We start from the raw sequence: 57,671 nt of genomic DNA on the forward strand, positions 1-57,671 counted from the left end.
TAAAAACATTGACGAGCTTGTTATCATCTCGACATGTAACCGGACTGAATTATACTTCACTGCAGAAGAGTGCTGTTCTCCCGGTGCTTTCCACATCCTGTTTCACTACCTGAAAGCTCACATTCAGGAAGAAGACGGGATTGAATCACATTTCTATCAATACGAAACATCAAGAGCTGTCAATCATCTATTTCGCGTTGTATCCGGATTAGAATCGATGATGCTTGGTGAATACCAAATTGTTTCTCAAATAAAAGAAGCCATTAGCCATGCCGAAGAGATCGGCTCGGCCGGAAAAATATTAACCCGTTTGTTCCACAAAGCACTGGAAACAGGCAAACAGGTACGCACAAAAACAGCCATGAGTAGCGGAGCTTTCTCCGTTAGCTATGCGGCAGTAGAAAAATGCAACAGCATTTTCGAGCAACTTCCTGATAAAAAAATATTATTGGTTGGTGCCGGAGAAACAGGAGAACTGGTTATCAAAAACCTATACAAAAAAGGCTGTCAAAACATCGTCGTAGCCAATCGCACCACCTCCAAGGCTGAAGAGTTGGCCAATCGATATGGTGGCAGCGTGCTTTCCTTTAACCAACTGGAGCAAGGAATTCAGGAAGTCGACATTGTTGTCAGCTCCATTTCGTGCAAAAAGCCTTTAATCACCCCTGAATTAATGCAATCCACCCCAGCCAATAAACAAACCGTATTGATTGACTTGGGAGTTCCTCGTAACATTGATCCGCAACTGGCCAACCAGTCTAACCTGGCTTTATACAATGTCGATGACTTGGAAGAAGTGGTTGCCCAAAATATGGAGAAGAAAAAAACTTACGTGGCTACCGCCGAGAAAATAATTCGGAAAAAGTCTCATGAATTTGCTGATTGGCTGAGCATTCAAAACCTTTCTCCTGCCATTCAAAACATCATTCTGGGAGTGAATGAAATCAATCAGTCGGAGCTAGCCATATTCCGCAAATTCCATAGCGAGGAAGAATACCTGAACATGGAGAAGTATGGCAAACACATTGCCGAGAAATTGGTAAAATCGATGATTCGCAATCTGAAAGATGTCAGCGATAACGGCCGAAAAACAGAATATATTAAAGTAGTCAACGACCTTTTTTCCCATACGAATGAAGAATAAAACCATTACCATTGGCACCCGCGGAAGCAAGCTGGCTCTCTGGCAAGCAGAAACCGTAAAAGCCGAATTGGAAAAAGCCCATCCCCACCTCAATTTTAAATTGAAAATCATTAAAACAAAAGGGGATAAAATACTCGATGTCGCTCTTTCTAAAATTGGCGACAAAGGACTATTTACAAAAGAAATAGAGCAAGCCTTATACGATCATAAAATCGATTTGGCCGTGCATAGTTTAAAAGACCTGCCAACGGAATTGCCGGAAGACCTGATCATTGGAGGGATGCTGACACGTGCAGAAGTGCGTGATGTTTTTATCTCCAAGGATGGACGTAAGTTATCAGAGTTTACAGCCAAAGATAAAATTGCCACATCAAGCTTGCGGCGTAAATCACAATTGTTGCACTACAATCCGGAACTGACCATTGTTGATATACGAGGAAATGTAGAAACCCGCCTCAAAAAGATGAACGACGGACATTGTGATGCATTGATTATGGCTGGAGCCGGCATTCTTCGACTTGGCTACGATGAGGTCATCACTGAATTTTTGGAGTCTGATGTAATTATTCCTGCTGTTAGCCAAGGAGCTATCGCCATTGAGATCCGTGAAGATGATGAATCTATTCAGCCGTTGATCGACGCGATAACTGACGAAACAACACGCCTGTCAACCTTGGCCGAGCGTTCTTTATTACGCGAACTCGAAGGTGGTTGCCAAGTTCCTGTTGGATGCCTCTCTGAAGTTGCTGGTGATCAAATTAAAATCACCGGAATGGTTGCAAGCCTCGATGGCAAAACCAGAATCAGGGAATCTGTTGAATGTTCATTGGATGAAGCCTCAGAAAAAGCAATTGAGCTGGCTCAAACCATCCTGAACGCTGGTGGAAAAACCATTTTAGACAGTATTCGTCCAGCAAGCGAAGAATAATTCCTGGCTGATAAAAACGCGCAGGAATCAATAGCTTTCGCTATACAAAAGACTAACACCTTCACTGGTTGTTCAGCAACAATTTTTCAGGCATTGGTATTTCCAATGCCTTCAATTAATTTCTGAGGCCGTGAAACACACAGAAAATATATTACAAAACCGCACCCTGATATGCACCTATCCGGAAAAAGATCAGGATGAAGTGACCGAATTGCTCACCCAGCAGGGAGCAACAGTGCTCTCGCTCCCAATGATTGAGATTCATTCACTACCGGTAAAGGCACCACAATCCATATCAAGCTACGACTGGCTGATTTTCACCAGTAAAAATGCCGTTGAATCTTTTCATCAGAGCTATCCGCAAGTTCCTTGTAAGATAGCTGCTTTAGGAGAACGAACAGCACAGCGACTTCGGCAATTCAATTACAATCCCGATTTTATCGGCTCCGGAAAATCAGCTCATGATTTTGTTGATGAATTTGGTAATACGCTAAAAACCGATGAGCAAGTTCTGTTGGTATTGGGTACATTGGCTCCGGATACCCTTCAGCAAAAACTAGGCACAAAAGCCAAAATTGAGCGGGTAAATGCCTATCAAACCCAACTCACCCATGAAGTTGGACAAAAACTCAAAGAAATTATTGAGAATAAAGCCTACAGCGCCATGTTGGTAACCAGTCCCTCTGCCGTAAAAAGCATCGTTACCTTGTGGGATAACTCCCCGCCTTTGTTGAATTTTATCAGCATTGGTAAAACAACAACTGCTGCCATTCGAGCACTCGGAATGGAACCACTGGCTACGGCTAACGACCCAAGCTATCGGGGTTTAGCCGAGGCTACTACCAACTATTTTTATACCTTAGAAGAATCCAAAAAAAATTAAAGATATGAGCTTTCCAATAACACGACTAAGACGTTTAAGAAAAACAGCAAGCATCCGGAATATGGTGCGCGAAACCGAAGTAAACCGTGATGACCTAATCATGCCTTACTTTGTTGTTCCGGGAGAAAATATTAGTAATCCAATCAAATCGATGCCTGGTAATTTCCAATTATCCGTTGACCTTCTGGTAAAAGAAGTAAAGGATTTGCTGGAGAGAACAGGAATTGATAAGATCTTACTCTTCGGTATTCCTGCCGAAAAAGATGAAACCGGCGCTGTAGCTTGTCAGCATGATGCCATTGTTCCACAGGCGATTCGTGCGATTAAGGAAGAGCTTCCTCAGGTTATGATTGTTGCAGATGTTTGCAATTGCGAATATACCACCCACGGGCACTGCGGAACCATCGTTGATGGCGATGTTGAAAACGACAGCACCATTAAAACGCTTGCCGCCCAATCAGTGACGCTGGCAAAAGCAGGTGCTGACTTCATTGCGCCAAGTGACATGATGGACGGACGTGTAGCGGCCATCCGCGAGGCCTTGGATCAAAACGGATTTCACAACACGCCAATCATGGCCTACTCTGCTAAATACGCTTCTGCCTTTTACGGTCCTTTCCGCGATGCAGCCGAAAGTGCACCTCAATTTGGCGACCGAAGCACCTACCAAATGGATCCAGCTAACGGAGACGAAGCTCTGCGCGAAGTAGAAACAGACTTGGAAGAAGGAGCCGACATGGTCATGGTAAAACCAGCATTAAGCTACATGGATATCATCAGCCGGGTTAAGTCAACTTACAATGTTCCGGTTGTTGCCTATAATGTTAGTGGAGAGTTTTCGATGGTTAAAGCAGCAGCTGCCAACGGTTGGATTGACGAACAACGTCTGACCAAAGAAATTCTGACTTCCTTAAAACGTGCTGGTGCCGACGTAATTATTACCTACCATGCCAAAGAGTTTGTGTTAAGCGAACTGGAAAAAGGGAATCGGGTTTAACACAAGATCGTTGGAGAAGAAGTATAGAGTTCCGGGCTTGAAGTTGTCTGGGAATCTGAACATCCAAGAATCCAGAAGTCTAAAATCTTGGCCCTTGATTCTAAACATCTAAAAATCTTTAAAAATGAAATTTAATAAAAGCATAGAAGCATTTGTAGCAGCCAAACAACGAATTCCTGGAGGAGTAAACTCGCCGGTGCGGGCCTTTAAAAGCGTAAACGCTGATCCCGTATTCATCGAACGAGCTAAAGGAGCCAGAGTTTGGGACATTGATGGGAACGAATACCTGGATTTTGTGGCCTCATGGGGACCAATGATTTTGGGACATGCTCACGAAGAAATTGTAAAGACCGTTCAGGAAGCTGCTGAACGTGGAACAAGCTACGGAGCTCCTACCCTTGTTGAAACACAAATGGCTGAGTTAATCACCAGTATGGTGCCATCAATCGAAAAAGTTCGGATGGTTAATTCGGGCACAGAGGCTACCATGAGCGCCCTGCGCCTTGCTCGTGGTTTTACTGGCCGTGACTTGGTGGTAAAGTTTGCCGGATGTTATCACGGCCATGCTGACAGTTTCCTGATTAAAGCAGGATCTGGTGCCATCACGCTTGGCTTACCCGATAGCCCTGGAGTAACTAAAGCTTCAGCAAAAGATACCTTAACCGCTGAGTACAACAACCTGGAATCGGTTGAAGAGCTATTCAAAAAGCATAGCAACGAGATTGCAGCAGTTATTCTTGAGCCAGTTACCGGTAACATGGGGGTTGTTCTTCCTGAACCTGGATTTTTGGAAGGCCTTCGGGAAATTACACGGGAGCACGGTGCCATGCTAATTTTTGACGAGGTAATCACGGGCTTCCGCTTAGCTCCTGGCGGTGCACAGCAACATTTTGGTATTGAACCGGACTTAACAACTTTCGGTAAAATCATTGGAGGCGGACTTCCTGTAGGTGCTTACGGTGGTCGCAATGAAATTATGGATAAGCTAGCTCCAGACGGACCAGTCTATCAGGCCGGAACACTATCTGGAAACCCGCTAGCCATGGCTGCCGGATGTGTGATGCTTAACACTTTGAAGAACAATCCTTCGATTTATGAAGAGATGGAACGCAAAGCAGCTAAACTTGAAGCAGGCATCAAAGCCAACCTGCAAGCAACAGGAGTTTCAGGTGTTGTCAACCGTCTAGGCTCGATGATGACCCTTTTCTTCACCGACTTGCCGGAAGTTAAGAGTTTTGCAGACGCGATGACTTCAGATACAAACAAATACGCCAGCTACTTCAAAAAATCTTTGGAAAGCGGAATCTACCTCGCACCATCGCAATTTGAATCGCTGTTTGTATCGGCAGCCCATACAGATGAAGACATTGATACCATTATTGCAGCTAACAAAGCCGCATTGCAGAGCTTGTAGTTTACGAATGTACAAGCCAAAGCATAAACGAATGATCAGGCCCGAAGCAATTTCGGGCCAATCAATTACAAACAACTAATAGAATACCCTATGCAGTCAATATTTTTGGATACTTTGCAAGGCAAAACAACGGAGCGTCCCCCCGTTTGGTTTATGCGCCAAGCCGGACGAGTTCTTCCCAACTACAATCAGCTAAAAGAACGCTATACCTTCAGAGAACTGATGGATGATGCCAAACTGGCTGCGGAAGTAACGCTGATGCCGATCTCCGATTTGGGCGTTGATGCCGCCATTCTGTTTTCCGACATTCTGGTCATCCCCAACGCCATGGGCATGGAACTCGAATTTACCGATCATGGCCCGGTTTTCAACAAACCACTCAAAGGAATCACTAATCCGGCTGATCATCTGAATCCTGATCCTTCCAAGTTGGAATACATCTACAAGGCAATTGAAGAGATCATCCGTCAACGCCCCAGCAACATTCCGCTAATTGGCTTTTGTGGAGCTCCTTTAACCACCCTGTGTTACATGGTTCAGGGCATCAGCTCAAATCCCAATTTCCCGGAAGCGGTTAAGTTTCTCTTTCAATATAAAAAGGAAGCGAAACGACTGATTGATGCCATTGCTGACCTTTCGGTAGTTTATGCCAAAAAGCAAATTGAGCATGGGATTGATGCCTTCCAGCTGTTTGAAACGCATGCTAACCTGATTCCGGTTGAGCTTTACCAAGAGTTATTTATGCCCGCTGTTATCAAAATCAGTAAAGCCGTACGTGAAACTGGTACGCCATTTATCTTTTTCCCTAAAGGACTGGGAACCGGGCTTCGCTATGTGACTCCAGAGATCGCTGACTTCGTAAGCATTGATTGGCAAATGCCGATTCAGCATGCCCGAGAGCTGGTTCATCCGGAAGTTGGACTACAGGGTAACCTCGACCCACGGATGCTTTATGCCTCACAAGAAGAGATTGCAATCGAGTTGGAAAAATTCAAACCTTTCTTCAGAGAGAATCCACGCTGGATTTTCAACCTGGGACATGGATTTTTACCTGATATTCCATACGAAAATGCCAAGTTTGTAGTTGATTGGATTAAAAGCACCAATTGGCAGGAGTAAAAAAATGGCTTTATTTGATCATTCCAGGATTGACAAGTTACTACTGGAGGAACAAATAAGGCTTACATATTTTACAAGCAGCACGAATACCAAGAGAACCTGCAACCTTAGCTTGCGTATATAAGGAAACCGCTGAAAATCAAAATAAAAAAAATAACCCGATGAAGAAACTACTACTAAACTTCGCCGTACTGTTGTTGATCGCTGGCTGTGGCACTTCCAGCAAAAAACAACAAAGCGAAGACGTTAACAAAGATTTACCCCGAATTGCGATTGCAGGAATCGCTATTGAGTCGAGTACCTTTTCTCCAGCTCAAACCCAAGAGGAAGCTTTTCATGCTTTAGTTGGAGATGATATTTTCTCGTACTACCCATTTTTTGCCGAAGATGCCTCGAACCGGAAACGAGCAAATTGGTTCCCGACATTCAGAGGGAAGGCTATTCCAGGAGGAATTGTTACCCGTGAGGCTTATGAGTCCATGGTTCAACAAACACTGGATATGCTGAAAGAGAACCTGCCATACGACGGTCTTTTTCTTGACATCCATGGCGCCATGAGCGTTGTGGGACTGGATGATCCCGAAGGTGATTTGATCATTCGTATCCGCGAAGTGATTGGCAAAGAGACGCTGATCTCAACCTGCATGGACTTGCATGGAAACGTATCGAAGCGATTGGCTGAAAATACAGATTTGATTACTTGCTACCGCATGGCTCCACACGAGGATGCCATGGAATCGAAAAAGAGAGCGGTGGATAACTTGCTGGAACGCTTGGAGAACGGCAAAGGAAAGCCAGCCTATAAAGCATGGATTCCGGTACCAATCTTATTGCCGGGAGAAAAAACAAGTACGCGCATTGAGCCAGGGAAAAGCCTTTATGCCAAAGTGGCTCCTGCTGCCGATCAAGAAGGTGTAATTGATGCGGCCATTTGGGTGGGTTACGCCTGGGCTGACGAACCTCGCAACCATGCAGTGGTTATGGTTACCGGCGATGACAAGGAGAAGGTTACCCAATCGGCTGAAGAACTGGCCCAAAGCTTCTGGGACGTTCGTGATAAATTTGAATTTGTAGCTCCTGTTGGCACATTGGAAGAATGCCTGGACAAAGCGATTGCCAGCAAGAAACATCCTTTTATCATCAGCGACACAGGCGATAACCCGACAGCTGGAGGTGCCGGCGATGTTACCTGGACACTGCGCGAACTACTAAAGCGCCCAGAACTAAAAGCAGCAAACGGACCATCAATGATCTATGCTTCCCTGCCCGCTCCTCAGTTTGTTGAGAAAGCTGTAGCCATTGGTGAAGGAGGCCAACTAGAGGCTGAAGCAGGTGCACGTGTTGATGATCGTTATTCCGGGCCAATCAAGTTGAGTGGCACCATCGAAAAAATTCGGCAGGGAGATAAGCACGCTGAGATTGAGGTGGTATTAAAAACCGGCAATAACCAGATCATCCTCACCAAAAAGCGTAAGCCTTATCATTACGAAAAAGACTTTACCAACCTGGGGCTCAATCCTCACAAAACTGATATTGTTATCGTTAAAATTGGCTACCTGGTACCGGAGCTATACAATATGCGGGCCGACTGGATTATGGCCTTAACCCCCGGAGGAGTTGATCAGGACTTGGAACGCTTAGGCTATAAACGCATCAATCGCCCCATGTATCCACTTGATAAAGACATGGAAACGCCTGATCTGAGCGCTCAATTTATTCCCTCATCGGAAACAATTTAGGAATTTTCCAGAGAGAAGAACTCCTGCCTCATGCAGGCCACAGATAAGAGAGGATGTCTAAAAAGTATAGTTTTTCGTCATTGCGAAGGAGGAACGACTGACGCAATCTTTTAAATAACAGATTGCTTCGTTTTACTCGCAATGACGGTTTAAAATCTAAAGTGGCTTTTTGGACAGCCTCTTCTTTTTTGCCCCTATTTCAGCCAATCGACTTCCTTTCCCTAGGCTGTATTGCAAAGGTAGGGCCTCTATTATCTGAGTCTGCTGATATTTTTCCTAACTTCGCTGTTCAAGCTCATGCCTGGGAATCCTCATCCCACATGGACAATTTATCACTCATAAAAAACACGAATGCTTATGAAAAAACTACTCTTAATTCTACTAGCCGTAGCTACCTTGGGGGCTTGTACCTCCAAAAACGAACTGGCCATCATCAAAAATGGCCGCTCCAACTATGAAATTCGAATCAAGAATCAGGACTGCCAACAAGCAGCAGAGCAACTTCAACATTACCTGGAAAAAGCATCAAGCGTAAAGCTTCCCATTGTAATGGAAAGCGATGCAGCTCCTTCCTCCCCTGCAATTTTAGTCTACACGAACACAGGCTTACCACAGGCACATTCCATTTCCATTCAAACGGAAGGGAAAAACCTGCTCATCTCGGGAGGCGATGCACAAAGTACAGGCTACGCTGTTTATGAGTTTCTCGAGCAATATGTAGGCTGCCGATGGTTTTCGCCGAGCGTTGAGCAGGTACCAAGCAGTTCAACCATCAGCTTGGCTCTACCAGTCAACCTGGTGTACACGCCCGAGATTACAACCAGAACGGTCCATTCGCGCTTGTTCTACGAAGACCATGCCTTTGCTGATCATCAAAAAGTGACTACCGAAGCCTTTCCAAGCTATGTTCCTGAAGGCCGGGTGCACACTTTTCACCGCTTTGTTCCCGAACTCAGCTTCTACGACAAGCATCCCGAATACTATGCGCTGCGTGGCAAGAAGCGACTTCCAACCCAATTGTGCTTAACCAATCAGGAGGTACTGAAAATTGTTATCGACTCGGTACAAGTATGGTTTGACCGATACCCGGATGCCCAAGTGATTTCGGTAAGCCAAAACGACAACACACAGCATTGTCAATGCGAGAACTGTCAAAAGATTGATGAGGAAGAAGGTTCGCCCAGTGGCAGCATGATTCGTTTTGTGAATGCCGTTGCTCAGGCATTTCCGGATAAAACCATTTCAACCTTGGCTTACCAATACACCCGCAAGCCATGCAAAACCAAGCCCCTTGACAATGTGCTGGTCACCCTTTGCTCCATTGAATGCGACCGGAGTGCACCAATCGAAGAAAAATGCAGCGATTTCGCTGAAGACCTCATCGGATGGAAACAACTGACCGACCACATTCGCATTTGGGATTATACCACTCAGTTTACCAACTTTCTGGCTCCTTTCCCAAATATGAATACCCTGCAACCCAACATCCAGTTTTTCAGGGATAACCACGCCACCTGGATTTTTGAACAACACAGCCACAATCCAAGTGAGCTGTTTGAGTTGCGCTCCTATGTAACCGCTAAACTTTTGTGGAATCCCGATCAGGATGTCGAGGCCATCATCAACGAATTTATGCAGGGATATTACGAAGAAGCCGGCCCTGCCATCAAGAAATACATTGACTTGGTTCATGCATCCTTAGAAAGCGATCCGGATTTCTTCCTATACCTGTACGGCGACCCAGCCCAGGCTTTTAACTCCTTCCTTTCACCTGAACTGCTCAAACAGTACAATGCCTTTTTTGATGAGGCAGAAGCAGCTGTTGGCGATAAGCCAGCTGTTTTGCAACGGGTACGAACCGCACGGATCAGTACGGACTATGCCCAACTGGAGATGGCACGCAATGGGATGTCGCCGGATTATCAACTGCTGGCTAATGGAATCATCTCACCCGATGTGCAGACACGCCTCAATCGTTTTGCATCCAGCTGTGAGCAGGCCCAAATCAGCCTGATGAATGAAATGGGCTACACCGTCGATGAATACCTGAGTGCTTTTGAGCAAACACTGGAACGGGCCGCTCAACCAAACTTGGCACGAGGAGCAAAAGTGAAGCTACTCACCCAACCAAAGAAATATGCCGACGAGAATCCTCAAGTACTTACCGACGGCGCTTTGGGTGGCAGTAACTTTTTTGCCAACTGGCTGGGCTTTGAAGGGAATGATATGGAAGTGGTGATTGACTTAGGAGAAGCCAAGAGCTTTAGCAATATTTCCGTTGGCTTCTTACAGGTAACCAACCACATTGTGTTCTTCCCAAAATCGGTGACTTTCTCCGCTTCAAACGACAACAACAACTTCCGGAAACTTCAAACTGTTTCCACCCAGAAACCAATCAGCAAGGACAGTAAACGGAACGACCTGGAGTACTTTAAAGCCAGCTTTCCGGAAACTCAGGCCCGCTACCTAAAGCTTGTCGCCAAAAACGTAAGTAAAGCTCCGGTATGGCACAACGCTGCCGGCCTGCCGGTATGGATCTTTGCCGACGAAGTGATCGTTAACTAGCCTCCTGGCTCAGCATAAACTCATTGAACAATCAGCCGGATGCCAAACGCATTCGGCTGATTGCTTTTCCAACATGCCATGCCCGACTTCCACGGTAAGCAAGCCGTTTCTCCTCCTTTTTGGCAAGGAGGAGTGGCATCAGTTTACTGATGTCGAGGTGGTTCTCTTCTCTTTATTAGTTTGAAGTTCCATTCCTTCCTAACTCTTCCGATCACATTAAACGAACTTGTCCTTTTGGCTTAATCCAAAAGAACGAAAAGATCAAGGCTGACGATGCTTTTGAATGAAAACTACGGATCGGTAACTCCCCGAAAACCAACTCCTCCCGTTGGTCGTCAAACAGGTTTTTCTTAGCAAGTACCTACGCAAATTCCTTCCCTTGTTTTCTGGATCAAAACCCTCGTAGGCCAATCCTTTTTCCGATAATTAGTAGTTGAATTCATGCCTTCATTGAGGTGAGCGTCTTTCCGAACTCGTTTCAGGATCTACCTCCACCTTGCTACACTTCTATTTGATACACGGTCCATCCTCCGTTCTCCTGTCTCCGTTTTCCTCTTCATTCTTTGCACTTTGCTCTTTTCTTTGCCCCAACGGGGCGAAAGCATCAGCTCAGGGCAACGCCCTGTGGGTGTAGTAATGCACAACCAATAATCGGCGCAACTGCCAAGTATCGTCGAGCTCAATGGCAAGCATGCGCCGAATAGGTTTCCCAATTGATTATCGAATTCCCTTCTCACTCATTCCTCCAAAAAGAACTCCTCCTTTTCCAAGGTTTGATCACAAACAGCCTGCCGTTTCTCCTCCTTTTTGGCAAGGAGGAGTGGCATCAGTTTACTGATGTCGAGGTGGTTCGCTCTCCTATCAACCGAATAAGGACATCGCTTGCTTCTTAACCCTTCCGGTTCCGATGACCGGAACCACCTTCCCTTGAGAAAGGGAAGGAAATCCAACCACTGGCATTATCGCAAATCACCAAAGAACATTTCCCTACCGAAGACCATCCTATTTTTCCAAGGATATCCAAAGCACTCAACCTCATCTGTGCGTCTTCCGAACTTGTTTCGAAACTCTCCCCAAGCTCGTAAAACTCGCTTGACCCCTCTCTTCTGGAAGAGCGGGGAAGAGTCGGTGTAATCCGTTAGGATGGCATACGACTCCGGAGTGAGTTTGATTGAAATAAAACCGGTTCCCTGATTACTAAGCGTCTTTCCGAACTCGTTTCAGGATCTACCTCCACCTTGCTACACTTCTATTTGATACACGGTCCATCCGGTTTCCATCCTCCGTTCTCCTTTTACCTCGTTGCTCTTTGCCCCAACGGGGCGAAAGCATCAGCTCAGGGCAACGCCCTGTGGGTGTAATGCACAACCAATAATCGGCGCAACTAGCAAGTATCGTCGAGCTCAATGGCAAACATGCACCGAATAGTTTTCCCAATTGATTATCGAATTCCCTCCACTTTTCTTTTAATCTGATGCCAAAGTGATTTCGGGATCGTCAGGTTTTACTCGAATAACGTTTTTCATTTCTTTTCCGATGAAAAGAAACCGAAACAAAGAAAAATCTTGAAAATTTAATCCTTCATCCCACCAGCCAACGCTGGCCCGGGCCAAATTTTCCGGCCTACACACATTTTCACCTTCAGTGAAATGAAGGATGTGATTTTCAATGGAGACTGAACCCGAAAAATGCGTCTTCCGAGCTTGTTTCAGGATCTACCTCCACCTTGCTACACTTCTATTTGAAACACGATCCATCCGGTTTCCGTTCTCCTGTCTCCTGTATCCCGGTCTCCTTTTTCCCCTGCCCTTTGCCCTCTACCCTTTCCGCTCTGCCCCTTCAACTTTATGCTCACTAACATCTTTCAATTAATCAATAACTTACCTTATTTTATTTAATTAAATAGCTGAATGACATCACGTTCAGTAATTATTCACTTAAAAAGCGTACTATGAATCAAGACCAAAACAAGCACATGCGTATGTACCTGGCTACGCAAACCGTGCTGGACAATTACACCATGCGTTGGAATACCATTCCCGTGATGGTGACCGTTAAAAACGAGCTGGATGAGCTTATTCAGCGAATTGAACAGAAAAATGAAGAAACCGATGCAGCCAGTCTTGGCACCACAGCACAAAAAGAAACCACGCGCCAAACCTTGACTGAAAAAGCTGTTACGGTATCCGGAATTCTTCAGGCTTTTGCCGCCTTTAACGACGACCTGCCCTTGGCTGAGAAAGTCAAGCTCACAAAGTCGGACTTGTTAACTTGCCGCGAAACCGATGTGGAAAGCCTCGTTCGCCCGGTCATTGACCTAGCCCGCAAACGGCTTGGCGATCTGGCCGATTTCATGCTCACTGAGGACATGCTGGTAGAAACCGAAACCAGCCTCGACAGTTTTAAGGCGCTGATCGGACAGCCACGAACCATCCGCAACCAAGCCTTTGCTGCCATAAACATGCTTGAGGAGTTGATGGACCAAACAGACGCCTTGCTTAAGCAAAAGCTGGATAAGCTGATGATCCGGTTCGAATTTAGCGACTCCGTGTTTTTCGAGGAGTATACCCGCGCCCGGGTAATTGTGGACTAAACAAAAAGGAATTGCTTGTACGCTTTATCGCTTAAGCCGGCAGCTGGAAAAAACCAGTTGCCGGTTGTTTTTTATATGTTCCACAACAGTCAGACGATGACGCCAACCAGCCAGAAGATGACGCCAAGTGCCCAGACGATCTCAGCGACTCGCCGGAAGATGATAGCCAAGCGCCAGACGAACTCGCCGATGCGTTAAATGAACTCGGCGATGTGTTAAACGAACTCAGCGATAAGCTTGACGAACTCGCCAACCGTCAAGAAGTCAGTCCGTAAGAGCCAGACGAACTCCGCGACTGTCAAGAAGTCAGTCCGGAGGCGTTAAATGAACTCGCCGAGCCCCTAGACGAAGTCCGCCAGCGTCTAAAACAACAAAACCACCTAAAAACCATTGTTGAACGCCAGCAAAACAATCCACCATTCCAACCGAACACGCCCGTTTTAATGACTTATGAAATGAATTATTATGATTTTAACCATTATCTTTAGTAGCCAAAATTAAGAGCCTTGAATAGCAATATCTATTTACCAGTAGATATGCACGGCGTTGTGGTGCATTCCCCACATAAGCACTTCCGAAATAGATTTAAACGCAAATTATCTATTTCTCCAGAGCTTATTAAATACTGTTGCTAACGACAAAATTTTAGCACTTTTTTGAAAATTTTCAGATACACATAAAGCTGAAATCATTATGAACAAAGGGATACAAGATAAAAACAACAAAATTTGACGTTAGTCAGAATGCTAAAAAAGGACAGTGCAACTAAAGCCGACGCACATTTGCAAGCCCAAACCCACAGGCTAATGCTTCAGCTTGCAAAAGAGCCAAATCTCAGCACACGCACTAACTGATTGATGATAAAAAACGATATTTGAAAGAAGATAATTAAGTAATAATAATTTATGCCAGCATTAAATATAGCCGAAATACAAACCAATAAGAGTAATGTTAGTGTTTTTACAACAAATTATTCAGATAAGCTAAATGCATATAGGAAAGATTATCCAGCATTTTCTTTTTACCGTCTTTCTAATAATATTTATGCATGGCAAAATATAGATACACAAACAAGTTTACCAAGTGAATTTAAACAGACTCAGATAACTAAAGATAATGACGCTTTAGTATTTAAGGAAATACTTGAACAAGGCATTATTAGTTTCTTCCAAAACAAGAGTCAAGAAATATATCGTAAAAAATATTCATCTACTTGGATTCTAAAACTTAATAAGGATTCTAAAATAGAATTGGCAGGATTATCTCTTTTACCGCAAATGGAATTTCAGATAGACCCATTATATTCTACTCAACAAGGCACTCAGGTGATAACTATTTCTGTTAGGAAAACATATAAACCTGAATTTACTTTTAACGATTCCGATTTTCTTAAAAATAATATTGACATTAGAAATTGGGATAGGAATCATAATGATAGATTGATTTTTTCTCCAAGAAACAGAAAAAGATTCCTTGAGTCAACAAATCAAACTGATAAATATCAAGAGATTATTTCTAATGTATACAGTTTACCAAATGAATTGCATGAATTTAATAGATTAGTAAATGCTTTTAAGAATTATGTAAATGATATTTATTTGCCTGATAACTTGAAAATTAATGACTTCTTCTTTTCAACCTTACCAAACCTTTACTTCAAAGACTTATCAATTAGTAAGCCAACGTATTATTTTCTCAATAATCGCACAGGCACTGGTTATTACAACAAGCAAATCAAAGAGTTAAAACCTTATTCTTTTAATAACTTTAAGTCGAAAAATATAAAAATTGCATTGTTTACACCTTCCCGAAATGAAGGTTCTTCAGGTACATTTATAAAATACTTAGAAGGTAATTTAAAGCATAACTTTCATGCGGACAATATCAAAATTGACCTAATAAAATTTGAAAGAGATTCGTCTCTAGAATTTATTAAGGAGCTAGTTAACAAAACTGATGAAGGAGGTTATAATTTAGCAATAACTGTTTTGTCACAAGCAGACAAAAAATTATCTATTAAAAAGTCACCATATTTTCTGCTAAAAGCTAAGCTACTTGGTAGAAAAATTCCAACACAACAGTTAACTATTGAAATAATCAGGAAAATTAGGTTTCAAGATGACTTAATTTTAAATGCCATTGCTCTAAACATATACTCTAAGTTAGGAGGAACAGCATGGACAATTGAAAAAGATGAAAAGGATAAAATTGAAATAATAATAGGTATAGGAACAACTATCAATTTTAATAAACAACGTATTATTGGGTTTGCAAATGTTTTTGATTACAAAGGTTCTTATTTATTAGGTTCTTCAAGTCAATTATGTGGATTTAATGAATATGCGTCAAACCTAGAGAAACATCTGATAAAGACAATTGAGAGTCAAATTAGTCTAAGAGGTATTGAGCCTACTGATACATTCAGATTAATATTTCACTTGTCCAAGCCAGCTAGCAAAAAGTATGAAATTAAAGCTATTGAGAATGCTTTGAGAAATTTTTCAGAATATAAAATTCAATACGCGATTGTTCATCTAAGTTACCAGCACAACTACAGACTATTTAATGAAAAGGAAAACATTATTCCAAGGGGGACATTTGTTGAAATCGCTTCAAGACAAGCATTACTCCATTTAGGTCAAAGTTCAAAAGTGCCAATTCTTCTTAGAATAGACAAACGCTCTATTTATGATAACGAAGAAGCTATGTATAAAGACCTTTATGCTATTGCCAAACAAATTTTGTACTTCTCTCATTTAAGTTTCAGAACTTTTAAACCTGCTAATGTTCCAGTAACTATAAAATATCCACAATTAATGTCAAAACTTTCTAGTGAATTAATGGTGGTTGATGATTGGGATAAAACTAATTTAGAAATTGTTAAAAATCAACTTTGGTTTATTTAATGAGTTTAATAACAGAAATATCACTAAAAAAAGAGGAAATAGAACAAAAATCCTCTCCTCTTGAAGTCTTGTTTTTCAACTACTTGAGCAATGATTCTTTACATATTGATTTTGGCAATAAATCATTAAGTAATATTGAAAAAATTGCATGTAATGTTTTTACAAAATCTGATTCAAATCTTAGTGAAATAATAGCCAAGGAACAAAAAGCCGATAGTACATTTGAACTTCATTATTGCAATAACTTAATTGAATTATCTGCAATGGTTCTAGCAGACCCAGATTTTGAGCAGGATAATTTGAAAAATTATCTTAATAAGGCAAGTTTAAAAGAGGGGTTCATTCTGTCTAGATTTGCAAATGATATTGAATTGACCAAGAACTTGAAAGTAGCTGATTCCATAGATAATTTAGTAAAACAATCATATCTTACTGAAGATTCATCTGATTATCCTAAAATAATCATTGAAGCTTTAAAACAAGCTGATGATTTAATGGATGTTTTTGTTATTGAAAAATGTTTTGAAAAACTGGTAGACATTCATCCAGTTGTCGATAATAAGAAGAAAGTCGTTTTATTATTTGACGCTATAGATAGTTATAATGATAAATTTGAACTTAAAATCAAGAGAAGAATATTTTCTTTTATTTTTATTGTTTTAGCTTTAATTGGTTCTTTAATCGCATATGTAATCCCAACGTTTTGGAATAAATACAACCTAGAGCCTTTAACAGTTGTTACTCAGATTGTGTTTTCATTTTTATTGTTAGCCTTGACTTCGTATTTTTTTCTTTTTCACAAGATAGAAGACAATAAATCACTTTTAACTAGATACATTAATAAACGATTGGTTAAAGTTAATCGCAACCTAAATATTGATTTAACGGAGATTAATAAAATAAGGGAGGATTTTAAACATGAGTGATTTCGCCGTTGGCGCGGTTCTATAATCCGTGCCCTAGTTGAAAAAACCAGAAAAATAGCAGATGCTATCGAAAAACTCTAAACAGCAAATAACACGGTCAGGAGCACAGCGAAGGAACTATTTGCATTTAACTCGATACAGTAGAAAATGATTTATTGAGGGTCATTGTGGAAAACAAGAATTGCTTTCAGCAATGACACGGATTACAAATTCGCGTCAGCAAGAGAATTTAAGTTGCACTAGTGATATCAAGAGGCTTTCACCTCAAAACACCAACACTGCCTTCTAAATTCACCAGCACTTCCACCCCAAAGCTACCTTTTTACACTATTTTTTCAGATTTTGCGAATAATCATTCCTTTCACCTAATTATAAAATTATTTTTGCGGCTTGAATGAAGCGTTCACTTAAAATAAACTGGGTTTACCTTTAATAATGGGTGTTACACGATGATGGACAAAACAACAAAAGCTTATACAGCGTACCTAAATATTTTGCACGAGGAGCTGATGCCTGCCATGGGCTGTACCGAACCAATTGCCATTGCTTATGCTGCTGCCATGGCCACCAAAGTACTGGGACAGCAACCAGACCGGGTCTTGGTTGAAGCAAGCGACAACATTATCAAGAATGTGAAGAGTGTGGTGGTTCCGAATACCGGCAACCTAAAAGGAATTGAGGCGGCAGCTGTAGCCGGAGTCATTGCCGGAAAGGCCGAACTGATGCTGGAAGTGATTTCAACGGTAAGCGCCGATGAGCGCCTGGCTATGAAAGAGTTTCTCAGCACCAAGGACATCCGGGTACAAGCCTCAAAAAGTGGCTTAATCTTCGATATTGTGGTACATGTGTTCAAGGGCGACGATGAAGCAACGGTTCAAATTTCGCACTTTCATACCAACATTGTCCACATCTCTAAAAACAAGGAGGTGCTGCAACACGACAGCGACTGCGATGAAGTGAGCCATCAACCGCAAACCGACCGCTCCATCATGTCGGTGGAAGGCATTTTGCAATTTGCCGAGGCCGTTGAGATCTCCGAAGTCGCTGCCATTTTACAACGTCAGATTGACTACAACTATGCCATTGCCCAGGAAGGGATCAAGCATAGCTGGGGGGCCAATGTTGGCTCGGTGCTGCTGTCTACTTGGGGAACCGACATAAAGAACAGGGCGCGCGCGCTGGCCGCTGCCGGGTCCGATGCCCGAATGAGTGGATGCGAACTTCCGGTTATGATTGTCTCGGGAAGCGGCAACCAAGGACTGGCAGCTTCGGTTCCGGTGATTGAATACGCCAAAGAACAGGGAGCAGATCAGGAAACCTTATACCGCGCATTGTTGGTTTCAAACTTAATCACCATCCACCAAAAAACAGGTATCGGGCGCTTGTCTGCTTATTGCGGTGCAGTTTCGGCCGGAATTGGTGCCGGAGCCGGCATTGCCTGGCTCGACGGTGGCCGTTTTAAAGAAGTGGCGCATACGGTCGTTAATGCCTTGGCCATTGTCTCCGGCATTGTTTGTGACGGCGCCAAACCATCGTGCGCCGGAAAGATTGCTTCGGCCGTTGAAGCCGGCATACTGGGCTACCTGATGTATAAAAACGGGCAGCAGTTTTACGGGGGCGACGGCATCGTGGTTAAAGGCGTTGAAAACACCATTAAAAACATTGGCCGCCTAGGCAGCGTGGGCATGCGCGAAACCGACCAGGAAATCATTCGCATGATGCTTGAAAAATAATTGACCGCCAATTCCATCCTCGATCCGGTTAAACTCCGGCAAATCTGATTGGGAACGATGTTTTTGTAGCCCCAACCACGGGGAATGATTCGCCAACTTTTTGTAATTTGCACTGTTGAGTCGTTCAAATAGGACACATACAAAGCGTAACAGAAAACGATCATTCACCAAAAAAATGCTTTATGAAGGCGATTATTTACCAGAAAAAAGGATCGCCCAATCAATTACAACTCCAGGAACTTGAAAAACCAGTTCCCGGTGCTCAGGAAGTTCTGGTAAAGATCCATGCGGTGTCGCCCAATGCAGCCGACTACCGGGCCATGCAACTAGGCATGATTCCCAAAGGCAAAGTGTTTGGCTCGGCCATTGCCGGCGTAGTCGAATCGGCAGGCCATAAGATCGAACACTTTAAACCCGGCGATTGCGTTATTGGCGACCTCTCAGGAGTTGGTTTTGGTGGATTTGCCGAATATGTGCTGGCTTCGGAAAAAGCTTTAGTCCACAAACCCGAAAAACTCACTTTTGAAGAAGCTGCAACTCTTCCGGTAGCTGCAACAACAGCCCTAAAAGCCTTAAGAGACAAAGGACAGCTCCAACCGGGCCAATCGGTATTACTTGTGGGCAGCGGCGGCGGTGTTGGCACCTTTGCCGTTCAACTAGCCAAGTACTATGGAGCTGAACTAACTGCAGTTTGCAGCACGCAAAACCTAGAAAAAGCAAGTTCGCTTGGAGCCGATTTTGTCATCGACTATACCCAAGAAGATTTTACCCAAAATGGGAAGCGTTACGACCTCATCATCGCCATCAATGGCAACTATTCCTTACTCAAATTTCGCAAGGCTTTAAACCCAAAAGGCACCTACGTGATGGTTGGAGGCAGCCTGCCTCAGATATTCAAATCGCTCTTGTTCGGCTGGCTCTTATCCGTTGGCTCCAAAAAAATGAAGTCCTTGTCAGCCAAATCCAACCAGCAGGATTTAGCCTTTTTGGCTCAACTTATGGAGAAGCAGCAAATCCAGGCTGTCATTGACCATCGCTATCCTTTCGAAAAGACAGCTGAAGCCATGAGCTATCTAGCCCAAGGGCATGCCCGGGGGAAAACCGTAATCACTGTTTTGTAAAGGCTGGCTCGACCACTAAGGAACTCGGAAGGGCTTTTGTTAAAGCCATTATTTCCGGCCATTTTCAGCCGCTCTGACTTTATTCCTTAATTTTGTCCTGTTCAACAGACTATCTCCCTCCTCAAAACGCAAAGAGAAATGAGGAAATAGCCGGTCAAAATCAACAGCCATGGGACACATCAGAGAATACTACGAAAAGATTATCAAGCTACAGGAATCCGAATGGGAATTTATAGCCTCTCATTTTGAAAAGCGAGAATTTGACAAGCATGAGATCATCACTCCAAAAGGCGAAACCGAGAATTTTCTATCCTTCATTGAAACGGGCATTGTGCGTTTCTACATTCCCAATGAAGAATCTGAACTAACATTCAATTTCAGCTTTCACAAAGAGTTTACCTGCGCTTATGACTCATTCTTAACGCAAACTCCTTCGGAATATGAGTTGCAAGCCTTAACCAAAACGGTTGCCTGGCAAATTTCCTATGACAATTTGCAAAAAGTATATGCCCAAACCCAAGCAGGGAATTATTTGGGACGTTTTGCATCTGAGAAGCTCTTCCTGTCCAAGAGCAAACGCGAAATAGCCCTGCTTAAATACAATGCGAAAGAAAGGTACTTGCAGCTATTTAGCGAACAGCCCAATATCCTGCGATTCATTCCTCTAAAATACATTGCTTCGTACATTGGCGTTACCCCGCAAGCCCTTAGCCGAATCCGCAGACAAATTAGTTAACATCGATTCATTGTTTGACTCGTTGGTTCTATCGAATTTTGTCGAGCACAACTAATGGAGAACACACATGAGACAAGCAATTTTAGCCTTGGGGCACCAAATTTTAAAAGAAAGCTGTAAAGATTTATCCCCCGAACTTCAGCAGCCAGAGCAATTAATTACCGACATGTGGGAAACCATGCAGGCCGCAGATGGTTGTGGCTTGGCAGCTCCCCAAATTGGGCAGCCCATCAAACTTTTCATTGTCGATAGCCAATCAATCTACGAAAACCTGGATGAAACCGGCCGGGCAACCTACTTCTCCAAAGGCGATACGGGGATCAAGGAAACCTTTATCAATGCAAAAATCATTAACTACTCCGAACAATACTGGGAGGACGAAGAAGGCTGTTTAAGCATCCCCAAGCTTTTCCAACCGGTGAGCCGCCCTTGGCAAATAACCATTGACTATTACAATGCCAACTTAGAGCACCAAGTGAGAACCTTTAGCGGCACAACGGCACGAATCATTCAACACGAATATGATCATACCCGCGGAGTTTTGTACATCGACCATTTAAAACCACTCACAAAAAAAATCATCGCATCCAAGTTAAAGAAGATCAAAAAAGGCCGGGTAAGCACAAGCTATCCAATTAAATACCAAAGCAACAACAAGCTTTAACGAACGATAGCATCAGCCAATGCAGTTTTGTTAATCATTAAACTCAACTCAAGCTCGGCTAAAAGCGTTAATTAGGGATGAACAACACGCAACAATAAACTTATGGCTAAAGAACTTATCGACCATTTCAGAAATTACATTGCGCTTGATACCGAAGAGGCAGAGCAGATTATGGGCTTCTTTCAATCAAAAAACTGTAGAAAACGAGAAGAACTGGTTGCAACCGGAACAAAAAGCAAATTTCATTTTTTCGTGGTGAAAGGATGTTTAAGAATGTTCTTTACGGACCAAAAAGGAAACGAACAAACAATTCAGTTTGCGATTGAAAATTGGTGGTTAACCGATTATTTTGCGTTTGAAAACCAAATGACCATGGGGTTTACCATACAAGCGCTTGAACAGACCAACGTATTCCAAATCACCTACAAAGACCAAGAAAAGTTGCTCAAGCAGTTCCCGAAACTCGAACGCTATTTTCGGTTAATCTATCAAAGGGCCTATTCAGCTTCTCAACTTCGTACAAAATATTTTTATGATTTTTCAAGAGAAGAATTCTATCACCACTTCAATGACAATTTTCCTGAATTCACACGACGTATCCCTCAACACATCTTGGCTTCCTTCTTAAATATGACTCCTGAATATTTGAGTGAAATTAAAAGCAAAAAGCGATCTTAAACTGGTTTAAGATTTTTCCAATTAGCAGGTTCTATTTTTGAATAAATTTAAAATCTACAACAATGGAAAATCGAATAAACATCCAGCAACTTGCACCGAAAGCCTACGAACAGTTGATCAACTTAGGGAGTCTCATTCAAAACTCTCAACTTTCCTCCAAACACTATGAGCTAATCAAAATCCGGGCTTCGCAAATCAATCACTGTGCTTTTTGTATCAATATGCACACAACCGATGCATTAAAAAACGGAGAAACCAATCAGCGCATTTTTTTACTGAATGTCTGGAGAGAAACGGAACTCTTTGACAACGAAGAGAAGGTGATTCTGGCAATGACCGAAGAGGTAAGCTTAATTCATGAGAATGGACTATCCGATAGCACCTACCAGGAAGCTAAAAAGCTCTTCGATGACAGTTATATCGCTCAAATCATTATGGCTATTGTGTCAATCAATGCCTGGAACAGAGTAGCCGTCAGCACAAACAAAAAGATAGAATCCTTTGTCCCCATGGAAAAGTAAATGCGAAGCTTGCAAAGGCGAATCCTCAAGTCACCAGCTGAACGAGAAACCAAATATCTCGTAGAAAATTGAAGGAACGACGTTTAATTTAAATACGAGACCAGATGAAATCAGAGGAACTGAGGAAAATTCAAACCCCGCTAAAAGAGAAATACCGGGAGCAGCCTACAGCGGCGATCATCACCCTAAAAGCAAGCGGCGAAATTGGAGCAGGCATCTCCTGCAAAGTAGACACCGGAAAAGCATTGGTAGAAGCTGGTCTTCACCCGGCAACAGGGGGCAACGGCATGCTCGCCTGTTCCGGAGACCTGCTTTTGGAAGCCTTGGTCGCTTGCGCCGGAGTTACACTTCGAGCGGTAGCTACAGCCTTGGAGATTCCAATTGAACAAGGCAAGGTCATTGCCGAGGGCGACCTGGATTTTAGAGGAACCTTAGGAGTAGCGAAAGACGCGCCGGTAGGCTTCAAAGCAATTCGACTTTCCTTTGAGTTGGCTTGCGACGCCAATCCCGATCAGCTCGCAGCGATTGCCAAACTAACAGAAAGGTACTGCGTTGTTTATCAAACGCTCACCAAAGGAGTTCCCATCGCAACAAGCTATGTGCAACAATAATTTCTTATCTTTAATCGAAGAAAAAATCAATCCAGATAATACCCACTAAACCAATCATCAATGAAAACAGGACTAACATTACTTCTCGTTCTTCTAAGCTTATGGGCAACTAGTCAGACGGATAAAAAAACGATAGATCAAGCCTTGGAAGCTGCAGTTAAAACAATTTCAGCAAGTGACATCCCAATCCCATTTGTAAAATACCAGCCCTCCACCGAACGAGAAAAACAGCCAGCCTGTTTCATCAATGGACAATTCGTAAAGTCTCTTCTAATCCAATCTCTCCCTTCTCAAGTCATTGATAGTCTCAAGGTTTTTAGAAAAGAAATAACTATTGACGGAGAAAACTATTACGGGAAACTGGATATCAAACTTAAAAAAGATTATCAGCCAAAGTTCATCTCGTTAATGGAGCTGAAGAAGAAACACACCTCTCTCTCCAATCAATCGGCAATTTTCATGCTCGATAATGAAGTTATCAAAGGAGAGTACACCCAATGCCTGGTTGATGAGAACAACATTCTTCAACTTATTATTGACCAAGTTAAAACAAATGACACTGCGATTGATCTCATCCGAATTCTGACAAAAACAGAAGACAATATTAAGCAGGCTCAAACAATTCATATTCGTGGCAGTCAATACCCTCTTTTCAACTGAATGAAAGGTTTTATATCCGAAGAAGCTCAACAAAAAACGGTTAAAATCCGTTATTAGCTTTGGAAAAAAAGAAGTACAAGATGACCATAACAAGAGAAGTCGATTTTATTGGCATGAAAGCCATTAGTGAAGTTGTTGCAACCACTTTAAAACTCATGCGGGAACATGCGCAGGTAGGAATGTCAACCAAAGAACTGGATGAATACGGAGGCAAACTTCTCAAGGAATATGGAGCCAAATCGGCCCCTTACCAAACCTATCGTTTCCCGGGTTACACCTGCATCAGCCTCAACAACGAAGCGGCCCATGGGATCCCTTCTAAAAAACGGATTTTAAAGGAAGGTGATCTGGTCAATATTGATGTTTCGGCAGAACTCAATGGCTTTTGGTCTGACAATGGAGGCTCCTTTGTGTTGGGCAAAGACTTACATGGTCATCAACCGCTTGTCGATGCTTCCAGAGAAATTCTGCATCAGGCGATCCACCAAATCAAAGGAGGGGTTAAAATCTCAGCAATTGGTCATGTGATTGAAACGGAAGCGAAGAAGAGAGGCTTTAAGGTAATCAAGAACTTAGCCGGGCACGGAGTTGGTCGGAGTTTGCACGAAGCGCCTGAAAATATTTTGAATCATGGTGTTCGCTGGAATAAGGAACGTTTCAAGAAAAACACCACGGTGGCGATCGAAACCTTTATCTCAACCAAATCATCGATGGCCGTAGAGCTTAATGATGGCTGGACGCTCGTTGGAAACCGAGGAGGATTTGTCGCACAGCACGAGCAAACCATTCTTATTACCGACGGAGAACCTATTATCCTCACCGAATCAAACGAAATTTGGAATTAAAGTCATCTTTAAAGATCTGAAGAAACTCACAAAACGTTTTCACCATTCGCAACATCTCTTTTTCTGCAGGAAATCAATGCGTTTGAAAATGAAGAATAACCAACCTCTAAGCTCAACAATGGACTTTGAAAAAATCATTCATGCGATCAACCAAACAGGAAGTGAACTCTCGGAGAACTGTATCGCGGCTTTTAGCCAAGTCGCCAGAATCCGCCAGGTCCATAAAGATGAAATCCTAATTCGGGAGGGGCAGCTAAGCAATAAAGTGTTTTTTATTGCCCAGGGTAGTGCCCGTGTTTATTACCTGAAAGATGGAAAAGATATTACCGACTGGTTTGCCTTCGAAAATGATTTTATCAGCTCAATCAATAGCTTCTATTTGGAAACTCCGAGTGAGCACTTTGTCGAAGTTTTAGAGCCGGGTACTGTGCTCGAACTCTCCAAAGAACAGGTTGAATCATTATCCAGTCAATTCCCAGAATTTAATGAACTGGAGAAAAAGCTGGTCACCAAAACCATGTTGCGGCTTCACCAACGCATCATTTCAATTCAATTTGAAACGGCCCAGCAAAAATACCTGAACTTACTTCAGGTAAGGCCAGACATTGCTCTTAGAGTGCCTTTAACCCACATTGCGTCCTACCTTGGAATCACGCTTGAAACACTGAGCCGGATTCGCAACAAACGAATTTGACCTAGATCAAATGAGCTCCGGAGATGGCTTACTAGTTTTGTCGCAAACAATATTCAGATGAAACAGATTCACTATTTCTCAGGATTGCTTATTGCACTATTTATCGGCCTCCATTTGTTCAATCACCTTTGGAGCATAATGGGTGCCGCCGAACACATTTCAATGATGGAAAGTCTGCGCTCGATCTATCGCCACCGCCTGATCGAAGTCCTCTTACTGTTGGCCGTGGTCATCCAGATCATTTCCGGGATCCGGCTTTTCATCTCCAAAAGAAAAGCTGTTGCCTCAAGCTATGACAAGCTCCAAATTTGGAGTGGCCTCTACCTGGCAATCTTTTTTCTGATTCATGTAGGAGCCGTTTTTATGGGCAGGTTGGTGCTGCACTTGGATACCAATTTCTATTTCGGAGTGGCAGGGCTCAACACCTTTCCTTACAACTTGTTCTTTGTGCCCTACTACGGATTGGCCATCCTTTCTTTTTTTGGACACATTGCAGCTATACATCATGCTAAAATGAAGCATTCTCTGCTAGGGCTCACTCCCAGCCAGCAAACTAAAAGCATCCTTGTATTAGGAGTGATTGTGACCATCCTGATTTTCTATGGACTTACCAATCATTTTGCTGGCGTTAAGCTGCCTGCCGAATATGGCATTTTGGTCGGGAAATAAGCGGATCATGTGAGCAAAAAAGCCCCTTCGGACTTCTAACCCCCTCATTCGAATTCTAAATAAGATTCAATAAGTTCATGTTGGTTTCAGCATTTTTCACGATCTTTCCTTGTCGATTTAAACCAAACATCGCTCATGAAAAAGATCAAAAGCTTACTCGCCATCCTAGCCGCCTTTCTTTCAATCAACTTATCTGCTCAGCCTAAACTGATTTTGGATACCGACTTTGGGATGGATGCTGACGATTTAGGGGCCCTAGCCATGCTTCACCACTTTGTTGACCATGAACGATGTGAACTGCTGGCCATCATGTCGTGGTCCACTGAGCAATATGCCGTGTCGGCAATCGATGCAGTCAATCAATATTATGGGCATCCCAATATTCCAATCGGAACGCGCAAAGGCCAAACTAGCTTTGAAGCTTGGCATTACAACAAACCTCTGGTGGACCGCTTTCACCACGAATTAGATTACGTTCAAGCGCCAGACGCCACTTTCCTGTACCGAAAAATCCTTTCGCAAAGTGACAACAAAAGCATTACCATTGTAACGATTGGCCCGTTACTCAATATTAAAAACCTATTGGAATCTCCGGCTGATTCCATTTCTGATTTAACCGGAAAAGAATTGGTCAATCAGAAAGTCAAAGAATTTGTGGTTATGGGAGGGCAATTTCCAGAAGGTACGAACGAATGGAATTTTGATGGAGAAATGCCTGGTGTTACCCAAGCTGTTATTCCAAATATTGAAGTCCCAATCGTGTTTTCAGGCTTCGAACTTGGGCTGAATGTCTTAACAGGCAAACGCTTCAATAAGCTCGACCACAACACTCCGCTCTACATTGGGTTCATGCACTTTAGCCAACATGCCCCTTGGATAAAAGAAAACTTTGAGGGTCAGATTCTGGACAATTCCTCCTACGACCAAACAGCTGTTTTATATGCCGTTAAAAAGGGAATTGGTCATTACTGGAACAAAATAGAAGGCGGAGTTTGTGTTGCAGATTCTACCGGAGGCAACAAGTGGGTTAAGCAATCCAAATCAAACCATGCTTACCTCAAACTAACAATGGACGAGCAACAACTTGCCCGGGAGATTGAAGCCATCATGCTTGGTCAATTTTAAGTAAAACCGAAACCGAACTTCAAATGTTCTTTGTCTAAAACTTACCCGATGATCACGGAAAAAGATCCATACAATCAATTCATCAAAACGACCTTCACTTTGGATACTCCGCTGTCCGAGGAGTCGCTTGCAGCCTTGCTGTCGATTGCCCAGGTTGAAACCTTTCCCAAAAACAGTTTTCTGCTTCCTGTCGGGAAAACAGCCCGCAAAGTTCACCTGCTCTATCAAGGTGCAATTATTGCTTACTTCTTAGACCACGATGGAAATACTTACAACAAGAATATTTTTCTGGAAGGTGATTTTGTTGGATCAACCGTATCGTACCTAACCAACTCCCCTTCAAAATTTGCCCTTGAAGCAATTGAAGATTGTACCGTCATCAGCTTTGACTACCAAGCCTACAGAAAGCTGATTGAAACACATGCTGATTTGAAGGATTTCTACATTGCTTATCTCGAAAAAAACTGGGTCATCAGCAAAGAAAAAAGGGAGATTGCCTTGGTCATGGAAAGTGCAGGGAGTAGGTATTTGCAACTGCTGAAAGAACATCCGGGAATTGATGAGCGAATTCCCTTACGTCATATCGCCTCTCACTTAGGCATCACCCCAACCCAGTTGAGTCGCATCCGCAAAGAATTCAAATAAAAATCATCCAATCAACATATGTAAAGGATCAAGAGATTTTTTGGCTGCAACTTTGTAGCATGAAAACAATTATTCTTTACCTGTTGGCTTTTGCCGGAGGTGTTTTTCTGGCTATACAAGCTGGCTTTAACACGCAACTTGGGGCTTACCTGAAACAACCGGTCCTGGCCGTAATTTCAACATCCTTATTTAGTGTTATTTTTGCCTCGCTATTTTTTGTAACCGCAGGAAAAACACTGCCGTCATTCAATGAAATGCAGGTAATTCCGTGGCACCTATGGTTTATTGGCGGACTTTTTAGTGTGGTGGGTATTTCCCTGTATTTTTATACCATCCCCCGCTTAGGAATCTCCAAAATGATAGCACTCGGTCTTTGCGGACAACTGATTTTTTCGTTGCTTGCAGGAAAATACGGGTGGCTTAATCTTCCGATTGAACCGATGACAACCAAGAAACTCATCGGAGCTGTGGCAATGCTTATTGGAATCGTATTAATCAACTCAAAATAACCAGTATGAATCTCATCAATGCAAATACTAACAACTTGATTGCTCTTTGGAAACAAGCCGCTAGCCCTTTTCAATCCTATTTCGAAGAAAAAGAACTCGGCTACTGTTTTATTGAGAACTCGCAATGGCCCAACCGGGTTTGGCTGAAAGGAGCCTTGACCGAAGAAACGCTAGCTCAAATCAGCCAGCTCATTGGCAAGCATCAGCAACTGACCTTTTCTTACTTTGACACGACCAATGGCGCTGAACTAAATTGGCTCAAAGACAAGCACTTTTCTGAAAAATCCGTCCAATATGGCATGGCGCTAAAACTGGAACAAGCTTACAATCAATCTGACCGAGTAAGTTTGCAGCGCGTACAAACGAAGGCTGCTATTTCAAGCTGGTGTAAGGTTTTTAAGCAGGCCTTCAACTATGAAATTAGTGAAGAGACACTTGAGCAAACCTTTCAAGTTATTCCTTATTTCAATATCATTTACCAGCAACAGGTTGTAGGAAGCCTAATTTTGCACAAAACCAAACAGGTTACGGGCTTTCATTCGCTCGGAATTATCCCTGAAGTACGCGGGAAAGGACTCGCCCAGGAAGCAATGAACAGTGGATTACACCTTGCGCAAAGTTGGCAAAGTGAGTACGTCACCTTGCAAGCATCGCCCATGGCTAAACGGATGTACGAAAACTTGGGCTTCTCCTCTCAGTTTATCATGCGCAACTACAATTGGTTACCCCTGGACAATTAAAAAACTTTTTAAACATATTCTCATAAATAAATCCTCTATTTTTCATAAATTCGGGAATTAATAGCAATAAAATAACTCATCTGATTCTCCTGCCTTACTATGCAAAACAGGCAGAAATATCGGACATTTTAGAACCTACAATTTCAATTTTATGAGATTCAAACTTATTGGCCTACTCACAATTCTTTCTATTTCCAGTGTACTTGCCCAGCCAGACCCCAGACTAAAAAAGCTTGAACAAGAAATGCATCGCGTACTGCAACAAACCATGGCTCCTGGTTTTGCTGTCGCCATTGTTGAAAAAGACAAGATTATCTATTCTGAGGGATTTGGATACAGCGACTACGAAAACAAAATACCTGTTGACGCGAATACCCTTTTTGCAATTGGATCAACATCAAAGGCTTTTACGTCAGCTCTTTTGGGGCAGTTGCGCGACGATAATAAACTGTCGTTCAATGATAGTCCGATTAAATACATACCGGAACTGAAGTTTTACAATGATGAACTCAATAACAACGTCATCATTGAAGATCTGATGTGCCACCGGACTGGATTGTCGCGGCATGATCTCTCCTGGTATTTATTTCCAACCTTCGATAAAGACAGCCTAATTCGTCGTGTGCAATACTTGGAACCATTTTCCGGGATCAGACAAAAATGGCACTACAATAACTTCATGTTTCTTGTTCAAGGGGTAATCACTGAGCGTATCACAGGCAAGAGTTGGGAAGCCAATATTACGGACCTGATTCTTAAACCACTAAGCATGGATCGGTCCAATACCTCTATAACAGAACTGGAACAAAGTGATAATGCAGCCTTGGGCTATAAACTCAGACCAGACAGCACCATTCATCGAATGGATTATTACCATATTGCAGCCATGTCACCCGCCGGCAGCATAAACAGCAGTGTCAACGAAATGGGGAACTGGCTGATCACTTGGATAAACAAAGGCAAATTTAAGGGAGAACAAATCATTCCGGAGGCCTATATTAATGAGGCCATCACCTCACATATGACCATTGGAGGCTTGCCTTCGAAACAGCTTCCCGAACTTCATTTTACAGACTATGGCTATGGTTGGTTTGTTTCGTCATACAAAGGTCATTACAAGGTCGATCATGGGGGTAACATCGATGGTTTTTCGGCTAAAGTAACCTTCTTCCCAACCGACAGTCTTGGAATTGTGGTTCTCACCAACCAAGACCGATCTGCTCTCCCAAGCTTGGTAACTAACATCCTGGCCGACCGATTATTGCAAGAGCAACCAACGGACTGGCTTGCCAACTACAATAAAACACTGGCAGAAGCTCTCAAAAAAATGGAAAAAGAAACAGACACGATAGCAGAAGATGAACCTACAGACACTCCTCCTTCACATCCGGCTGAAGCTTTTGCAGGGAAATACGGGCATCCGGGGTACGGTGATATTTCAGTAACAGCCAAAAATGACTCGCTGTTTGCGAATTTCAGACTTAAGAAATTCTATTTAAAAAACCAGCACTACAATGTATTTGAAACTTGTGAAGTTACCGAAACAGGAATAGACACAACAGATAACAATCCGCTACGCCTGAACTTTCGAATCAATGATGATGGAGAACTATCCAGCATTTTTATTCGCATCGAAAGAGCGTTGGATCATCCATTGGAGTTTAAACGCCTGACAGAATAGGACAAGCCATTTAAAAGTTAAAAGAGCAAGTAGATTAATCTACTTGCTCTTTTAACTGGGCTTTATCTTTTCAATAGTCCTTCATTTTTCAACTGCTTAACCAATAGTTTGGAGTAACCTTTAAACCAATCATCAAGACTGGCTGGGTCAAAAGCATCGGATTGAATAGACCATAAAATCTTTTCACTCTTTAAATCATAAAAGTTGGCTTCTAAAAAGTAGGTTGTTTCCCTGGTCAAATAGCCCGATGTTGATACTTCCGGCATACGATAATTATAATAATCGTGATAGTTGGCATAGTAGCGATACTTAAAACTAGGTGCATAAACAGTTTGCGAGCCTGGGACATAACGCGCTTCTGTTTTTACATCAAGACGTGTCACCGTCAGGACACCATCGCAACCAGCGTCTTTTAATACCTTCAGCAATACTTCTTTATTCTTCTGCTTATCATCCGATAAAGTTGTTGGAAAGATGTCGCTACTCTTTACGGCTTTCCCTCCCTGCTTCTCTATAAAATGAACCATCTCCTCTTCAACACTCTTTTTCATTTCTTTGTTTGGAGTTAACGCAACAACACAAATATTGCGGTAAGGTCCTCCCGAAAGCTCCGGTGTATTTATCCAAGAACTGGTGATTTTTTGTGAAGAAGAACAGCCTGCCAACAGACCAAATACAAACAACACAGAGAAAAAAGCTAACTTATTCATACTGCTTTGGTTTTTATTGATAAAAAAACTAATGATGATTCAAGATACAAAAAAACGATGGTCCTTTCATAGCACAAATAAAACCAGTTTGCTTGATTCGTCTGCATTTTAGAAGCTTCTTTCTCCAAATAACAGTCAATGAAAGCTACAAGCGTTCAAAGTATTTTACCTGCAGATAATCCGGCTCATCAATTGGCGTGTTCAACACAAGTGCTCCGAGCAAGAAGATGTTTTTTGCCTTAAAGCGCTCTTTTATTCGCAAGCTTTGCCGAACAATAAACTCGTGACTTTCATCAAACAGCAAATCCATTAGCTTAATTTCAGGCTGTTTTTCGGGGATCCGATCCATCCAGGGAGCGATCATCTGCCGAACACGGGCCTGTTGGTAATCATCTATGGGTAAGACTTCAGGCGCCTTCTTATCTTCAAGCAACATTTGATAAGCTCCAAAAGCGGCACCGCAGGAAAGCGTATCCCTTGCCTGTCCGGGCCGATGGACATAGCCCAACTTCTGGTCATTGATCGCCATATGGGGACCAAAAAAGATAAACGCATTCCCATCATCAGGAATGTGGTCGCCAAAAGCATTAAACCCGGTTTCTCCACTAAACGGATAGCCCGTCAGTCCTCCTAAATGAAAGACATGCCCAAAATAATCCCGAATTCTTTCGATAACGACATTATTCAGCTCGTCGGGGCAAAGCGAAACAGCAGCTATTGTTTTACTCACTTCCAGTTCCTGCTCGTTCAGCAGACGCTGGTAATAATCCTCCAACACCTTTTCGTAAGGTGCAGCACCTGGAAAAAGTGCTTTGATTTTTTTGTCAATTGTACTCATTATCAATCGTTATTATCCGGTTGATCCTAGTGCATTGGCAATCGCATTCACACATTGGAGCAAAGCAAATAAGTATTCGTCTTCTTTTTCTAATTGTTGATTTCGACTCGTGCGCCATTTACGAAGCAACTGAACCTGAGCTTCATGCAATCCTTCCAAAGCTTCAGCGCGCAATAAGGTCGAATAGTAATGGTTCTTCCGTCTCTCCTGAAACGGCATTTGGAGCAGGTCAGCAAGCATCTCCTTGGTTAAATCCAGCTCGTCCTGAATGATTTTCATCAACCGTTTACGGATGGTCTCATCTTCCACCAAAGAAGCGTATTTTTCCATAACGGACTCATCGGTAGACGCCAGGCTTGAATCCAGGTTTGTCATGACATACCTAACAAAAGGCTCATATTTTACCAGCTTCAGCAACTTGGCATATTCAGGCGAATTCTGTTCTTTTAATTCTTTTAGGGTTGAGCCAACACCGTACCAACTGGTAATATTGAAACGGGATTGTGCCCAGCTAAAAACCCAGGGAATTGCCCGCAAATCATCCATTGTACGCTTACCTGTTCGCCGTGCCGGACGCGAGCCGATCTTGCTCGATTCGATAACATCAATCGGTGTGGCTTCAGCAAAAAACCGAATAAAATCAGGATTATCAATCAACTTGCGGTAGTGTTCCCGGCCTCGCATGCCCAGCGTATTAAACAAGTCAGCAACTTCCTCTCCCTCATCCGGGAAATATTTATTTAGTAGAGTTTGGGCTGTCACACTGGCCAACATCAATTCCAGGTTGTAAGCGGCATTCACTTTATGCGCATATTTCCGCTCAATGGTCTCCCCCTGCTCGGTAATTCGTAGTTTTCCGTTGATCGCTTGAGTCGGCAAGCTTTTTACAAACCAGTGCGAAGGACCAGCTCCTCGGCTAATACTGCCGCCTGTTCCGTGGAAAAAGCGGATGATCACACCATGCTTTTTGCCAACTGCCGTTAATTCTTTCTGCGCCTGATGTAAAAACCAAGAGCTTGCCAGTATCCCTCCATCTTTGTTGCTATCGCTGTAGCCAATCATCACATCCTGATACAGCTCATCCAATTGTCGGTAGTCGCTTTGGTATTTTAAGCTGTTTTTAACCACCGGATGACTCAGGTAATCATCCAAAATTGCAGGACTGGCCTGCAAGTCTTCAATGGTCTCAAAGAGAGGAACTACCGGTAATTTTGCCGCCAAAGCATCACCATATTTCAAGGTCATCCCGGTTTCGCGCATAAACAGAAAGACAGTGAGCAGATCTTCGGCATTTCGCGTCATACTTACAATCAGCTTTCCAAGTGCCCGAGCGCCATAATGATTGATGTGCTGACTAAGCACCTGCATGCTTGCAATCACATTTTGGGCTTCTTCCCCAGCCTCTTTATGCTCAACCAAAAATGGACGATTCTGCCGCAGCTCATCATCTAGAAAAGCTCTCTTCCGTGCGCTATCCTGACTTAATTCAACTTCACCAACACCATCCAACGAAGCTTCGACCAGTTGATCCAAGGCTTTTTCATGGTAATTGCTATTTTGCCGCACGTCCAACTGGGCCAAATGAAATCCAAACACTTTGAGTAAGCGCTTGCAACGGCCAACATCCACTTGAGCAATTTCAGGGACACCGTAACGAACCAGCTCATCATAAAGCAAACTTAAATCATCAATCAACTGGTTTGAACTTCGATAGCTAACTTCGCGGTCCTGTAGCTTCAGGTTATACTCTTGACTCAGGTCAATCGGCAACCGATTTAGTAGCAGCAAAACATAGGCTTTGAATACCTCGCCATGATGTTCTTTCAGAACCGACTTCCCAACTTCTCCAAGCAACTCTTCGAGCTTTTGAAGATGATCGGCAAATGGTTTGCTGATGGCTGACTGATCGATGTAAATACTCAGCTTCTGCGCTAAACTCGTTAGTTCGCGCTTCACCATAATCAATGCATTAATTCGGAGCTTTGTCAAGGTGGAACGAGTTATGTCTGCACTCACCAATGGGTGCCCATCCCGGTCGCCTCCTACCCAGTTTCCAAACGAAAGTCCGGGTAACAAATCCGAGTTGTTTAGCAAATTCACATCAAAGCCAGACTCTTTCCAGGCTTGTCTCAAGCGTTTATCCAGCAACACAACTACCTCGGGGAACACATCAGTCAAATAGTGTAGAATATTATCCAGCTCTGATTCAACCCGTGGCTTTTCAATATAGATTTCACCAATATTCCACAAGCGATGAAGAATCTGTTTGAATTCCTCCCGAAAATCATCTTGCTCAATACGCGTATACATCTGGTTTTCCCGTTTAAGCAAGAGCAAGTATAGTTTTCGGTATTCCTGCAACACCACCGAACGTTTTGCCTCGGTTGGATGCGCAGTCAATACAGGCTCAATCAGAATATCCGGTAATATTTTCAAGATTTGTTCTTCTGAAATTCCCCGCTCATGAAGCATCTTAAAATTGTTAGCCCACAGCCCGTTTACCAGGCTCATTTGCTCTTCTTCTTTCGCTCGTCGGCTTTGTACTGCCCCATTCACTTCAACTAAATTCAAAAGCTGAAAACTCATGGACAAAAGGTGGATGTAATCGTTACTCAGTAAAATAGATTGGGGAGGTTGCTGCACTGCATTCAGCCAAGGAATATATGCTACCAGCTCTTGCTCGTCACTCTCAATCAGGACTTCTGCCAAACAGTTCAATAAGAAATCCAGGTCGTTATAAGGCTTTCCCAGTGCTTTTTGGACTTGTTCAAAAACAGAATTCGTACTCATAAAACCATTTTTCAGTGAAAAAAGAACCAATTACCTAAACACATTAAGTCCATATTGGTTTGCAAAATACCAACAAAAAACAAAAAACCTTCTGCATAAACTACAAAAGGTTTCTTTTTCAGAAGAAAAGCTCACTTAATGTCAATTACCTGAAATTTGTCCTCGAATTTCTCCACCGGGATAGCCATCTGTATGCACATTGACATAGGCACTTCCAGCCTTTATAGCATCAACCAGGTCTGACAACGACATGCCAGCCAAACTGCCAACCAGGTTTTCTGCTTTCAACTCTCCCTTTGCCAATACTCCATTGGTCTTACCATCAATAACGACAGGAGGAGGTCCTGATGGATACAACCAAGCAACAACGCCACCATTCTGTCCTACCGGAGCTAAGTGAATATGTGCCATACGCACCTGCTCAATGTTGGCTACGATCAAGGTGTACCTCAACATCATCCCATCTTTGCTTAAACGAAAAATGGCTTCTCCGGTAGCCATTGACATTACAGGAGGTACTTCCTGATCAGAGGAAAGATGAGCTCTAAAATTCATTGTCATTTGGGCACTCTTGAGAGCGATGTCTTCGGAAATATCTTCCGCAACAAAGGGTTGCTCACATGCGGACAAAGCAACCACAGCTACTACTAACAAATACCGTAAAAACTTCTTCATAAGCAATCGTATTAATCCATTTACTAAAGGATACTCGCTCACTTGTAAAATAGTTTCGATATTTAGATGTTTTTGTCTTATTTATTCAACTATTTTACACCTCCATCCAAAGCCCTGATTCCCACCAGCTAAACAAAGGTCTCAGCCTTAATTTGCTGAGCTTTTGTTCCGAGAATAATGACCGCCGGCATCGGAGGGTCAGTTTTACTTAAGAACGCTTCGACCGCATCTAACTGGGTAGTGAACAATTGCTGGTCAGGATGCCCTACCCGACTTACAATCTGCAACGGAGTATCTGTTGGCACCTTACGTTGCATGAGTTCTTTTCCCAACAAAATGAGATTTTTTAGGCCCATATACACCATCACCGGGGCATTGGCCCTAAGCACCGCAGCCACTTCATCCATGTTTTCGAAGCCACCATTTCGCTTGTGTCCGGTATAAAACATGGCCATGCTATTGGCATTGCGCAAGGTCACCGGAATATGGAAACAGGAGGCCGCGGCTAAGCCTGCCGTAATGCCTGGAACCACCTCAACCGTTAAGTCCTCTCGAAAACAAAAAGCCAGCTCTTCGGCACCACGCCCAAAAATGAACGGATCACCTGCTTTAAGGCGCACAACCCGCTTCCCTTCGTGGGCAAACTGCTTTAACTGCTCATGAATACGATCTTGTCGCTCGGTTTGGTGTTGTCCATCCTGGTAGTGTTTGCCAGCGTATATTTTTCGGGCATGCGGTGTCGCCAGATCCAGGATGTCGGTTCCATGCAAGGCATCATACAAAATTACATCGGCTTGCTCCAGCCTACGCAAAGCGCGTACGGTCAGCAATTCAGGATCACCAGGCCCCGCCCCTACGATCGATATCAGATGCGGCTTTACCACATCCTGCTTATTTGTCAACATGTCATTAAGATTTGGATTCTCCCAAAAAAGAATTACGATTCCTGAGCAATCAGCCTCAGGTAGTCTAGCGGACTAGCAAACTTAAATTGGTAGTTAAGCTGCTGAATCAGCTTGCTGCTATCGACAATTTTATAGGATGTTCTTTCCTCTGAAAACTGCGGTAAGGGCAAACCCGAAATCTCCGAAGCTTTCTCATAAAACTCTTGCCGACTGGGATGTTGCGGGCTACAAGCATTAAAAGTCTCCCCCCAAACTTCATCATCAATCAACTTCAGTATAATTTGAATACAGTCATCCTGGTGAATCAGATTAACAGGTTTCGCTCCACTGCCTGCCTTTTTTTGCCGGCTTAAAAAGCGAGCAGGATTACGATCTGCACCAATCAATCCTCCAAAACGCAATACGGTGGTTTTAAAATTCGGATTTTGAGTCAGTAAAAACTCAGCCAGCACCAAGGCTTTTCCCGAAGATTTCTCTGGCAACAAGACATCCTCTTCAGTAACCCGTCCATCCAGCTCATTATAAACTGACGTTGAGGAAATAAATAACACCTTGGGTACCCGGTATTGCTCCAGGTATTTGACTAACTGCTTGATTTGAGCCGGAAAAATAGTTTCGATAAAATCGACCCGACGTGGCGGAATAGCAACAATCACCAGATCGGTATCAAAAAAGTCCGGCTCCTTTAACTGAACCTTATCGGCATCGAGCACTAAGCGGAAAGGTTGAATCCCTGCCGCTGCCAGCTTTTTCAGCTTTTGCCGGTTGGTAACCGAGCCTTTAACCTGAAAACCACGGGCCAATAATTGTTCGGCCAGGGGAAACCCCAGCCATCCACATCCTAATATAGAAATTCGTTTCATGCTCTTACTCAATAATAACCCGATGATCAGGCTTCGGTTCATTCAACTTCTCAGTAATCCGTTTGATTGCATATTTTACAAACGAAAGCTCCTCTTGCTCTGATGATTCCAACACCAAGTTAGGAAATTCAGCCCAAGCAGTCTGAGCCGTCCGGGCACCATTGGCCAAAACCGATGCTTGAGGCGGTGGAAAGTTCCCCGAAGCCTTATAACTTCGAATGGCACTCTCGCTGAAAAACAGGTAGCCATCAAACACTTCGTTCATCAAAATTTCGATGGAGGTATTCTTGTACACTTCAACGGAAGCCCAGTTAAGCCCTTGGGCATCCAACAACTCAGGCAATTGGTTCAACGACTTGTCGCCTCGCAGATAAATTATTGAAGCTCCGGTATCATCGTTGATCAACAGATCGGCAAGCGCATAAGCATTCGGAGACTTGGGACGTACGACCTGAACGCCACAATTTCTCAAAATTCCTTCCTGTTTATCTGAAAGACAGTACACCAGTTCATCTTTCTTCATTCCAATATGCTCCTGAAAACGTAATAGCCAATGGGCTGCATAAGAGCTTGTCACCACCCACTTTTTAGTTTGTGGGCTGATGGGGTCAAAAAATTTCCGATCAGGCTTCCGGTACGTGATTCGCACCAGAGGTTGCTCAATAAACCGGATCTGCTCGCTGATTAACCACTTACGGGTTAAAGCGGATAGTTTTTGTCCAATAAAGATGGCTGGTAATTCCATGGGATTAATGTTTAAAATCTTTTCCTTCCTTCGTCTCTTTCACATAGCCTTTTCGAATAACAAAATCTCCAAATCCTTCGCCCTCTTGTCGATTATCAGCATAATCGGCGATAATCGGGCGCAACTCAGCAAGAATTTCATCTTCAGAAAGTGTTTCTTTGTAGAGGGTATTCAGGCGTGTGCCGTTGAAGTTCCCTCCCAAATAGAGGTTGTAGTGGCCCAGAGATTTTCCAATGAAACCAATCTCTGCCAAATAAGGTCGTCCGCAACCATTGGGACAGCCGGTCATTCGAATGACAATTTCCTGTTTTAGCAAGCCGTGCTCCTCCAAAATCAGCTCAATTTTGCTGATTAGTGTTGGTAGGTAACGTTCAGCTTCAGCAAAGGCCAGCCCACAGGTATTCAAAGCCACACAAGCAATCATGTTTTGCCGAAGCCCGGATAGCTGTAGCGGCCAAACACCATATTTCTTTAAAATCCGGTTGACCTTATCCTTCTCCTGCGTATTTCCGATGATCAAATTTTGATTGCCTGTCAAAATGAACTGAGCATCTTTCACCTTTTCTGCCACTTCGCGCAAAGCCGTTTTTAGTTTTACCGTTTCTGAATCTTTTACCCGTCCACCTTCAATAAACAGGTTCAGGCTCCATTTTCCATCTTCGCCTTTCTTCCAGCCATAGCGGTCACCGTTTCGACTAAAATTAAACGGGCGAGCGGGCTGCAAATCATAGCCGAGATACTGATTGACTTCAGCTTTAAACCAATCTAGCCCATTACGGTCAATCGTATATTTTAAGCGCGCTTGCTTCCGGTTCGTCCGATCACCATTGTCCTTCTGTACCAATACGATCTTCTCAGCCACCTCAACAGCCTGCTCCGGAGTACAAAAACCAATCACATCGGCCAGCCGAGGATAAGCTTCCGGAATACCAAAAGTAGAACCAAGCCCGCCGCCAGCAGTCACATTGTATCCCACCAATTGCCCCTGCTCTTCGATCGCTATAAATCCTAAATCCTGCGAAAAGATATCGACATCATTGTATGGTGGAATAGCCACTCCTATTTTAAATTTACGCGGCAAATAGCGGTTTCCATAAATGGGCTCAATTTCCTCCTTGCTATCGGCTACCTTTTGCTTGTCCAGCCAAATCTCATGATAGGCTGAGGTTCGTGGCATCAAGTGAGCCGACAAATCACCGGCCAGTTGATACACCTCAGCGTGCAAAGCAGATTCTGCAGGATTGGCATGCGACATCACATTCCGATTGACATCACCACAGGCAGCAATCGTATCCAGCAAGGCAGCATTAATTCCCTGAATAGTCGCTTTCAGCTTCTTCTTGATGACACCATGTAGCTGAAACGCTTGACGCGTGGTTAATTTCAACGTTCCGTTGGCATGCGTGTCAGCCAAAGCATCCATTTGCAACCATTGCGCGGCACTGGTCACACCTCCGGGCAAACGAACACGAATTAAAAAGGAAAAGGCTGGCTCCAGCTTTTGACGTTTCCGCTCCTTCTCTAAATCGCGATCGTGCTGTTGATAGATTCCATGAAATTTGGAGATTTGCGTATCATCATTTGCAATGGCACCGGTTACCGGATCGGCCAGACTTTCCTTTAAAGTACCTCGTAAGTAGTTACTGTCATATTTTATTTTTTCAACTTCAGCTAGCTTACTCCAATCAATTATTTCGCTCATCGTTCTATTTTTATAGGGGGTTAAGTTTGCAAGCAGCAAAGCCTGCGATTACTTCAATTTCTATTGTTTGATGCTTTTGACCTTAATATACATCAGCCATAAAGCGTTTCTCTTTTTTTAGTTTTTTGAAGTAGGCCTTGGCCTGCTCTTCAGTCATTCCTCCCTGCGTTTGAATAATCTCCAGCAAGGCCGCTTGCACGTCGCGGGCCATGTACTTCATATCGCCACAGAGGTAAAAAATTGCGCCATTGTTGATCCACTCAAACAATTCTTTTTGCTGCTCCAACAGTTTGTGCTGCACGTAAACTTTTTCTTTTTGATCGCGAGAAAAAGCCAAGTCAATCTTTTCGAGAAATCCTTTTTGAAGGTATTTCTGCCACTCGAGCTGATACAAGAAGTCAGATGCAAAGTGTCGTTCGCCAAAGAAAAGCCAGCTTTTCCCTTTCAACTCAGCAGACTCGCGTTGCTGCAGAAATGCCCGGTAAGGAGCAATTCCTGTTCCGGCACCAACCATGATAATTGGCGTTCCATTTTGAGGCAGTCGGAAGTTTGGATTTTTATCAATGTAAATCAGCACCTCATCATCAATCTGCAAGCGATCGGCCAGGAAAGTAGAGCACGCTCCATAGCGCTTCCGCCCTTTATTTTCGTAGCGAACACGCGATACCGTAATGTGAACTTCATCCTCCACAGCCTCCTGACTTGAAGAAATGCTATACAGACGCGGAGGTAAGGGACGCAAGAGTTCCAAAAACTCAGTGGCTGTTAGTTTAAATGGAAACTCGTGCAACAAATCCAGTACATCGTGCCCATACAGATAATCATCCAGTTTTTTGTCGTCTTCCAGAATTGCTTTGACCGCTTCAATTCCAGTTTTTTCAGCATACTTTTCAATAACATCGCGAGTTAACAAGGTAACTTCATAGTGATGTTTCAATGCCTCGTTGAATGGCAACTTACCAATGCGCGTTTCGACAACCTCCTGATCAATCACCCCCAAAGTCGCGATAATATCGTCAACCAACTGTGGTGGATTTTGGGCGATCACCCCCAAGGCATCACCAGGCTCATAGGTAATTCCTGATCCTTCCAAAGAAAGTTCCAAATGATACACTTCCTTGTCAGAATCACGCCCGGTGATTTGTACTTTATCCAATACCGTCGCAGCAAATGGGTTCTTTTTGGAATAGCTCGCAACTTCGGACTTAGCAGCGGTCTGCACAGGCGCACTGGATGCGTTCGGTTGTTGTTTTGCCAATTCAGCTAACACGGCTTCGCCCCACTTTTCTGCATCATCTTCATAATCAACATCACATTTCAGAATGGGGAGTAAAGGCTTTGCTCCAGCTTTGCTAAGCGCTTGATTCATGTCAACACCGGTTTGGCAAAACAGCTTGTAACTCTTGTCGCCAAGGGCCAAGACCGAGTAATTTAATCCATCCAGCTTAGGCACTCGCTTGCCCGTTAAAAAGAAATAAAAGTCTTCAGCCATCTCCGGAGGTTCGCCTTCTCCATGAGTACTAACAATCACCAACAAGTTCTTTTCATCTTTCAACTGCTTGGTTTTATAATCGTCCATCGGCTTGATCACACTCTTGATGTTTCGCTCGGCGGCTTTTTGGCTCAACGCTTTGGCTAATGCTTCGCTGCGGCCGGTATGGGTCCCGTACAAAATCGTAAGGGGTAAAGCTCCGGCGGCTTCAGCGGGCTGTTCTTCAGGACGAACCTCCGTTGTTGAGCCCACAGCTACACTTCCTGCTAATCCTTGAAAATAGCCATTCAGCCAAGTAATTTGTTCTTGTTGAATGCCTGTTGTCAATTGTTGCAAGGCCTTCAGTTGAACTTCAGTTAAGGGGGAAAACTTAATACTCATCTTTTCTGGTCTTTATCTATTTTGAGATTCTAAAAACGTTCTAATTTCATTTCTTACCTGGATGGAAGCATAAACATCTTTTGCATTGGAGCTTACCGCCACCCGGATATCACCTTGCTGGTGGATGGCAGGAGAAACAAACTGGCAGAGAGCCGGTTGATCATGGATGTTTACCAATACGCCTGCTGCTTTTCCGTCGCGAACAATTTGTTGGTCAACTTCGGCATTGTTGGAGCAAGAATACACCATGAGATAGCCATCCAAGTCTGCCTCTTCGTAGGCTTTCAAAGCATATGGAATCCCACTCTCTTTAATCTCGTCGCACACCTCCAAGGCAATTACTTCAACATCTGCATCAAAGCGCTGCAAAATTTGAATTTTGCTCCAAGCCGATTTGCCACCTCCTACAATCAGGATTTTCTCGTCGGCAATATTTAGCGCTATCGGTAAAAAGTTCTTCTCCATCTTTCCAAGTCTGTTTATTCCAATTCACAATTAAATCTGATACTCAATGTCGGACTCGTCAATCTTTCCAAACTTGATCTTATTCCAAGTTCGTTCGTGGAAATAGTACAAAACCATTTTGGTGAATAGTTCCACGCCACCAATCGTCACGGCAAATTCCAGTTTGCCAATCACCAACCAGGCAATCAAAATGGTATCTAAAGTTCCAAGGGTTCTCCACGAAATGGTTTTAACAACACTTCGGTAAGGTTTCTCTCTCATGCTTTTCCGGGCTTTTAAACCAAAAAAAAGCCCTTCTGTATGTACAGAAGGGCTTTCCTTTAGATTTTATGTTATTAACTAATCGTCAATTCATTCTCTTTCCCCCTTCTGCATAAAAAGATTACAACACATACACATCATGGTACATGCTAAAGTCATCTTGTTATTTACAGAAGTTGAAAAATTCATCGCGTAATTTTGCGTTCTAATTCGGGTCAAAAGTAATGACAAGTTTTAAAAATCAAAACATTTTTCTGATGTTTTTTTTATTAAATCTAAATAAAAGATTACAATTTGAATCATATCCCCCTAATAATCCACCATTATGAAAGAACATATGCTTACAAATAAGCAATCATAAAGATTGCTGCAAAACGAGCTCCATTCCGCGTTAATAAAAGGATGATAGCCTCTTTATTTTAGTCGAAAAGCATTTCAATAGAGTTAAGCTTTATTAAACCAATGCGAACAGCCTCTAAAAAGTCTTTCAAAATTGAATGAAAAATGTATTTTTGTGTTTCAGCTTGAAAAGAATGCACAGCAAGTTCAAACATATCGGTACCCTCTTCATGTGGATTTCGATGCTCATAATTCTTGGGCATAGCATTATTCCACATCATCATCATGCCGAAACGGCAGCTTGCGAGCACGAATGTTTACATGCCGAAGCGGGCTCAGTTGTTAATCAAATGCCTGCCTTTAACAATGCGTTTGGCTCCACACTTTGTGAAGCCTCCCATGGAAATCAAGGTTGCGAGGCCTGTAACTTCAGCATCGAAGCCACATCGGCGCTTTCTAAGCTTATTATTGATTACACCTACCTCTCAGGGACTTCACTTCTTCATTTAATTTTCCCTCAAGAGCAATTGGTGGTTGTAGATGTTTGGAACAATCATTACTCTTTTGATTTCTATCACCAAACATCATCAAGGGCACCTCCGGTGCTTGCCTAACACCACCCCTTTTCTGACAAAAAATACTCATTGCATGCTTAATGATATCACATGCAGCTTGATTCCTGATGTTTATACTCCCATCGAAAGATAACAGCTTAGATAAACAACTTGTATTCAAGCACAAACAATAAAAATTCAAATGAAGAAGATCATATTACCATTTTTATTATTCGGTTACCTAGCTTGGGGGACAGCCTGCTCCTCGAGCAATAAACAAGGAGAACACGACCCCCAACACGATACGGAAGCTGCTCACGATCATGAAGGGCACGACCACGGAGAACATGATCATGACCATGAGGGCGAGGAACACGACCATGACCACGATCATGAAGAAGCCAGCTCCGAACATGCCGGTCATGACCACACGAGTGAATCTGAAAAACATGAGCATGAACACAACGAAGCCTATGGCATGCTAGTCATCGCTCCCAATAAGTTTCAGGAAGTAATTCACACCTCCGGAAACATTATGCCTGCTCAGGGAGATGAGATTACACTGACTGCCAATCACGATGGAGTGGTTGTTTTTGGGAATAAGTCTCTACTTCCGGGAGAGCAAGTTCGTCAAGGAGAAAATCTAATTACCATTTCAGGAAAAACGATGATTCACGATAATATTGAAGCCACTTTTTTGGATTCAAAAACGGCATACGAAACAGCCAAGGCCAATTACGAAAGAGCAAAACTGTTGAACGCCGATAAAATTACCTCGGATCAGGAGTTGGCTGAAATCAAAATGGCTTTTGAAAAAGCCCGGATCAACTACGAAACCATCAAGCAAAACTACTCATCAGGAGGTCAAAAAATCTCAGCGAATTCCAGTGGTTACATCAAGGATATTTTAGTTTCGGAAGGTGAATTTGTAACAACCGGTCAGCCCATCTTAAAGATCACAAAAAATAAGCGACTGGTAGTAAAAGCAGATGTTCCACAACGCTTTTTTCCCATGCTTAGCAAGATTAAAACGGCCAATTTTATTACCCTTTATGATCAGCAACTTCACAAAACGGAAGAGCTCAACGGGAAGCTGATTTCATATGGAAAGTCAACGGGTGAAAACTCGTTGTTCACACCAATCTACTTTGAGATCGATAATATTGGCAATTTGCTTGCTGGATCTTTTGTGGAAGTTTACCTGAAAACATCGGAAGTTCCGAATGCCATTGTTGTTCCAAAAACAGCTCTGCTCGAAGAAGCCGGACGCTATTATGTCTATGTTGAAGCAGGCGAAACGTTTGAAAAACGGTACGTTACCATCGACTGCAATGATGGTGAAAACTACCACATCACCGATGGTTTGAAAGCAGGTGACCATGTGGCCACAAAAAACCCTTATTTGATCAAATTGGCCTCCATGTCGAGCGCACTGCCGGCACACAGCCACCAACACTAATTCTTCAAGATTAAAAAGCTATGCTAAATAAAATTATTGAGTATTCGCTGAAGAATAAGCTGGTGGTAATGATTATGGCCACCCTTATTCTCGGCGCAGGAATTTTCGTCACCACTGACATGGAGGTTGATGTCTTTCCCGATTTGAATGCCCCGACAGTCGTCGTACTGACAGAGGCTCATGGAATGGCACCAGAAGAAGTTGAACGCCTGGTGACCTTTCCCATTGAAACCGCAGTTAATGGAGCAACCAACATTCGGCGTGTCCGCAGTTCTTCAGCCATGGGATTTTCCATTGTATGGGTTGAGTTCGACTGGAACATGGATATTTACGATGCCCGCCAGATTGTAAGCGAAAAGTTAGCAACCATTGCCGACCAAATGCCAACCGGAGTGGGCTCACCAACATTGGCCCCTCAGTCCAGCATTATGGGTGAAATCATGATGATTGCTCTGACTGCTGACGAAACCTCGCCAATGGATTTACGCACACTGGCTGAATGGAACATTCGCCCGCGTTTACTTTCAGTTGGCGGAGTTGCCCAGGTGGCTATCATTGGCGGAGAATTCAAGGAATTCCAGGTATTGGCCGATCCACTTAAAATGAAATATTACGATGTTTCATTTCAGGAGCTGATTACCGCCTGCAAAGCATCCAACGAAAATGTGTCGGGAGGTTTTCTGAATGAACATGGACAGGAATACCTGATTCGAGGAATTGCCCGGAGCAATACGCCTGAAGAAATTGGTAACAACCTGGTTAAAATGAAAGATGGCTACCCCGTTAAAGTTAATGATGTAGCCCAAGTACGCATTGGTGCCGCTCCCAAAATTGGAGATGCTTCCTACCGGGGAGAAAAAGCGGTCATCCTGACCGTTACCAAGCAACCCAATGTCAACACCTTGGAGCTGACCGAACGAATTAAGACTTCGCTGGGCGATTTAAAACAAACACTGCCTGAAGATGTCGGCATTCACACCGATATTTTTGAGCAAGCCAAGTTCATTCAAACATCAGTCAACAACGTGCAAAAAGCGCTGATCGAAGGTGGACTCTTTGTTGTCATCATTCTGTTTGTTTTCCTCATGAACTACCGAACAACAATTATTTCGGTACTGGCAATCCCGCTATCGCTGTTGGTGGCCATTTTAGCCATGAAATGGATGGGAATTTCCATCAATACGATGACCCTGGGAGGGATGACAATTGCGATTGGATCGCTGGTTGATGATGCCATCATCGATGTAGAAAACGTGTACAAACGGTTACGCGAAAACAGCCGGTTGACCGATGATCAAAAACGACCTATTTTCAATGTAATTTACGAAGCCTCTGTTGAAATCCGGGCTTCCATTTTGAATGCAACCCTTATCATTATCATAGCATTTATTCCTTTATTTTTCCTTTCGGGAATGGAAGGACGAATGCTACAACCGCTGGGGATCGCCTACATTGTATCGCTTTTTGCCTCTCTCTTTGTAGCCATTACCATCATTCCGGTGTTGAGTAGTTACCTGTTAACCAACGAAAAGCGTTTGCAAAAACAGGCCAAGGGCAGCCGTGTCGAACGTTTTTTACGCCAGCACTACACACAAACCCTGCAAAAGGCATTAAGCTACCGCAAACCGGTAATCGGCATCAGTGTTGCATTGTTTGCAGTAGCGATCGTACTGATCACAGGCTTTGGACGGAGTTTTTTACCCCCCTTCAACGAAGGTTCGCTAACGATCAATACGACGACCATGCCGGGAATCAACCTTGAGGAAAGTAATAAACTTGGAATTGAAGCGGAAAAGGCGCTTTTATCAATTCCAGAAATTACCTCGGTAGCAAGACGCACCGGGCGGGCAGAAATGGCAGAGCATGCCTTTGGAGTGAATGTTTCGGAGATTGATGCTCCCTACGAACTGCAAGACCGTTCGCGGGAAGAGTTCCTGCGCGAGGTGCGAGAAAAACTCAATCAGATCCAAGGAATTACGGTTGAAGTGGGACAACCCATCAGTCACCGGATTGACGCCATGCTTTCCGGATCGAAGACCAATATTGCGATTAAGCTTTTTGGAACCGACCTGAATGAAATGTTCCAAATTGCCTCACAAATCCGTAAAGAGATACAGGATGTTGAAGGAATTGGAGACCTCTCGGTAGAACAACAGATCGAGATTCCTCAACTTCAAATCAAACCCAACCGGGAAATGCTGGCTCGCTACGGAATTTCGGTCAATGAGTTTTTGGAATTTGTGGATTATGCCTTTGCCGGAGAAAAAATATCCGACGTATTCATCAATGAAAGAGCTTTTGACCTGGTGCTTCGTTTTGACGACGACTACCGCGACCAGATTGAAGCTGTTCGAAATGCTTTGATTGACACGCCTTCCGGACAAAAAATTCCGCTCTATTATGTTGCCGACATTCAGTCGACCTTTGGACCAAATACCATTGGCCGTGAAAACGTGATGCGCAAAATTGTGGTTGCCGTCAATGTGGCTGACCGCGATGTACGCAGTGTGGTCAACGATATCCAGGATAAAGTTTCAGCAAACATCACGCTACCCGAAAACTATCACCTGGAATATGGCGGCCAATTTGAAAGCGAAGCGGAGGCCAGTCGTGTGTTGCTCACTGCTTCCTTGGGAGCTTTGCTGTTAATTTTTATTCTGCTGTATGTTGAGTTCAAAAACACAAAGCTGGCCATGATCATTCTGATCAACTTGCCACTGGCGCTTATCGGCGGTGTCGTGGCTATCTGGATGACCTCCAGGGTTATTAGTATTCCTGCAATCATCGGTTTTATCACCTTATTTGGGATTGCCACCCGAAATGGAATTCTGCTGATCTCGCGTTACCAGAGCCTTACTGATCAGGTCGATAGTTTGAAAGACCGAATCATCAAAGGTTCAGCAGATCGGCTTAATCCAATTTTGATGACCGCTCTGACTGCCGCTTTGGCTCTTATTCCGTTAGCCTTGGCTGGCGACAAACCAGGAAACGAAATTCAGAGCCCAATGGCCATTGTTATCTTGGGAGGATTGTTAAGTTCTACCCTACTCAACATCTACGTGGTCCCCATTATTTATTATCTATTTCAGAAAAAAAAGGAGGAAAAGTCAGCCTTATGAAACGAACTAGAAAACAAGTAACAGCAATGTTACACCAACATAAACGCAACACCCTGAAAGTTTTACTATTGACTTTTCTGGGGGTGCTATCTCAGGCTGTCTATGCTCAAAACAACGTAGACGAATTTCTATCGCTTGTGGAGCAAAACAACCAAGAGCTTAAAGCAGCATACAAACTCATGGAAGCCCAACAGATGGGCTTCCAAACGGGGCTTACGCCTGATAACCCAAGCATTGAGTATGGCCATTTCCCCGGAAAGCAAGAGGAAATTGGGAATAAAACGACCTATGGCATCAGCCAGTCATTTGACTTTCCAACGGTTTATTCGGTACGGAAAAAATTGGCTAACGATCAAAGTCAGTTAAGCGAATACGAATACCAGCTATTCCGGCAAGCCAAATTACTGGAAGCTCAACTCGGCTTTTACCAGTATGCTTTCCTGCTGAAAAAACAGCGAATTCTACAAAAACGCCTGGAGCATGCCGAGCAGCTTTACCAATCGTATCAGACCAAGTTTGAACGTGGTAACGCCTCGGTGCTGGATGTCAACAAAGCGCGGATTCAATACCTGAAAACCAAGAGCAATAACCAACTACTGGTTCAAGAGCTGGATGCCCAGCAAAGAGACCTGCAGCTACTTTCCGGCCAAACTCCGGACACGCTGGTTATTGTCTCCAATCCAGCAAACGAACTCCCCTCCTTGGAAACCGTCCTAAGCGATATGCAGCAACTTCAGCCGGAAGTTCGTTACCTGCAACAAGCCCAGCAGGTTGCCGACAGGCAGATTAAGCTGGCCAAGCAAAACTGGCTGCCCGAACTTGAACTAGGCTACGAATCGGAAAAGGCCGGAGATGGCACTTATCGTGGGGTTCGTGGGGGCCTGTCTATTCCGCTTTGGAAAGATAAAAACAAGGTGAAGCAAGCCAAAGCGCAGGCTATTTTCGAGGAGCAGCGCTACAGCTCGCGGTTAAGCTCCTTGGTAAGTGAGACACAAAAGCGCTATAAACAGGCCGAAGAGTTAAATAAAATTTGGAAAGAATATGACCAAACGCTAAAAGAAGCAGCCAACATCGGCTTTTTGGATAAAGCCTTGCAATTAGGACATCTTTCTGTTATTGATTATTTTAACGAGCTGGCTTTTTACTATGAAACGATTGACACAGCAATGGAGATCGAAAACAACTATATCCAAACGCTGGCCAAGCTCCAAGCTTATAAACTATAACACAAAGAGATAGCCATAAATACTTTTATTGATCCTTATCAATATGTCCAATTCAAGAAAGACATTCATTGTCAATAAAAAAGTAAAATAATATTTCTATTTTGCAGTTCTTTAGCGACCGGGTAGATGGGAGATGATTAGAAACGAAAAGGACTATGCTGAATAAAACTCAACCACAAGAAGGCTCAAACAAGCCAGAAGAGGAAATAAGACGACTCAAACAAAGGTTAGAGGAAGAAATTGCCAAAAATGCCTTGTTGGGAGAACACATCCAACAATTACAGGACGGTCAGAAAAGCAGCCTCCCCTTCGCAAATGAGAAACGTCTATCAGCAATCCAGGACTTTGATAGTTTTAATCACCTTTCCATCCCGGCCTGGGAACAAGATTTTTCGCAGGTAGCCCAGAGCATTAAAGCGCTTCAGGTACAAGGAATAAATAGCCTCTCATCCTACTTTGATTCCCGTCAGGATGAATTTTTCAGGTTACTCAAACAAATCAAAATCATTCATCACAATAAAGAAGCCGAAATGTTTACGCCCAAAGACATGGCGTATAGCTCTTTGCTTGATCTCTACCTTCCTGAAGCCTACCAAAGTATTTTAAAGCAATTTTACTGTATTCTTCGTGGCGAAAAGCGCTTAACAACAGAGCTTCCAATTGAGCTTCCCAATGGCGAAAAGCGCTATTACATTCTCAAATGGATCGCCATTGAGCATCCCATTCCTTATAAACGAGTGTTGGTATCGCTCGTCAACATTACCGACCGGCATGCCATGGAAGAAAAACTGGCTGAAACAAACCGCCAGCTTTCAACCTTAATCAAAAACCTCTCCGGTATCGTTTATCAGTGTAAGAACGACAACCACTGGACCATGCAATACCTGAGCGATACCGTTCAGGAAATTACCGGCTATTGCTGTCAAGAGTTGCTTTTTAATAAAAAGAAGTCCTTTGCTGATCTCATTCATCCAGAAGATCGAAAAAGTGTTGAGCGTGAGGTCCAACAAGCGATTCAAAAGCATCATCAATTTTCCATTGAATATCGCATAACAACTAAGAAAGGAGAAGAACGCTGGGTATGGGAACAGGGAGTTGGAATTCCGGGCCATAATCCTGAACACATAGAAACACTCGAAGGGTATATTCTTGATATTACCGACCGAAAGCACTATGAAGAAGCACTCCTGCAAAGTGAAGAAAAATTCAAAAAAGCGTTTCATGCCAGCCCCATGGCCATTATGCTCGCCCGAGAACGAGATGGTAAGATCATAGAGGCCAACGAAAGCTTCACCGAGATTACCGGGTGGACCAAGGAAGAATACGAAGGCAAAACAAGCGTGGAGCTGGGAATTTGGACTAATCCTTCTGACCGAATTGATTATATCACGACCATTCAGCAAGAAGGGAAGGTAAAAGCCCGGGAATATCTTATTTTCAGAAAGTCGGGGCACCTCCGGAATGTGCTAATTTCCGGCTATCCAATGCGATTGGGAGAGGATCACATTATCATCGCCAATATCACCGATATCACGGAACACCGGCAAGCCCAACTTAATCTCAAAAATGAACGCACCCACCTTCGTACGGTGCTCGAAACCATTCCCGACCTAATCTGGCTAAAAGATCCGGATGGGGTTTACCTCAATTGCAACTACCAATTTGAGCAATTTTTTGGTGCAACGGAGGCTGAAATCATCGGTAAAACCGACTATGATTTTGTCAGCAAAGAGTTGGCCGATTTTTTTCGAACAAACGATAATTTGGCTATACGTAAAAACCAAGCCAGCACCAACCTGGAATGGGTAACCTTTGCCAGCGACGGACATCGGGCCCTGCTTGAAACCGTAAAAACCCCCATGCGCGACAGTCAAGGCGAACTTGTAGGTGTGTTAGGAGTTGCCCGGGACATTACCAAGATCAAACTCAATGAGGAAGCACTAAAAGAAAGTGAAGTGCTTTACAAGGCCATTTTTAATAATACTGGAACGGCCACTTGCTTGATTGACGAAAACCGAACCTTGATTCTTGTTAATGAGAAATTTGAACGTTTAAGTGGCTACTCCAGAAAAGAACTGGAGAACAAAATGAAGTGGACCGACTTTGTGATACCTGAAGATTTGGAGAAGATGCAAAAGCATCACAATAACCGACGACAGGCGCCACAAAATGCCCCCAGACAATACGAGTTTACCTTCGTTGATCGCAGAAAAGCCGAACACCACATCTTTCTAAATATCGACATGATTCCCGGGACAAAAACATCAGTAGCCTCCTTGCTTGATGTTAGCGTTCGGATCAATGCACTGAATGAGTTGCGGCAAAGCCACGAGAAATATCAAAACCTGGTAGAGAATATCAATGATATTATTTACGAGTTAGACGCTGACTGGAATTTCAGCTATATCAGTCCCAGGGTGCAAGCCATAACAGGGTACCCTCCCTCACATTACCTGGGAAAATACTTTCTTGAGGTTGTGGCTGAGCGCGACAAAGCAGATGTTGAAAAACGCTTTGATGGCTTCCTGAAACAAAAAGACAACCTTCCTCTTGAGTTCAGAGCACAAACATTGGATGGTCAAACGGTTTGGCTGCGCATCTCTGTTCGCCCGGTAATCAAAAAAAACCACATTATTGGCTTACGGGGAATTGGAAGTGATATTACCCGGCAAAAACGGACCGAACAAGAGCTGATTAACGCCAAAGAAAAAGCAGAGGCCGCCGACCGGCTGAAGTCCGCTTTCCTGGCAACTATGTCACACGAATTACGAACCCCGCTCAATGCCATCATTGGGTTCAGCCAACTGATAGACGAAAGCTTGCCGCCAGCAGAGATGGTCGATATGGGTAAAATTATTCACTCCAGTGGCAATCATTTATTGTCGATCATCGAATCTATTTTCGAGTTGACCATGCTTCAATCCAAGCAAACAAAACTTCGAGTTGAAAATTTTACCGCACAAGAAATTGGAAAAAGCCTGGAGTTTTTCATGAAAAGTGAACTAAAGAAATACGACAAACAAAACATCAGCTTCTCCTTCTCCGGCTTTAATGCTGCAAAACAGCCCAACATCCAGTCCGATAAAACCAAGTTAACGCAACTGCTAACGAACCTTATCAGTAATTCAGTTAAGTATTCCAATAAGGGTAAAATTACAGTGGAATGCCAAGCCAAGCAAAAATCCGTCATTTTCTGTGTAAAAGATGAAGGGATTGGAATTGCTCAAGAGATGCTTGAAGTCATCTTTGAACGATTCAGGCAAGTAGATGATAGCAGCACCCGACGCTATGAAGGAGTTGGACTTGGCCTTTCAATCTGCAAGGAAATTGCAGAGCTGCTTCACGGGGAAATATGGGTTGAATCAGCGCCATTAAAAGGCTCAAAGTTCTATTTTAAATTGCCCTTAACCCAGGAAAACAACGCACACAAGTGAAAACTAAAAATCGATGGTCAATTGAATAGGCCCCTTTACGGGTTCTTCAAAGTTTGAGATGGTGAGTCCCAGCAAGCGAACGCCCTTCACAAACGGAGCTTCGTGCTGCAATAATTCGGTTGCATGCGTATGCAACAGTTCTTTCGAACGAAACAAAGTCAACAAGGTTTTACTTCGGGTGATTTGCTCAAAGTCGGCAAACTTGATTTTCAGAGTCAGGGTCCGGCCATGCTTCTGCGCTCGCTCCAAACGTTGCCACACTTCATCTTCAATGGCCTGCATCTTGGTCTGTAAATCCTCCAACAAAAAATAATCAGTATCAAAAGTACGCTCCGCCCCCAGCGATTTTCGCTCGCGCGATGGTGTCACCGGGCGATCGTCATTTCCCCGAACAATTTGATAGTAATAAGCCCCCGATTTCCCAAACTGACGAATCAGCTCCTGCAGTTCCAGTTTTTTCAGATCAGCTCCAAAGTAAATCCCCTGCCGATTCAGCTTTTCAGCCGTCACTTTGCCAATCCCAAAAAACTTGCGCACCTCCAGCTTCTCCAGGAAAGCTTCAGCCTCATCAGGCGTAATCACAAACAAGCCATCCGGCTTATCGACATCCGAGGCCACCTTAGCCAAAAACTTGCAATACGAAACTCCGGCCGAAGCAATCAAGCCCGTCTCTTCCTTGATGCGCCGTTTAAGTTCACGAGCAATAAGCGTAGCCGACGGTTTTCCTTTCCGTGCAAAAGTCACATCCAGAAAAGCTTCATCCAGCGACAAAGGCTCAACCAGGTCGGTGTACTCAAAAAAGATCTCCCGAATTTGCTGACTCACCTTTTTGTACTTATCGAAATTGCTGCGCACAAAAATCAAATCCGGGCACTTTCGCTTAGCCACCACCGAAGCCATGGCCGAATGAATCCCATAACGCCGGGCCTCGTAGCTGGCTGCGGCAATCACTCCCCGCTCATGATCGCCACCAACAACCACAGGTTTCCCGCGCAATGCCGGATTATCGCGCTGCTCCACCGAAGCATAAAACGCATCCATATCCACATGTATAATCTTTCTCAACGGTGTTTCCATGGCCAACTTGTCAATACATGTAAAAATCTAAAATCTGTAACAACGAAGTTTTGTACAGAATTGAGGTAAAAGTACCGTTTTTGCCCGAATTACACGAAAAAGCCGACAGACAACCCTTTCGAACGCCGAACCCCCAACCCCCGATTCAATGAGCAAAAGCCAAGCTCACTCATCGGCTATCGCTCGGGATCCCTGCCTGACCATTCGGGGAAGAGTGCGGTTAAATGATAAAAAAAATAAAATCATCGCCTTACTAATTTAACGATAAAATCTCCTTCGTTGCCGGAAAGCGGGGGGTCATCACGAAAAATGGCTCGTTCATGAAAAAAAGATCATTTCTGTTTACTAATCATCAATTAGATTGTAAATTCATACATCCAATCAATTATGAACACTAGCTCATCGAAAGAAGGTCAGTAACACAGGAAAGGTCAGTGTTCCTATTAAAGATAGTTTGATGATTCGAAAACAAACCGGCTAAAAATAAAAACTCCCACCGAAGCGGGAGTATAGGAATGTTTTCCTTCGGCTTATAGCCTTATTGTGATAAGATGTAAAACAAAATTCGTTCTAATGTTAACGAAGGTAAGAAATAAAAGACATAAAAAACAAACCAAACAATAAAAATTTAAACCTATGGCTAAAATACTCGGACTGGACCTCGGAACTAACAGCATTGGCTGGGCAGTGGTTGAAAAAGAAAAAAATGAAGATTTCAAGCTTATCGATAAAGGCGTTCGCATTTTTCAAGAAGGCGTAAAAATCGAAAAAGGAGTTGAAGGATCAAAAGCAGCAGAAAGAACAGCATACCGAAGTGCCAGACGATTAAAATATCGCCGAAAACTACGAAAAATTGAGGTTCTGAAAGTCCTTTCTGAATTTGGCTACTGTCCTCCATTAACAAATCAAGAGCTTCGAGACTGGCGCTACAAGGGAATTTATCCAATCAATCAAGCTTTCCGAAACTGGCAAAAAACCGATGAAATTGTAAGCAAAAATCCGTATCGATACAGAGCCTTAGCAGTAGAATCAAAATTCGACTTAAACAACGAAGTTGATCGATTTCGCTTAGGAAGGGCTTTTTATCATTTAGCCCAACGTAGAGGCTTCTTAAGTAACCGACTTGAAACAACTAAGGAAAATGATGGTACAGTAAAAAAACAAATTGAAGAACTTAATACCGCAAAAAAGAATAATACTCTTGGTCAGTATTTCTACAATTTATATCAGAAAGGCATAAAAATAAGAGGAAAATATACCCATCGGGAGAAACATTATTTAGAAGAATTCAACCGCATTATTGATTTTCAGCAATTGCCATCCGAATTTGTCGATAAGCTCCACAAAGCTATTTTCTACCAACGTCCGTTAAAATCTCAAAAAGGATTAGTTGGAAATTGCCCGTTCGAAAAGAATAAACCCCGTTGCCCGGTATCGCATCCTCGATTTGAAGAATACCGAATGCATGCCTTTATCAATAATATCAAGCTAAAGACACCCGATGATGACCAACTTCGATATTTGAATATCGATGAAAAAGAAACAATTATCCCGCTCTTTATGCGCAAAAGCAAGGAGCATTTCAAATTTGAAGATATCGCCAAGCGGCTCACTCCAAAGGGAGCAAAATACTCTTATATAAAAAGGAAAGAACGTTCTGAGGCAGATTACTTATTCAACCATGACATGCGCACTTCAGTTAGCGGATGCCATACCACAGCTCAATTAATTGCCATATTTGGCGCTAACTGGGAACAAGAGCTTGTCAATTCTTATACATTGAAAGAACAGAAGACGGGACTCAAGTCAACAGAAGAAATCGTAACCGATATTTGGCATGTCCTTTTTTCATTCGATAAGACAGAAAAATTGGTTGAGTTTGCTCAAAACCGATTAAGGCTCGATGAGCAAAAAATACGAGAGTTCTCAAAAATCAAGTTGAAACACGACTACGGTGCTTTAAGCTTAAAGGCCATCCGGAAAATTCTACCTTATTTGAGACAAGGCTTGATCTATTCTCACGCTGTATTTATGGCTAAGTTGGAAGATTTGGTTCCTAAAAACATTTGGAGTCAAGAAGAGAATCGTAAGCTAATTCAAGATGAAATTCTTCACATCATTCAATCCCAGAGTCGGGAAAAACAGCTGGCGGACATAGTCAATGGAATAATAACAATGAGCCGAAGGGAAGACATAAGCTGGAGTGACAATGAATTCTGGCAGGCTAACCTTCAAAAAGACTTACTCAAAAAACTAAAAGCTGTTATTGGCAATAAAACCTGGGAAGAATATCCAGAGACCGAAAAAGAAGCCTATCAGCAAAAGGTTTATGAGCTCGTAAAGCAACAAATGAGCAATAATCTTGGACGCGGTGAATATCTGAAATCGAAAAGGACGGATGAGCGTATTCGTAATTTCATCACCGACCAATTTGATGTTGATGCCAAACAATTGGAGCAAATGTATCATCCTTCAGCAGTTGAAGTCTATAGAAAGGCATCAAAGGCAGCTGATGGAAACTACTATTTAGGAAGCCCCCTTATTTCGGCTATTAAAAATCCGATGGCCATGCGTGCTTTGCATCAACTTCGAAAAGTAGTTAATGAGTTGATTAAAAATCGAGTGATTGACTCTGATACCAAAATAAATATAGAAATGGCACGCGACCTTAAAAATGCCAATGAACGGAAAGCACTACAGCGCTGGCAAAATAAGAGACGTGACAAGCGTAAAGAATACCAAGAAGAGCTACGCCGAGATTACCTGGCTGCAACAGGAAAAGAGATGGAACCATCAGGAAACGACATCCTTAAATACCAACTTTGGGAAGAGCAAAAACACATTTGCTTGTACACGGGAGAGAACATTGGCTTAACCGAGTTTATTGGCGACCATCCCAAATACGACCTTGAACATACCATTCCTCGCAGTTTGTCATTCGATAACTCACAGGAAAACCTAAGCCTTTGCAACAGTCATTATAACCAAAAAATAAAGCGCAACCGTATCCCCTCTGAGTTACCCGACCATGAGACCATCCTCCAGCGAATTGAGCACTGGAAAAAATACATTGAAGAGGCGAAAGAAGGAGTTGAAAAAGCCGTTCGCCAAAGTAGGGCAAATGCCGACAACAAGGAAGTAAAAGACGCAGCAATCCAACGCCGACATCTGCATCAACTAAATCTTGACTATTGGAAAAGTAAATACCATCGTTTTGAGATGAAAGAGGTTCCCGAAGGATTTAAGAACAGTCAGCTAGTTGATATCGGGATCATTACAAAATATGCAAGACTGTATTTGAAAACCGTATTCAACCACGTTTATACCGTAAAAGGAAAAACAGTTGCTGACTATCGGAAACTATGGGGAATACAAGATGAGTTTGTCAGAAAAGAACGAATAAACCACATTCACCATTGCATTGATGCCATTACTATTGCCTGTATGAGCAAAGAAGCGTACGAGCAATTGGCAAATGCTTATCACGAGTGGGAAGAATTGGAACAAATGCAAGCAACAGATATGCCACAGGTAAGCCCTCCCTGGCCAAACTTTGCATCTGATTTAAAATCGATTGAAAACGAAGTATTTATTTCTCATTACACCCCTGATGTACTCCCCAAAAGAACTCGAAAAATATTAAAGAAAAGAGGGCAAGTCGTCCGGGACAAAAAAGGGAACTCTATCATTGTGAAAGGGGATTCGGTACGCGGAGCTTTGCATAAAGACACAAATTACGGAGCCATAAAACAAGAAGAGATCAATAAAAAAGGAGAGGTAACAGAAAAAA

General features: G+C 43.2%; 45 protein-coding genes (2 of these 45 running past the window's edge). 33 read left to right on the plus strand and 12 right to left on the minus strand.

The features are described from left to right. The 27 genes from hemA to BM156_RS13680 form a co-directional block, all read left to right on the plus strand. Window positions 1-1,144: the 3' portion of a glutamyl-tRNA reductase gene (gene hemA, locus BM156_RS13550; RefSeq protein WP_093920428.1), read on the plus strand. 110 nt of this gene lie to the left of the window's left edge; the window shows 1,144 of its 1,254 coding nt (coding positions 111-1,254); its start codon lies beyond the left edge, outside the window; it ends in the stop codon at window positions 1,142-1,144. After that, the gene (gene hemC / locus BM156_RS13555) at window positions 1,134-2,072 is read left to right on the plus strand and encodes a hydroxymethylbilane synthase (RefSeq protein ID WP_093920429.1); all 939 of its coding nucleotides are present in this window, start codon (window positions 1,134-1,136) and stop codon (window positions 2,070-2,072) included. The genes hemA and hemC overlap by 11 nt, the downstream gene beginning before the upstream one ends. Window positions 2,073-2,202: 130 nt before the next feature. After that, on the plus strand, window positions 2,203-2,955 hold the full coding sequence (locus tag BM156_RS13560; RefSeq protein WP_170846959.1) for a uroporphyrinogen-III synthase: 753 nt from the start codon (window positions 2,203-2,205) through the stop codon (window positions 2,953-2,955). A gap of 4 nt (window positions 2,956-2,959) precedes the next feature. Further along, window positions 2,960-3,952, plus strand: a complete 993-nt coding sequence (gene hemB, locus BM156_RS13565) for a porphobilinogen synthase (protein ID WP_093920431.1) — start codon at window positions 2,960-2,962, stop codon at window positions 3,950-3,952. Window positions 3,953-4,076: 124 nt separating this feature from the next. Then, window positions 4,077-5,366 (plus strand): glutamate-1-semialdehyde 2,1-aminomutase, encoded by a 1,290-nt coding sequence (gene hemL / locus BM156_RS13570; RefSeq protein ID WP_093920432.1) that lies wholly within the window; start codon window positions 4,077-4,079, stop codon window positions 5,364-5,366. 90 nt (window positions 5,367-5,456) lie between these two features. After that, on the plus strand, window positions 5,457-6,485 hold the full coding sequence (hemE, locus tag BM156_RS13575) for a uroporphyrinogen decarboxylase (protein WP_093920433.1): 1,029 nt from the start codon (window positions 5,457-5,459) through the stop codon (window positions 6,483-6,485). Between the two features lie 161 nt (window positions 6,486-6,646). Next, complete coding sequence (locus BM156_RS13580) at window positions 6,647-8,224, plus strand: M81 family metallopeptidase (RefSeq protein WP_093920434.1); 1,578 nt, start codon at window positions 6,647-6,649, stop codon at window positions 8,222-8,224. Between the two features lie 357 nt (window positions 8,225-8,581). Further along, on the plus strand, window positions 8,582-10,789 hold the full coding sequence (locus tag BM156_RS13585) for a DUF4838 domain-containing protein (protein WP_170846960.1): 2,208 nt from the start codon (window positions 8,582-8,584) through the stop codon (window positions 10,787-10,789). A gap of 1,951 nt (window positions 10,790-12,740) precedes the next feature. Further along, window positions 12,741-13,382 (plus strand): hypothetical protein, encoded by a 642-nt coding sequence (locus tag BM156_RS13590; RefSeq protein WP_093920436.1) that lies wholly within the window; start codon window positions 12,741-12,743, stop codon window positions 13,380-13,382. Between the two features lie 905 nt (window positions 13,383-14,287). Beyond that, the gene (locus BM156_RS13595) at window positions 14,288-16,288 is read left to right on the plus strand and encodes a Piwi domain-containing protein (RefSeq protein ID WP_093920437.1); all 2,001 of its coding nucleotides are present in this window, start codon (window positions 14,288-14,290) and stop codon (window positions 16,286-16,288) included. After that, complete coding sequence (locus tag BM156_RS13600) at window positions 16,288-17,214, plus strand: hypothetical protein (RefSeq protein WP_093920438.1); 927 nt, start codon at window positions 16,288-16,290, stop codon at window positions 17,212-17,214. Before BM156_RS13595 ends, BM156_RS13600 begins: the two co-directional genes overlap by 1 nt. Window positions 17,215-17,663: 449 nt before the next feature. Further along, complete coding sequence (locus tag BM156_RS13605) at window positions 17,664-18,947, plus strand: L-cysteine desulfidase family protein (protein ID WP_212733518.1); 1,284 nt, start codon at window positions 17,664-17,666, stop codon at window positions 18,945-18,947. A 182-nt stretch (window positions 18,948-19,129) separates the two neighbouring features. Then, window positions 19,130-20,068, plus strand: coding sequence for an NAD(P)-dependent alcohol dehydrogenase (locus BM156_RS13610; protein WP_093920439.1), 939 nt, complete (start codon window positions 19,130-19,132; stop codon window positions 20,066-20,068). A 169-nt stretch (window positions 20,069-20,237) separates the two neighbouring features. Further along, window positions 20,238-20,804: a Crp/Fnr family transcriptional regulator gene (locus BM156_RS13615; RefSeq protein WP_093920440.1), complete on the plus strand. Its 567-nt coding sequence runs from the start codon at window positions 20,238-20,240 to the stop codon at window positions 20,802-20,804. Window positions 20,805-20,871: 67 nt separating this feature from the next. Further along, window positions 20,872-21,468, plus strand: coding sequence for a peptide deformylase (gene def, locus BM156_RS13620; RefSeq protein ID WP_093920441.1), 597 nt, complete (start codon window positions 20,872-20,874; stop codon window positions 21,466-21,468). Between the two features lie 102 nt (window positions 21,469-21,570). Continuing rightward, window positions 21,571-22,146, plus strand: a complete 576-nt coding sequence (locus BM156_RS13625; RefSeq protein ID WP_093920442.1) for a Crp/Fnr family transcriptional regulator — start codon at window positions 21,571-21,573, stop codon at window positions 22,144-22,146. A gap of 62 nt (window positions 22,147-22,208) precedes the next feature. Then, window positions 22,209-22,667, plus strand: coding sequence for a carboxymuconolactone decarboxylase family protein (locus BM156_RS13630; RefSeq protein WP_093920443.1), 459 nt, complete (start codon window positions 22,209-22,211; stop codon window positions 22,665-22,667). Window positions 22,668-22,771: 104 nt separating this feature from the next. Beyond that, on the plus strand, window positions 22,772-23,278 hold the full coding sequence (locus BM156_RS13635; protein ID WP_093920444.1) for an OsmC family protein: 507 nt from the start codon (window positions 22,772-22,774) through the stop codon (window positions 23,276-23,278). Between the two features lie 60 nt (window positions 23,279-23,338). Continuing rightward, window positions 23,339-23,938, plus strand: coding sequence for a hypothetical protein (locus tag BM156_RS13640; protein ID WP_093920445.1), 600 nt, complete (start codon window positions 23,339-23,341; stop codon window positions 23,936-23,938). Between the two features lie 80 nt (window positions 23,939-24,018). Beyond that, complete coding sequence (gene map, locus BM156_RS13645; protein WP_093920446.1) at window positions 24,019-24,783, plus strand: type I methionyl aminopeptidase; 765 nt, start codon at window positions 24,019-24,021, stop codon at window positions 24,781-24,783. Between the two features lie 88 nt (window positions 24,784-24,871). Next, a complete protein-coding gene (locus BM156_RS13650) occupies window positions 24,872-25,477 on the plus strand; it encodes a Crp/Fnr family transcriptional regulator (RefSeq protein ID WP_212733519.1) in 606 nt (201 codons plus the stop codon). Between the two features lie 57 nt (window positions 25,478-25,534). Further along, window positions 25,535-26,146, plus strand: coding sequence for a succinate dehydrogenase/fumarate reductase transmembrane subunit (locus tag BM156_RS13655; RefSeq protein ID WP_093920448.1), 612 nt, complete (start codon window positions 25,535-25,537; stop codon window positions 26,144-26,146). Between the two features lie 135 nt (window positions 26,147-26,281). Further along, window positions 26,282-27,271 carry a nucleoside hydrolase gene (locus tag BM156_RS13660; protein WP_093920449.1) on the plus strand — a complete coding sequence of 330 codons (990 nt, stop codon included), beginning with the start codon at window positions 26,282-26,284 and terminating at the stop codon, window positions 27,269-27,271. Between the two features lie 48 nt (window positions 27,272-27,319). Continuing rightward, window positions 27,320-27,916: a Crp/Fnr family transcriptional regulator gene (locus BM156_RS13665; protein ID WP_093920450.1), complete on the plus strand. Its 597-nt coding sequence runs from the start codon at window positions 27,320-27,322 to the stop codon at window positions 27,914-27,916. Between the two features lie 59 nt (window positions 27,917-27,975). Then, window positions 27,976-28,425 (plus strand): DMT family transporter, encoded by a 450-nt coding sequence (locus BM156_RS13670; protein ID WP_093920451.1) that lies wholly within the window; start codon window positions 27,976-27,978, stop codon window positions 28,423-28,425. 5 nt (window positions 28,426-28,430) lie between these two features. Further along, window positions 28,431-29,165 (plus strand): GNAT family N-acetyltransferase, encoded by a 735-nt coding sequence (locus tag BM156_RS13675; protein WP_093920452.1) that lies wholly within the window; start codon window positions 28,431-28,433, stop codon window positions 29,163-29,165. 151 nt (window positions 29,166-29,316) lie between these two features. Continuing rightward, on the plus strand, window positions 29,317-30,846 hold the full coding sequence (locus BM156_RS13680) for a serine hydrolase (RefSeq protein WP_093920453.1): 1,530 nt from the start codon (window positions 29,317-29,319) through the stop codon (window positions 30,844-30,846). 62 nt (window positions 30,847-30,908) lie between these two features. On the opposite strand, the gene BM156_RS13685 is transcribed toward BM156_RS13680, so the two are convergent. The 11 genes from BM156_RS13685 to BM156_RS13735 all read right to left on the minus strand — a co-directional run bounded on the left by BM156_RS13685 (window position 30,909) and on the right by BM156_RS13735 (window position 42,673). Next, a complete protein-coding gene (locus BM156_RS13685; RefSeq protein ID WP_093920454.1) occupies window positions 30,909-31,556 on the minus strand; it encodes a hypothetical protein in 648 nt (215 codons plus the stop codon). A gap of 145 nt (window positions 31,557-31,701) precedes the next feature. Beyond that, window positions 31,702-32,394, minus strand: a complete 693-nt coding sequence (locus BM156_RS13690) for a hypothetical protein (protein ID WP_093920455.1) — start codon at window positions 32,392-32,394, stop codon at window positions 31,702-31,704. Between the two features lie 12 nt (window positions 32,395-32,406). Beyond that, a complete protein-coding gene (locus tag BM156_RS13695; protein WP_093920456.1) occupies window positions 32,407-35,184 on the minus strand; it encodes a phosphoenolpyruvate carboxylase in 2,778 nt (925 codons plus the stop codon). A 141-nt stretch (window positions 35,185-35,325) separates the two neighbouring features. Beyond that, entirely contained in the window at window positions 35,326-35,859 is a 534-nt protein-coding gene (locus tag BM156_RS13700; RefSeq protein WP_093920457.1) for a CHRD domain-containing protein, read from the minus strand. Between the two features lie 128 nt (window positions 35,860-35,987). Beyond that, entirely contained in the window at window positions 35,988-36,764 is a 777-nt protein-coding gene (gene cobA, locus BM156_RS13705; RefSeq protein WP_093920458.1) for a uroporphyrinogen-III C-methyltransferase, read from the minus strand. A 32-nt stretch (window positions 36,765-36,796) separates the two neighbouring features. Next, entirely contained in the window at window positions 36,797-37,627 is an 831-nt protein-coding gene (locus BM156_RS13710; protein WP_170846961.1) for an SDR family oxidoreductase, read from the minus strand. 4 nt (window positions 37,628-37,631) lie between these two features. After that, window positions 37,632-38,372, minus strand: coding sequence for a uroporphyrinogen-III synthase (locus BM156_RS13715; protein WP_093920460.1), 741 nt, complete (start codon window positions 38,370-38,372; stop codon window positions 37,632-37,634). 4 nt (window positions 38,373-38,376) lie between these two features. Beyond that, window positions 38,377-40,074, minus strand: a complete 1,698-nt coding sequence (cysI, locus tag BM156_RS13720) for an assimilatory sulfite reductase (NADPH) hemoprotein subunit (RefSeq protein ID WP_093920461.1) — start codon at window positions 40,072-40,074, stop codon at window positions 38,377-38,379. A gap of 82 nt (window positions 40,075-40,156) precedes the next feature. Further along, window positions 40,157-41,947, minus strand: a complete 1,791-nt coding sequence (locus tag BM156_RS13725) for an assimilatory sulfite reductase (NADPH) flavoprotein subunit (protein WP_093920462.1) — start codon at window positions 41,945-41,947, stop codon at window positions 40,157-40,159. A gap of 12 nt (window positions 41,948-41,959) precedes the next feature. Continuing rightward, entirely contained in the window at window positions 41,960-42,412 is a 453-nt protein-coding gene (locus BM156_RS13730) for a precorrin-2 dehydrogenase/sirohydrochlorin ferrochelatase family protein (RefSeq protein WP_093920463.1), read from the minus strand. A gap of 30 nt (window positions 42,413-42,442) precedes the next feature. After that, window positions 42,443-42,673, minus strand: coding sequence for a DUF2061 domain-containing protein (locus BM156_RS13735; RefSeq protein WP_093920464.1), 231 nt, complete (start codon window positions 42,671-42,673; stop codon window positions 42,443-42,445). Between the two features lie 497 nt (window positions 42,674-43,170). Between BM156_RS13735 and BM156_RS13740 the strand changes: the two genes are divergently transcribed. The 5 genes from BM156_RS13740 (at window position 43,171) to BM156_RS13760 (ending at window position 52,804) form a co-directional block, all read left to right on the plus strand. Continuing rightward, window positions 43,171-43,626 carry a DUF6769 family protein gene (locus BM156_RS13740; protein WP_139218284.1) on the plus strand — a complete coding sequence of 152 codons (456 nt, stop codon included), beginning with the start codon at window positions 43,171-43,173 and terminating at the stop codon, window positions 43,624-43,626. A 142-nt stretch (window positions 43,627-43,768) separates the two neighbouring features. Continuing rightward, complete coding sequence (locus BM156_RS13745) at window positions 43,769-45,025, plus strand: efflux RND transporter periplasmic adaptor subunit (RefSeq protein ID WP_093920466.1); 1,257 nt, start codon at window positions 43,769-43,771, stop codon at window positions 45,023-45,025. A gap of 20 nt (window positions 45,026-45,045) precedes the next feature. After that, a complete protein-coding gene (locus BM156_RS13750) occupies window positions 45,046-48,144 on the plus strand; it encodes an efflux RND transporter permease subunit (RefSeq protein WP_093920467.1) in 3,099 nt (1,032 codons plus the stop codon). After that, window positions 48,141-49,370 carry a TolC family protein gene (locus BM156_RS13755; protein ID WP_093920468.1) on the plus strand — a complete coding sequence of 410 codons (1,230 nt, stop codon included), beginning with the start codon at window positions 48,141-48,143 and terminating at the stop codon, window positions 49,368-49,370. The genes BM156_RS13750 and BM156_RS13755 overlap by 4 nt, the downstream gene beginning before the upstream one ends. A gap of 155 nt (window positions 49,371-49,525) precedes the next feature. Further along, window positions 49,526-52,804 (plus strand): PAS domain-containing sensor histidine kinase, encoded by a 3,279-nt coding sequence (locus BM156_RS13760; RefSeq protein ID WP_093920469.1) that lies wholly within the window; start codon window positions 49,526-49,528, stop codon window positions 52,802-52,804. A gap of 3 nt (window positions 52,805-52,807) precedes the next feature. Here BM156_RS13760 and dinB read toward each other — a convergent pair whose 3' ends face one another. Then, window positions 52,808-53,881, minus strand: coding sequence for a DNA polymerase IV (gene dinB / locus BM156_RS13765; RefSeq protein WP_093920470.1), 1,074 nt, complete (start codon window positions 53,879-53,881; stop codon window positions 52,808-52,810). A gap of 636 nt (window positions 53,882-54,517) precedes the next feature. Between dinB and cas9 the strand changes: the two genes are divergently transcribed. Then, on the plus strand, window positions 54,518-57,671 hold the 5' portion of the coding sequence (cas9, locus tag BM156_RS13770; protein ID WP_093920471.1) for a type II CRISPR RNA-guided endonuclease Cas9. Its footprint extends 887 nt past the window's final position; only the first 3,154 of its 4,041 coding nucleotides appear in the window; it begins with the start codon at window positions 54,518-54,520; its stop codon lies off the right edge, out of view.

The sequence above is a fragment of the Sunxiuqinia elliptica genome, assembly GCF_900113005.1.
GTDB classification, from domain to species: domain Bacteria; phylum Bacteroidota; class Bacteroidia; order Bacteroidales; family Prolixibacteraceae; genus Sunxiuqinia; species Sunxiuqinia elliptica.

Bases quoted from the DNA above. Each gene is read 5' to 3' on its own strand.
- BM156_RS13685 (WP_093920454.1), bottom strand. From the start codon at position 31,556: ATGAATAAGTTAGCTTTTTTCTCTGTGTTGTTTGTATTTGGTCTGTTG.
- BM156_RS13600 (WP_093920438.1), top strand. From the start codon at position 16,288: ATGAGTTTAATAACAGAAATATCACTAAAAAAAGAGGAAATAGAACAA.
- BM156_RS13740 (WP_139218284.1), top strand. From the start codon at position 43,171: ATGAAAAATGTATTTTTGTGTTTCAGCTTGAAAAGAATGCACAGCAAG.
- BM156_RS13715 (WP_093920460.1), bottom strand. From the start codon at position 38,372: ATGGAATTACCAGCCATCTTTATTGGACAAAAACTATCCGCTTTAACC.
- BM156_RS13625 (WP_093920442.1), top strand. From the start codon at position 21,571: ATGGCTAAAGAACTTATCGACCATTTCAGAAATTACATTGCGCTTGAT.
- BM156_RS13580 (WP_093920434.1), top strand. From the start codon at position 6,647: ATGAAGAAACTACTACTAAACTTCGCCGTACTGTTGTTGATCGCTGGC.
- BM156_RS13755 (WP_093920468.1), top strand. From the start codon at position 48,141: ATGAAACGAACTAGAAAACAAGTAACAGCAATGTTACACCAACATAAA.
- BM156_RS13735 (WP_093920464.1), bottom strand. From the start codon at position 42,673: ATGAGAGAGAAACCTTACCGAAGTGTTGTTAAAACCATTTCGTGGAGA.
- BM156_RS13610 (WP_093920439.1), top strand. From the start codon at position 19,130: ATGAAGGCGATTATTTACCAGAAAAAAGGATCGCCCAATCAATTACAA.
- BM156_RS13695 (WP_093920456.1), bottom strand. From the start codon at position 35,184: ATGAGTACGAATTCTGTTTTTGAACAAGTCCAAAAAGCACTGGGAAAG.
- BM156_RS13650 (WP_212733519.1), top strand. From the start codon at position 24,872: ATGAAGAATAACCAACCTCTAAGCTCAACAATGGACTTTGAAAAAATC.
- cysI (WP_093920461.1), bottom strand. From the start codon at position 40,074: ATGAGCGAAATAATTGATTGGAGTAAGCTAGCTGAAGTTGAAAAAATA.
- BM156_RS13655 (WP_093920448.1), top strand. From the start codon at position 25,535: ATGAAACAGATTCACTATTTCTCAGGATTGCTTATTGCACTATTTATC.
- BM156_RS13680 (WP_093920453.1), top strand. From the start codon at position 29,317: ATGAGATTCAAACTTATTGGCCTACTCACAATTCTTTCTATTTCCAGT.
- cobA (WP_093920458.1), bottom strand. From the start codon at position 36,764: ATGTTGACAAATAAGCAGGATGTGGTAAAGCCGCATCTGATATCGATC.
- BM156_RS13595 (WP_093920437.1), top strand. From the start codon at position 14,288: ATGCCAGCATTAAATATAGCCGAAATACAAACCAATAAGAGTAATGTT.
- BM156_RS13700 (WP_093920457.1), bottom strand. From the start codon at position 35,859: ATGAAGAAGTTTTTACGGTATTTGTTAGTAGTAGCTGTGGTTGCTTTG.
- BM156_RS13690 (WP_093920455.1), bottom strand. From the start codon at position 32,394: ATGAGTACAATTGACAAAAAAATCAAAGCACTTTTTCCAGGTGCTGCA.
- BM156_RS13635 (WP_093920444.1), top strand. From the start codon at position 22,772: ATGAAATCAGAGGAACTGAGGAAAATTCAAACCCCGCTAAAAGAGAAA.
- BM156_RS13590 (WP_093920436.1), top strand. From the start codon at position 12,741: ATGAATCAAGACCAAAACAAGCACATGCGTATGTACCTGGCTACGCAA.
- def (WP_093920441.1), top strand. From the start codon at position 20,872: ATGAGACAAGCAATTTTAGCCTTGGGGCACCAAATTTTAAAAGAAAGC.
- BM156_RS13615 (WP_093920440.1), top strand. From the start codon at position 20,238: ATGGGACACATCAGAGAATACTACGAAAAGATTATCAAGCTACAGGAA.
- hemL (WP_093920432.1), top strand. From the start codon at position 4,077: ATGAAATTTAATAAAAGCATAGAAGCATTTGTAGCAGCCAAACAACGA.
- BM156_RS13730 (WP_093920463.1), bottom strand. From the start codon at position 42,412: ATGGAGAAGAACTTTTTACCGATAGCGCTAAATATTGCCGACGAGAAA.
- map (WP_093920446.1), top strand. From the start codon at position 24,019: ATGACCATAACAAGAGAAGTCGATTTTATTGGCATGAAAGCCATTAGT.
- BM156_RS13675 (WP_093920452.1), top strand. From the start codon at position 28,431: ATGAATCTCATCAATGCAAATACTAACAACTTGATTGCTCTTTGGAAA.
- hemB (WP_093920431.1), top strand. From the start codon at position 2,960: ATGAGCTTTCCAATAACACGACTAAGACGTTTAAGAAAAACAGCAAGC.
- BM156_RS13760 (WP_093920469.1), top strand. From the start codon at position 49,526: ATGCTGAATAAAACTCAACCACAAGAAGGCTCAAACAAGCCAGAAGAG.
- BM156_RS13745 (WP_093920466.1), top strand. From the start codon at position 43,769: ATGAAGAAGATCATATTACCATTTTTATTATTCGGTTACCTAGCTTGG.
- BM156_RS13670 (WP_093920451.1), top strand. From the start codon at position 27,976: ATGAAAACAATTATTCTTTACCTGTTGGCTTTTGCCGGAGGTGTTTTT.
- BM156_RS13665 (WP_093920450.1), top strand. From the start codon at position 27,320: ATGATCACGGAAAAAGATCCATACAATCAATTCATCAAAACGACCTTC.
- BM156_RS13640 (WP_093920445.1), top strand. From the start codon at position 23,339: ATGAAAACAGGACTAACATTACTTCTCGTTCTTCTAAGCTTATGGGCA.
- hemC (WP_093920429.1), top strand. From the start codon at position 1,134: ATGAAGAATAAAACCATTACCATTGGCACCCGCGGAAGCAAGCTGGCT.
- BM156_RS13660 (WP_093920449.1), top strand. From the start codon at position 26,282: ATGAAAAAGATCAAAAGCTTACTCGCCATCCTAGCCGCCTTTCTTTCA.
- BM156_RS13750 (WP_093920467.1), top strand. From the start codon at position 45,046: ATGCTAAATAAAATTATTGAGTATTCGCTGAAGAATAAGCTGGTGGTA.
- BM156_RS13630 (WP_093920443.1), top strand. From the start codon at position 22,209: ATGGAAAATCGAATAAACATCCAGCAACTTGCACCGAAAGCCTACGAA.
- BM156_RS13710 (WP_170846961.1), bottom strand. From the start codon at position 37,627: ATGAAACGAATTTCTATATTAGGATGTGGATGGCTGGGGTTTCCCCTG.
- BM156_RS13725 (WP_093920462.1), bottom strand. From the start codon at position 41,947: ATGAGTATTAAGTTTTCCCCCTTAACTGAAGTTCAACTGAAGGCCTTG.
- BM156_RS13585 (WP_170846960.1), top strand. From the start codon at position 8,582: ATGAAAAAACTACTCTTAATTCTACTAGCCGTAGCTACCTTGGGGGCT.
- dinB (WP_093920470.1), bottom strand. From the start codon at position 53,881: ATGGAAACACCGTTGAGAAAGATTATACATGTGGATATGGATGCGTTT.
- hemE (WP_093920433.1), top strand. From the start codon at position 5,457: ATGCAGTCAATATTTTTGGATACTTTGCAAGGCAAAACAACGGAGCGT.
- BM156_RS13605 (WP_212733518.1), top strand. From the start codon at position 17,664: ATGATGGACAAAACAACAAAAGCTTATACAGCGTACCTAAATATTTTG.